This is a genomic window from Desulfotomaculum sp., from assembly GCF_982386235.1.
In genome coordinates, this window is the sequence record NZ_CEVWQM010000026.1 from 1 (window position 1) to 57,671 (window position 57,671).

At 47.2% G+C, this 57,671-nt stretch carries 46 protein-coding genes and 1 riboswitch; of the genes, 42 read left to right on the plus strand and 4 right to left on the minus strand.

Annotated elements, in window-relative coordinates; all coding sequences use genetic code 11:
* The 12 genes from AC1U9Z_RS14200 to AC1U9Z_RS14255 all read left to right on the plus strand — a co-directional run.
* A partial coding sequence (locus AC1U9Z_RS14200) for a transposase (RefSeq protein WP_479958059.1) occupies positions 1–537 on the plus strand: 537 nt, incomplete at its 5' end.
* A 151-nt stretch (positions 538–688) separates the two neighbouring features.
* The gene (locus AC1U9Z_RS14205) at positions 689–1,063 is read left to right on the plus strand and encodes a hypothetical protein (RefSeq protein ID WP_479958060.1); all 375 of its coding nucleotides are present in this window, start codon (positions 689–691) and stop codon (positions 1,061–1,063) included.
* Complete coding sequence (locus AC1U9Z_RS14210) at positions 1,024–1,740, plus strand: copper amine oxidase N-terminal domain-containing protein (protein ID WP_479958062.1); 717 nt, start codon at positions 1,024–1,026, stop codon at positions 1,738–1,740. Before AC1U9Z_RS14205 ends, AC1U9Z_RS14210 begins: the two co-directional genes overlap by 40 nt.
* 46 nt (positions 1,741–1,786) lie before the next feature.
* Positions 1,787–2,518: a WecB/TagA/CpsF family glycosyltransferase gene (locus tag AC1U9Z_RS14215; RefSeq protein WP_479958064.1), complete on the plus strand. Its 732-nt coding sequence runs from the start codon at positions 1,787–1,789 to the stop codon at positions 2,516–2,518.
* A 298-nt stretch (positions 2,519–2,816) separates the two neighbouring features.
* Entirely contained in the window at positions 2,817–4,091 is a 1,275-nt protein-coding gene (locus AC1U9Z_RS14220) for an LCP family protein (protein ID WP_479958066.1), read from the plus strand.
* A 136-nt stretch (positions 4,092–4,227) separates the two neighbouring features.
* Positions 4,228–5,298 (plus strand): acyltransferase, encoded by a 1,071-nt coding sequence (locus AC1U9Z_RS14225; protein WP_479958068.1) that lies wholly within the window; start codon positions 4,228–4,230, stop codon positions 5,296–5,298.
* Between the two features lie 92 nt (positions 5,299–5,390).
* Positions 5,391–7,400: an FAD-dependent oxidoreductase gene (locus AC1U9Z_RS14230; RefSeq protein ID WP_479958070.1), complete on the plus strand. Its 2,010-nt coding sequence runs from the start codon at positions 5,391–5,393 to the stop codon at positions 7,398–7,400.
* Positions 7,401–7,505: 105 nt separating this feature from the next.
* Positions 7,506–9,452, plus strand: coding sequence for a DUF5693 family protein (locus tag AC1U9Z_RS14235; RefSeq protein WP_479958072.1), 1,947 nt, complete (start codon positions 7,506–7,508; stop codon positions 9,450–9,452).
* The gene (gene csaB / locus AC1U9Z_RS14240) at positions 9,445–10,581 is read left to right on the plus strand and encodes a polysaccharide pyruvyl transferase CsaB (RefSeq protein ID WP_479958074.1); all 1,137 of its coding nucleotides are present in this window, start codon (positions 9,445–9,447) and stop codon (positions 10,579–10,581) included. Before AC1U9Z_RS14235 ends, csaB begins: the two co-directional genes overlap by 8 nt.
* A 22-nt stretch (positions 10,582–10,603) precedes the next feature.
* Positions 10,604–12,040, plus strand: a complete 1,437-nt coding sequence (locus AC1U9Z_RS14245) for a phosphodiester glycosidase family protein (protein ID WP_479958076.1) — start codon at positions 10,604–10,606, stop codon at positions 12,038–12,040.
* Positions 12,033–13,085 (plus strand): hypothetical protein, encoded by a 1,053-nt coding sequence (locus tag AC1U9Z_RS14250; protein ID WP_479958078.1) that lies wholly within the window; start codon positions 12,033–12,035, stop codon positions 13,083–13,085. The genes AC1U9Z_RS14245 and AC1U9Z_RS14250 overlap by 8 nt, the downstream gene beginning before the upstream one ends.
* Before the next feature lie 147 nt (positions 13,086–13,232).
* The gene (locus AC1U9Z_RS14255) at positions 13,233–13,784 is read left to right on the plus strand and encodes a hypothetical protein (protein ID WP_479958080.1); all 552 of its coding nucleotides are present in this window, start codon (positions 13,233–13,235) and stop codon (positions 13,782–13,784) included.
* A 154-nt stretch (positions 13,785–13,938) separates the two neighbouring features.
* On the opposite strand, the gene AC1U9Z_RS14260 is transcribed toward AC1U9Z_RS14255, so the two are convergent.
* Positions 13,939–15,615: an FAD-dependent oxidoreductase gene (locus AC1U9Z_RS14260; protein ID WP_479958082.1), complete on the minus strand. Its 1,677-nt coding sequence runs from the start codon at positions 15,613–15,615 to the stop codon at positions 13,939–13,941.
* Positions 15,616–15,832: 217 nt separating this feature from the next.
* On the opposite strand from AC1U9Z_RS14260, the gene fabZ reads away from it, so the two are divergent.
* The 7 genes from fabZ to metK all read left to right on the plus strand — a co-directional run bounded on the left by fabZ (position 15,833) and on the right by metK (position 26,286).
* Positions 15,833–16,261, plus strand: coding sequence for a 3-hydroxyacyl-ACP dehydratase FabZ (gene fabZ, locus AC1U9Z_RS14265; RefSeq protein WP_479958084.1), 429 nt, complete (start codon positions 15,833–15,835; stop codon positions 16,259–16,261).
* 203 nt (positions 16,262–16,464) lie between these two features.
* Positions 16,465–17,535, plus strand: coding sequence for an MraY family glycosyltransferase (locus tag AC1U9Z_RS14270; RefSeq protein WP_479958118.1), 1,071 nt, complete (start codon positions 16,465–16,467; stop codon positions 17,533–17,535).
* A 438-nt stretch (positions 17,536–17,973) separates the two neighbouring features.
* Entirely contained in the window at positions 17,974–19,437 is a 1,464-nt protein-coding gene (locus AC1U9Z_RS14275) for a phosphoglucomutase/phosphomannomutase family protein (RefSeq protein ID WP_479958086.1), read from the plus strand.
* A 131-nt stretch (positions 19,438–19,568) separates the two neighbouring features.
* Positions 19,569–22,613, plus strand: a complete 3,045-nt coding sequence (locus AC1U9Z_RS14280; RefSeq protein ID WP_479958087.1) for a S8 family serine peptidase — start codon at positions 19,569–19,571, stop codon at positions 22,611–22,613.
* Positions 22,614–22,867: 254 nt separating this feature from the next.
* Complete coding sequence (gene murJ, locus AC1U9Z_RS14285; protein ID WP_479958089.1) at positions 22,868–24,439, plus strand: murein biosynthesis integral membrane protein MurJ; 1,572 nt, start codon at positions 22,868–22,870, stop codon at positions 24,437–24,439.
* A 55-nt stretch (positions 24,440–24,494) separates the two neighbouring features.
* The gene (locus AC1U9Z_RS14290) at positions 24,495–24,770 is read left to right on the plus strand and encodes a YlmC/YmxH family sporulation protein (protein WP_479958091.1); all 276 of its coding nucleotides are present in this window, start codon (positions 24,495–24,497) and stop codon (positions 24,768–24,770) included.
* A gap of 123 nt (positions 24,771–24,893) precedes the next feature.
* A riboswitch (SAM riboswitch) is annotated at positions 24,894–24,991 on the plus strand.
* 95 nt (positions 24,992–25,086) lie between these two features.
* Positions 25,087–26,286 (plus strand): methionine adenosyltransferase, encoded by a 1,200-nt coding sequence (metK, locus tag AC1U9Z_RS14295; protein WP_479958093.1) that lies wholly within the window; start codon positions 25,087–25,089, stop codon positions 26,284–26,286.
* A 175-nt stretch (positions 26,287–26,461) separates the two neighbouring features.
* On the opposite strand, the gene AC1U9Z_RS14300 is transcribed toward metK, so the two are convergent.
* Positions 26,462–26,911 carry a helix-turn-helix domain-containing protein gene (locus AC1U9Z_RS14300; protein WP_479958095.1) on the minus strand — a complete coding sequence of 150 codons (450 nt, stop codon included), beginning with the start codon at positions 26,909–26,911 and terminating at the stop codon, positions 26,462–26,464.
* 162 nt (positions 26,912–27,073) lie between these two features.
* On the opposite strand from AC1U9Z_RS14300, the gene AC1U9Z_RS14305 reads away from it, so the two are divergent.
* The 4 genes from AC1U9Z_RS14305 to AC1U9Z_RS14320 all read left to right on the plus strand — a co-directional run bounded on the left by AC1U9Z_RS14305 (position 27,074) and on the right by AC1U9Z_RS14320 (position 35,615).
* Positions 27,074–27,817 carry an ATP-binding protein gene (locus tag AC1U9Z_RS14305; protein WP_479958119.1) on the plus strand — a complete coding sequence of 248 codons (744 nt, stop codon included), beginning with the start codon at positions 27,074–27,076 and terminating at the stop codon, positions 27,815–27,817.
* Between the two features lie 347 nt (positions 27,818–28,164).
* Positions 28,165–30,945 (plus strand): S-layer homology domain-containing protein, encoded by a 2,781-nt coding sequence (locus AC1U9Z_RS14310; protein WP_479958096.1) that lies wholly within the window; start codon positions 28,165–28,167, stop codon positions 30,943–30,945.
* A gap of 88 nt (positions 30,946–31,033) precedes the next feature.
* On the plus strand, positions 31,034–33,709 hold the full coding sequence (locus tag AC1U9Z_RS14315) for a hypothetical protein (RefSeq protein ID WP_479958097.1): 2,676 nt from the start codon (positions 31,034–31,036) through the stop codon (positions 33,707–33,709).
* Between the two features lie 40 nt (positions 33,710–33,749).
* Complete coding sequence (locus AC1U9Z_RS14320) at positions 33,750–35,615, plus strand: S-layer homology domain-containing protein (RefSeq protein WP_479958098.1); 1,866 nt, start codon at positions 33,750–33,752, stop codon at positions 35,613–35,615.
* 216 nt (positions 35,616–35,831) lie between these two features.
* On the opposite strand, the gene AC1U9Z_RS14325 is transcribed toward AC1U9Z_RS14320, so the two are convergent.
* On the minus strand, positions 35,832–37,703 hold the full coding sequence (locus AC1U9Z_RS14325) for a CHASE2 domain-containing protein (protein ID WP_479958099.1): 1,872 nt from the start codon (positions 37,701–37,703) through the stop codon (positions 35,832–35,834).
* A 128-nt stretch (positions 37,704–37,831) separates the two neighbouring features.
* Here AC1U9Z_RS14325 and AC1U9Z_RS14330 point away from each other — a divergent pair, with 128 nt between their 5' ends.
* From AC1U9Z_RS14330 to AC1U9Z_RS14420, 19 genes are all read left to right on the plus strand, one after another.
* A complete protein-coding gene (locus AC1U9Z_RS14330; RefSeq protein ID WP_333531831.1) occupies positions 37,832–38,932 on the plus strand; it encodes an HD domain-containing phosphohydrolase in 1,101 nt (366 codons plus the stop codon).
* Between the two features lie 4 nt (positions 38,933–38,936).
* Complete coding sequence (locus AC1U9Z_RS14335; RefSeq protein ID WP_333531830.1) at positions 38,937–39,272, plus strand: DUF3307 domain-containing protein; 336 nt, start codon at positions 38,937–38,939, stop codon at positions 39,270–39,272.
* Between the two features lie 65 nt (positions 39,273–39,337).
* Positions 39,338–39,793 (plus strand): glycosyltransferase, encoded by a 456-nt coding sequence (locus AC1U9Z_RS14340; protein WP_479958100.1) that lies wholly within the window; start codon positions 39,338–39,340, stop codon positions 39,791–39,793.
* An 11-nt stretch (positions 39,794–39,804) separates the two neighbouring features.
* A complete protein-coding gene (locus AC1U9Z_RS14345) occupies positions 39,805–41,538 on the plus strand; it encodes a sensor domain-containing diguanylate cyclase (protein ID WP_479958101.1) in 1,734 nt (577 codons plus the stop codon).
* Between the two features lie 188 nt (positions 41,539–41,726).
* Positions 41,727–41,951 (plus strand): DUF1659 domain-containing protein, encoded by a 225-nt coding sequence (locus AC1U9Z_RS14350; RefSeq protein ID WP_333531827.1) that lies wholly within the window; start codon positions 41,727–41,729, stop codon positions 41,949–41,951.
* Between the two features lie 13 nt (positions 41,952–41,964).
* Positions 41,965–42,183, plus strand: a complete 219-nt coding sequence (locus AC1U9Z_RS14355; protein WP_479958102.1) for a DUF2922 domain-containing protein — start codon at positions 41,965–41,967, stop codon at positions 42,181–42,183.
* 146 nt (positions 42,184–42,329) lie between these two features.
* Positions 42,330–43,034, plus strand: coding sequence for a phosphoribosyltransferase family protein (locus tag AC1U9Z_RS14360; protein WP_479958103.1), 705 nt, complete (start codon positions 42,330–42,332; stop codon positions 43,032–43,034).
* 407 nt (positions 43,035–43,441) lie between these two features.
* On the plus strand, positions 43,442–43,639 hold the full coding sequence (locus tag AC1U9Z_RS14365) for a cold shock domain-containing protein (protein ID WP_011879371.1): 198 nt from the start codon (positions 43,442–43,444) through the stop codon (positions 43,637–43,639).
* 267 nt (positions 43,640–43,906) lie between these two features.
* Positions 43,907–44,440, plus strand: a complete 534-nt coding sequence (hpf, locus tag AC1U9Z_RS14370) for a ribosome hibernation-promoting factor, HPF/YfiA family (RefSeq protein WP_479958104.1) — start codon at positions 43,907–43,909, stop codon at positions 44,438–44,440.
* A gap of 252 nt (positions 44,441–44,692) precedes the next feature.
* Positions 44,693–47,314: a preprotein translocase subunit SecA gene (gene secA, locus AC1U9Z_RS14375; protein WP_479958105.1), complete on the plus strand. Its 2,622-nt coding sequence runs from the start codon at positions 44,693–44,695 to the stop codon at positions 47,312–47,314.
* A 35-nt stretch (positions 47,315–47,349) separates the two neighbouring features.
* A protein-coding gene (gene prfB / locus AC1U9Z_RS14380) for a peptide chain release factor 2 (protein ID WP_479958106.1) occupies positions 47,350–48,454 on the plus strand; the annotation gives its coding sequence in 2 pieces (ribosomal slippage) (positions 47,350–47,421 and positions 47,423–48,454; 1,104 coding nt in all).
* A 378-nt stretch (positions 48,455–48,832) separates the two neighbouring features.
* Positions 48,833–49,684, plus strand: a complete 852-nt coding sequence (locus AC1U9Z_RS14385) for a YitT family protein (protein WP_479958107.1) — start codon at positions 48,833–48,835, stop codon at positions 49,682–49,684.
* An 83-nt stretch (positions 49,685–49,767) separates the two neighbouring features.
* Positions 49,768–50,583: a transketolase gene (locus AC1U9Z_RS14390; protein WP_479958108.1), complete on the plus strand. Its 816-nt coding sequence runs from the start codon at positions 49,768–49,770 to the stop codon at positions 50,581–50,583.
* A 101-nt stretch (positions 50,584–50,684) separates the two neighbouring features.
* Positions 50,685–51,629 carry a transketolase family protein gene (locus tag AC1U9Z_RS14395; protein WP_479958109.1) on the plus strand — a complete coding sequence of 315 codons (945 nt, stop codon included), beginning with the start codon at positions 50,685–50,687 and terminating at the stop codon, positions 51,627–51,629.
* A gap of 160 nt (positions 51,630–51,789) precedes the next feature.
* Complete coding sequence (ftsE, locus tag AC1U9Z_RS14400) at positions 51,790–52,476, plus strand: cell division ATP-binding protein FtsE (protein WP_479958110.1); 687 nt, start codon at positions 51,790–51,792, stop codon at positions 52,474–52,476.
* Positions 52,466–53,353, plus strand: a complete 888-nt coding sequence (gene ftsX, locus AC1U9Z_RS14405; protein WP_479958111.1) for a permease-like cell division protein FtsX — start codon at positions 52,466–52,468, stop codon at positions 53,351–53,353. Before ftsE ends, ftsX begins: the two co-directional genes overlap by 11 nt.
* Before the next feature lie 16 nt (positions 53,354–53,369).
* Complete coding sequence (locus AC1U9Z_RS14410) at positions 53,370–54,497, plus strand: murein hydrolase activator EnvC family protein (RefSeq protein WP_333531815.1); 1,128 nt, start codon at positions 53,370–53,372, stop codon at positions 54,495–54,497.
* Positions 54,498–54,700: 203 nt separating this feature from the next.
* The gene (locus AC1U9Z_RS14415) at positions 54,701–55,852 is read left to right on the plus strand and encodes a S41 family peptidase (RefSeq protein WP_479958112.1); all 1,152 of its coding nucleotides are present in this window, start codon (positions 54,701–54,703) and stop codon (positions 55,850–55,852) included.
* Between the two features lie 95 nt (positions 55,853–55,947).
* Positions 55,948–57,195, plus strand: a complete 1,248-nt coding sequence (locus AC1U9Z_RS14420) for a PDZ domain-containing protein (protein WP_479958113.1) — start codon at positions 55,948–55,950, stop codon at positions 57,193–57,195.
* Positions 57,196–57,345: 150 nt separating this feature from the next.
* Here the strand turns inward: AC1U9Z_RS14420 and AC1U9Z_RS14425 are convergent, their stop codons facing one another.
* Positions 57,346–57,609, minus strand: a complete 264-nt coding sequence (locus tag AC1U9Z_RS14425; protein ID WP_333531812.1) for a DUF3243 domain-containing protein — start codon at positions 57,607–57,609, stop codon at positions 57,346–57,348.
* Positions 57,610–57,671: the final 62 nt, after the last annotated feature.

Sequence of the window (57,671 nt, forward strand, 5' to 3'; positions counted from 1 at the left end):
AAGATCAAGGCCTCTAACAACAAAAAGATGAATTTCAGCCGGAAGAAACTGACCGAGCGGCTAACCCGTCTGGATGAGAAAATAGCGGAATACATGACAGAGGCAGAGGCGGCAGATCATTTGGAAGAACCAAACTCCGGATCAGCTCCGGCAGGTCTTGCCGAACTTCTCTCCCGAAAAGAACGCTATGAGGGATATTTAGCTCAAATGGACGAAACTTGCTGCAACGAGGTCTCTGCTGTGGATCCGGACGCACGACTCATGGGGAATAACCGTGGCGGCGTGGATATGGCGTACAATATCCAAAGCGCAGTAGACGGCAAACATGACCTTATTTTGGACTACCACGTCTCCCAAAGCCCCGCAGACCAAAACCAACTGGGTTATATGGTAAAGCGAGTCAAGAAACTGGGTTACAAGCGTTTCACCGTAGTAGCAGATAAAGGATATTACAATGGCCGAGATTTAACAAAAGTAAAGCGTTATAAGATTAAAGCTGTCGTCTCCCGTCAGAAGATACGAGATCGGGTTCAATAATTATAAATATTAAAATTGCTATTAAATTAGGACTAGGCCTAGAGCCACGGGACTTGATATTGATGGAATTCTGGGGCTTACAACAGGACTTACTGGCCGCCATGGCCATATTAGCTGAGAGGAGGAATCTTTTTGAAAAGAATAACCTTGGGTGTTTTTTCTTTTTATAGTATCCTTACTTTCCGCAACATCCGCCTTGGCCTACTCTCATAACAGCATATCACGCATAGTTAATGTCCAAAACAATGGCCAATATTTTTCCATTGGGGAGATCAGGTTTAGTAAGGATAGTCAGTTTGACAATCATTTCCAAAACGGTGACCTATTTACCATAGCCCTGCCGTCTGGCATCTCCTGGAACCCGGAAAGTATAGTAGATGTTGCCTATGCAGATATAAGATTGGTTTCAGACAGAGTGTTAGAGGTGACCATGAAGAATTGTGAGGATGAGGTTACGGATTCCATTATACTAAAGGGACTGCAAAGGTGGAAAGTAACTTTACAGGCGATATCAAGCTGGAAATAGACGGCAGGGATTCCGCAATCACCAGCTCAAAAAGTATTTCTGAGGAAGCATCTCCCACCAAGAAATATTACAACGAGATTGTAACAGTTTTAAAAGTTCGGGATGACTTCTCGACCTTAATTGGCAGGGAAAATGGGGAACAGTATATTGTTGAAACGGAAGTTCCCCTGGGACTTTGGGCATTACAAAGGAAGCAAGTGATTGTTCTGTCCCCCAGCTCATTCTTTGCGGGGCCAGGGGCCTATCTACAGGTGCCCAGTGGAAATCAAAGTCTTATAATTGATGTCATTCAATTAAATAGTAAAGCAACAAATACTGGGTATACTAATTCTGGTAAAATCAATATCTTCATTAACGGCGAGGAAGTCTCCTTTGATACTCAGCCAATCATTGATGCCGGTATAACACTAGTTCCCCTAAGAGGTATCATGGAAAAGCTGGGGGCAGAGGGAACCTACCACGGTGCATCAGAAACCATCATGGCAACCAAGGGTACGCAGGAGATTTCCCTTAAAATTGGTGATCTACAGGCTAAAGTTAACGATAAAATAGTAAATCTTCAATTACCTGCTCAGGTGGTGAACAAACGCACCTTGGTCCCTTTAAGATTTATTTCTGAATCCTTGGGGGCGGCGGTGGATTATAATAAGCAAGAAGGTTTTATTTCTATTTATTAACGGGGGTAATCTCGGTGCATGGGGAACGGATATCAGGAGGCGAAAAATGCGCATAAAGTTACTGGGGGCACCCGTGGATGCATTAAATATGAAGGAAACCGTAAATCAAATAGAAGGGTTTCTGCAAGGGGGTGGTAAATCCCACTTCATTATTACCCTCAACCCGGAATATCTCTATCGGGCCCAGTTTAATGAAGAGTTAATGAAATTAGTGCACGAGGCTGATTTAGTAACACCAGATGGTACCGGGATTGTCTGGGCGGCTAAACAGGCCGGTACGCCTGTACCGGAACGGGTAACGGGCATAGATTTAATGTTGAATCTGATACCAAAGGCAGCCAAGGAAGGCTGGCGGGTCTTTTTACTGGGAGCCGCTCCGGGTGTGGCTGAGGAAGCAGCTGCAACCTTAAAAAAACAGTATCCCTCGCTAATCATAGCAGGCGCCCACGACGGTTATTTTAAACCCCAGGAGGAGGATAGCGTAGTTAGGGAGATTGCCGCAGCCAAACCCCAGTTGCTTTTTGTGGCCTTGGGTATGCCTAGGCAGGAACAGTGGATTCATAAATATAAAAATAAGATGGGGGTTCCCGTAGTCATGGGTGTTGGCGGTAGTTTTGATGTCATTGCCGGCAGGGTGGAACGTGTAGCACCCTGGTTACAGAGGATGAATCTGGAATGGCTGGGGCGGTTAATGAAGGAGCCCCAACGTTGGCGGCGGCAGCTTGTTTTGCCCAAGTTTGCCTGGTTGGTAATAATGAAATATAAGTTAAAAATATAACACCTTTTGTAAAATGGGTGTTATATTTTTAGTTTTATAACGTCTTAAATAATATGGAGATGTTTTTTGCCTTCAGTCTTGGCCATCGTCTTTGAGATTGAGCCGATGGCTGAGGTGTCTGGTACCGTCGAATGCCGCAAAAAGCGTCGAAGTATTTCCTGGTTTTAGGCTAAATTGTCTGGATTTGGCATTGAATGATTATGGTGAAGAATGGTACAATACTTCTGTGTGCCAGTTAGTAAATAAGCCTTGTACTTATGCTTTCGGATACTAAGAAAGAAGAGAAGGTGGCTAATGAATGGAACGTAGAAGAAAAAGAAAGTTAAGGGTTATTCCCTTGATCATTTTTTGTACCTTTTTTGCTCTGGTGGTAGGTACCGGTTATGTACTGGCGAACCAATTCCTTTTCAGTGGGGCAGGTCCGTCTTTATCAGCACTAACCCTAAGTGAAACAGAGGATGAGGATGTTTTAAAGAATCGTATGAATTTCCTGCTTTTGGGCGTCGATGCCCGGGAGGGGGAAACCAATACCCGAACAGACAGCTTAATTCTGGTCAGTGTAGATAAAGATAAAAACCGCATAGCCATGATTTCTCTGCCCAGGGATACCCGTGTAAAAATTCCTGGTCATGGTCATGATAAGATTAACGCAGCCAATGTATTCGGTGGTCCGGAACTGGTTATGGAAACTGTTTCAAACCTAACCGGAGTGAAGATTGATCACTACCTAACCACCAATGTTCGGGGCTTTCGTGATATTGTAGATGCCCTGGGTGGAGTTACCATTGATGTAGAAAAACGGATGTATCATTACGATCCCTATGACGAACCGGACTTGCAAAAGATCGATTTGCAGCCAGGCCTGCAGGAACTGAATGGGGATAAAGCACTGCAGTATGTGCGCTTTCGCAGTGATGCCCTGGGGGATGTCAGCCGGACAGAGCGTCAGCAAAAATTTTTAAAAGCCCTAGCCCAGGAAATGATGCAGGCCTCTACCATTACAAAACTGCCTAAGCTTGTTCCTACCATTAATAAGTATCTTGATACGAACCTGGGCATTGCCCAAATGGTGACCCTGGCCAAGGCAGCTAAAAATCTGAGTAGTGTCGAAATTGTTACCCAGACCATGCCTGGTAAGTTCCTGGATATGAATGGTGTTAGCTATTGGAGTGTCGATCCTAAGCAAGCCAAAATGGTTGCCGAATCACTCATTCAGGAAGGTAAACCCTATGATGTGGTGCTAGGCGAGGAGACCGTTAATACGCAAATGAATACACAAAATATTGCCAAGGAAGAACCAAAACCCAAGACCAAGGCAAATGAATCGGTAAATCCTATTTTACCTACCAATGATGCTCAGGATTCTAGTAAAAAGGACAAAGAAACCCCTGTGACGGATACAGCCAATCAAGAAAAAGCAGGTAAACCAACGAATCCTGAGAAAAAGGATAATAATGTTGAGATCATTGTGGATGATGGCAAAGGGTCTGGGGTGGCACAGCAAAATAACCCATCTACCGGGGATAATACCAATGACGAAGCCAGCAGCTGGCTTCCCTCCACAGAAATGTAACTTTCCGGATAAGCAGAACCAGGGAAAAATCCCTGGTTCTCTGATTATCCGGATGGTTCCCATGCCACTCAGCCTGACATAGCAGACGACCTAATGCCTAAAATGGCTATTATTATTTTATAATTAGTGAGGCGAAATGAATAATAACAAGGGAAAGCTAAAGGAAATTCAAAGCACTCGGGGTATCGCCATTTTGGCGGTGGTGCTCATACATATCACAAGTATACCACTGGAGGTATTGCCAGCGGGCATCCCCAGCCATACTGTTTATACGAGTATTAACCGAGCCTTACAGTTTGCGGTACCTTTATTTTTAATGGTCAGTGCCCTCGTCTTAGCCTATGGAATAGGAACCGACGGGGCTATAAAATGGCGGGACTTTTACCGCAAACGCGGGATCAGGGTTGTTGTTCCCTTTGTGGTCTGGACAACACTCTACCTTAGCTTACTTTTTATTACCAGCCATGTCGGCAAGGTACCCACGTTAAAGGAACTGCTTCTGTGGTATGGCTTTGGTAAAGGTTTCTATCATCTATACTTCCTGTCGGTGGTTATTCAATTTTATCTGGTATTTCCTTTTTTGCATGTTTTTTGGCACCGGCATCGACCCAGCTTGGTGAATACAATCATAATCCTTGCTACCCTGCAAGTAGCCTTTTATTGGATTAACAGAATGTACCTTTACCCCCATTTCCCTTATACAGCTTCCTTGCTCCCCAGTTATATCTTTCCCATTGGTGTTGGGCTATGGCTAGGTTATAACGTTTCCGCCTGGAATCATCTTTGGACAAGGTATCGGGTGCTCATTGGAACTTTTGCTATTCTTTCGGGAAGTTTTTATGTGCAGCAATATCTGGCTGTATTGGCGGGCCAAAGGATCAATACCTTTTACTTTCAAATGGTTTGGCTGTTATATGCAACAACCATCGGCATATGTATTGTTTTTCTTTCCAGGCTATTGCAGCAGGGTGCCTGGGGCAAATCAGCGATAATCGGAAAAATTGGTGAATTGTCCTTTGGGATTTATTTGGTACACCCATTTTTTCTGATGCTTTGGCAACGTGTGTTTTCCCCAGTTACAGCCAATGAAGTGCATTTGTTTACTTGCCTAGGCTTGGTAATCATTCTTACCCTGTCGGGCCTGGTAACCTATGGATTGGAAAGAACCATACTAGCAAAACCTCTTTATGGCATAATAAGAAGATAATTCTTGTCCAGCCCTCGCTTTGGGAGACTGAGGAAGGGTCGCGGCTGTATAAATGATTAAATAATTAAATGTATCGAAGAAAGGGTTTTTGCATGAAACGATTTAAAAAATGGCACGCGGGGTCCTTTGTGGCCGTGCTTATACTAATCGTAGTATTCGGCTTGTTAACACTTAGCGGGAATAGGACACCAACAGAGGTTCCTCCCCTAAAATCCAGTACCATCAAAGGCTCCTATGATGTGGTGGTGGTTGGTGGGGACCCAGAAGGGGTTGCTGCGGCGATTGCTGCCGCTCGCAGCGGTAAACAAACGCTGCTGGTTGATACGCGGCCAGAACTGGGAGGCCTCATGACCCGGGGTTGGTTAAACAGCTTAGACATGAATTACGGCCCGGGCAAAGTGATTCTGAACAAAGGAATATTTCAAGAGTTTTTCAATCAAATCGAAGGGGATTCCTTTGATATAGCCACTGCCGCCGCTGTGTTTCATCAAATGGTAAACCGGGAAAAAAACCTGGAGGTGTTAACTGAGGCCACTGCGGTGCTGCCCATTGTGGGGGGACAGGTCATGCCCCTAATAGCACCTGGCCAATCCGTTTTAAATGATCAAGCATACTCACAAAGTGACGGACTGATTCAGGTAGAGTTTGCAGATGAAAAGGCTAGCCAAAATGCCATTGAAGGCATTCAAGTGATGCTACAAGGTAAAAAGCAAAATATCACTGCCGGCCGGGTTATCGATGCCACCCAGGATGCAGATATAGCAGCCTCAGTGGGTGTGCCCTTTACCTATGGCCAAGAGGATTATGGCAGCGGGCAGCAGATTATGGCTGTTACACTGGTTTTTAAATTGGAGGGTATCAGCCAATGGGATTGGTATCGGATGATGCTGAATCTCAACTTCCAGCGTTTGGTGGCCACTGTTACAGGCAATACGGTGGAACACTATACCGGGGCGAACTTTCAGAGTGCCTGGGGCTTTGATGGCATTATGAAGGGCTATCAATCAAATATTCCGGAAGTGGCTATGCGGGGCCTGAATGTAGGCAGGCAGAGAGATAACTCTATCCTTATCAATGCACTGCAGGTTTTTGGTATTAACGGCCTAAACCTAGAGGACCGGCAAAGGGCCAGGAAGTTGGCAGAGCAGGAACTGCCCCATATCGTACAGTACATGAAGAAACACATACCTGGCTTCGACGACATCGTGCTGGCGGAAACCGCACCGGAGTTGTATATTAGGGAAACCCGGCATATTCAGGGTCTCTACCGATTAACCGTAGAAGATGTATTGGAGAACAGAAGTTTTCCAGATCGCATTGCCTATGGGTCTTACCCCATTGACATTCAAGCCACAGACCCTCATTTCAAAGGGACGGTCATAGGTACATCTGCCGGTTATGCCATTCCCTTTAGCTGCCTGGTGCCTCAGGGGACAGAAAATTTACTGGTGGTAGGCCGAGCAGCCAGCTTTGATTCCCTGGCCCACGGTAGTGCCAGGGTGATTCCTGTTGGCATGGCCACTGGTCAGGCAGCCGGGGTTGCCGCAGCCCTTAGCTTGGATGAAGATATGTCCTTTAAGAAGCTGGCAGCAGATCAGCACCAGATTAAAAGGTTACAACAGCAGCTTGAGGAACAGGGTGTCGATTTAAAGGAATTAAACATTGCACCATCGCCGGAAACCCAGCACTGGGCCTATGAAGCTCTGAAATTTATGCGCCATTACGGAATGGCTGCCGGAGGCTATAATAATAACTACCGCCTGGATGAAGAAATGTCCGAGGCACACTTTATAAATGGCCTAAACGTGCTGCAGCGGGCAGGCGTCAAAATTGAGAAAAAACCGAGACTTTCTACCGAGGGCAATGCCCTGACCCTAGAAGATGTGGCCTATTATTTTTCACAATATCAAGGGCTGCAAATGAATAAAAAACAAGCCTATGCCCACTACACGCAGCAAAATTTCTGGAACCCGCTCATTCTAGAAAAGGTACAGCAAAATGAAGGGGTTGTGACAGTGGGTGTCGGTTATACGTTAATAAAGGATTTTACAGGGTGGTTTAAGGAAGAGGCTGGGAGAGATTCGGGGCCCTTTACGATGTAGTTCCCCGCCGCCAGCGGCCCAGCAGAAGAGGGTAAAGAATTTGCTGCATTAGCCTCACAGGGTTATAATAAATGGGGAATTTTGTCATGGAAGGGAGATCATACTTTGGCTAAATGGTTTAAATATAGCCTATGGGCAGTGCTGGTGGTGGCTGTCTTGGCGGCGGCCCACGTAGCCTTCTGGCAGAGATATATAGTGGAAAAGGATTTTGACCAGGTTGAACTAGCAGTAAACTATGAGGAAATCAATAGTATTGCCAGCTACAGAGGGCTTAGTCCTGTGGAGGGGCTTAAGGAATTTAAAAAGCATGGTGTCACGGCAGTGGTTTTACGTGAAAATGTTTTGGTTGATTTAGAGTCCAGCGGTTTGGTCGAGATCTACTCTGGTCAGGCCTTGCTAACCAGACCCCAAACGGAAACACCGCCTTGGTTAAAGGAACTGACCCAATCCACCACAATTAGAAGGGATTATACCTATCTTCTGGTCTTTAATCCGCAGACCTTTAATCAAATATTTCCTCAGATGAAGGCAAAGCTTGGGAATGTAAACTCCTATCATATCGAAGCAGGTACCTACATTATTGAAACCTCCTTACCGTATATACAAATGAAGGGTACTTTGTCTGACCTTGGTTTGGGTTTTACCGATACCTCCCTACAGGATGTATGTCAAGCGGGACTGAGACCCATTTTGCAAATCCGCACTTGGCAGGGGGTAACCCAACGAAGTATTCAGGAAGCATTTGCGCTTTACCGTGACATTTCTGGTACTTCAGCCGTCATGTTTAATGATGATACGTTACCGGCCTACCCGGATAAAGTCTTAATGGGTGTTTTGGCAGAAGAGATTAGAAATATGAATGCCCCCCTGGTAAAAGTGGAGTTCTTCTCCCAAAGGGGTCTCGATCAGCTGGGTATGCTGCTGGACAAGCAGGTTGTTCGACTCCATACCGTATCGCCGGAAGAAATAAAGAAATCCTCTCCGGGGGAAGCGGTGGACCGTTTTGGTTTAGCGGCAGCGGAGAGAAATCACCGCATTCTATATGTTCGCCCCTACTTTACCTCCGGGGATGTTTTCCAGAAGAACTTGGATTATGTTGATGGCATTACCAAACGATTGGATAAGGAAGGACTTACCGTAGGCCCCATGTCTATATTGCCATCTATTCCGGTAAATCAAAGTCTCATAATATTGATTGGTTTTGGTGTTATTGCTGGGGGACTACTGCTTTTAGCTAGCTTTAAGTCAGGCAAGTGGATACCCTGGATAGGCCTATTGGCTGTGCTTTTCTGGGTTACCCTTACTTATCTTGATTCGGGTATGGCTAGAAAACTAATGGCCCTGGCAGCGGTGATCGTTTTCCCAACCCTGTCACTGATTAAGAATGTTCGCCCCGAGGGGCATACCCCTGCGGCTGCAGTAGCTGCTTTTCTGCGTATTTCCTTGTTCTCTTTATTGGGGGCCCTGTTTATGGTGGGACTGTTGGCTGGGGCTGGATTTATGCTGAAACTGGATCAGTTTATCGGAGTCAAGCTGGCCCATGTGGTACCGCTGCTGATGGTGCTGCTGTTTTTCTCCCTGTCAGTTACCCAGGGCAGGGGTTTGCCCGAGAAGATCAAAAACATGCTCAATCATCCCCTCCAATTAGGGATTGCCTTGGCCGCGGGGGTTATGGCAGTTGCTGTGATCATCTATGTGGCTAGGACGGGCAACGAGGGTATGGCGGTCAGTGGTTTGGAATTAAAATTCCGCAGTCTCTTGGATTATCTTTTGGGAGTACGCCCCAGAACGAAAGAATTTTTACTGGGGCACCCAGCTCTGCTGCTGGTTTTATTGTTTGGCTACCGTAATAATTGGTTTCTGCCCCTGCTGTTACTGGGTACCATCGGGCAGGCATCTTTGGTCAATACCTTTGCCCATATTCACACGCCTCTTATGGTATCCCTGCTGCGGGCCTTCCATGGTATCTGGCTGGGAATTATCCTTGGGCTGGTGGTGTTCCTTTTGATGAAACGGATAGTTCGCTATGGGAGAGGGTATTGGCATGGCTAAAGTTGTGATCTCCGGTTACTACGGCTTTGACAACCTGGGGGATGAGGCAGTGCTTTTCAGCATCCTAAAAACCCTGCGGGAGCTGCGCCTGGGCTTAAGAATTGAGGTATTGTCCAATAAACCGGGTCAAACCGAAGACATTTACAAGGTTTCTGCCAGCGATCGCTGGCAGCTTCGGGAGGTTTATGGTGCCCTTAAGGATGCCGATATGCTAATCAGCGGCGGGGGTAGCCTTTTACAAGACGTGACAGGCTTGAAAAGCCTAATCTATTACCTGGGAGTGATCTGGCTGGCCCAGCGCATGGGAAAACCCGTTTTCTTTTACGCTCAGGGCATTGGCCCGGTCAATACACCCTTTGGCAGGTTTCTTATGCGCTTCGTTGTTAATAGCGTCAATTTCATTACGGTGCGGGATGAATCCTCTCGAGAGGATCTGGCAGGCATGAAAATTAACCGCCCCCGGATCGAAGTCACCGCAGACCCGGTTCTTGGTTTAGAGGAAAAGTATGTAGACAAAAAAATTGGTCAGGAAATCTTGGGGCAAACTGGCCTTGATTTATCCATTGAAAAAAGAATGGTGGGTATTTCGGTTCGGCAATGGCAGGAATTGGTGGACTATAAAAAAGTGGTGGCAGAGCTGGGTGATAAGCTCTCTCGGCTGGGTTACCAGGTGGTTTTTTTACCCATGCATTACCCGGATGATTTGAAAACCTCCCAGGAAACTGCGGCTTTGATGGAACAACCGGCAGTTGTTTTGGAAGGTCATTATTCTGTGGTAGAAATGGCTAGTCTAATTGCCAATATGGATTTATTGGTTGGCATGAGATTGCATGCCTTGATTCTAGCTGCTGTGATGCATGTGCCGCCGGTGGCCATTTCCTATGACCCTAAAATTGATCGGTTTATGGGCCTGCTGGGCAGAACCGCTGCCACACCCGTGGATAAACCAGAATTTGCAGATCTTTGGGCTGCTGTGGACGAAGTTATCTCGGAACCCTGGTTGGTGCGGGAAGAACTGATCCAGGAGATAGAACCACTGCGTCAAAGGGCCCAGGCCAGTGCTTCGCTGGCGATCCAGGTTTTAGAAAAATCCTTAAAGAAAGATGAACTGGCAGCAAAATATCTCTAGGTTTTACAACGGAGGTTTATTGATGAATAGAAAACTTATTTTCATGGTACTGTGCCTGGGGATCCTCTGGGCCATGCCAGCCTGGGCCGCGGATAAGTTGGCTCCAGGCGTAAAATACTGGACTTTTGAAAAGACCAATTGGGAGGGCCAGCCCATTCAAGGCTATGTCCTGGAAGTGGATCCCGGTGTTAAGAATACGGAAATTCGTCCTGTCATGGGCAACGAAATCATTGGTCAAAAGGAAGTTCTCAGCAAAATGGCCCAGCGCACCGGAGCCATTGCGGCGGTGAACGGCGGTTTTTTTGATGTGGCCACTGGGGTGCCCACGGGGAATCTATTTATTGACGGCAAGCCAGAGTACATATCGGATATTTTACGGGCCTCCTTTGGCCTTAACCGTGGTGGTGCTGTTAAGATAGGTTATCTTAATCCTAAAATGCAGGTGGAGCTAGCAGGTCTTGGTCAGTTGGATGTAAAGGGGATCAATGTGCCTGCTGTTAGCGACGGTCTGGTTTTATATAGCAGCAGCTGGGGCAAGGAAATCTATGCAGCAGGGACAGCACTGGTATTGGAACCTGTCCAGGGTGGCTTGAAGGCCTACCCAGCAGCAGGTAGTGTGAAGGCTCCCCCTGGGGGCTATGTGTTGGCTGGTTGGGGAAATTTGGGCAGTCAATTGGCCAATGTCTCTGATGGGGCAAAGGCGAAGGTTATTACAGAAATGCCTGTGGACTGGAAAAGCTTAACCCATGTCCTGTCAGCCGGCCCGCTGCTGGTGGAAGGGGGCTTGCCCGTGGAGCAGGCGGTCAATGAAGGTTTATGGGGCAGTCTGCTTAAACCTGCACCGAGGACTGCCTTTGGTGTTAACGCCCAGGGTAAATTTTTACTGGTTATTGTTGACGGCAGGCAGGAAACCAGTGCCGGGGTGACCTTGGAAGAATTAGCCTATCTGATGGTGGATTTAGGGGCTGTACAGGCCGTCGGTCTTGATGGCGGTGGCTCCAGTGAAATGTGGGTGCAGGGAAAGATTGTCAACAACCCCTCGGAAAAGCTGGAACGTCCCTTGGCCAATGGCCTCATGATCATACAACAGATGCCAGTTTATGTTGATTACCAGCGTCTATATTTGGATGTGGCACCGGCCCTGGAAAATGGCAGAACCCTGGTGCCCATGCGTAAGATCTTTGAACGGCTGGGAGCGGCTGTTGATTGGCATGCTGAGACAAAAACAGTTACAGCCACGAAGGGAGACGTAAAATTAGAGCTGACCCTTGGCAAAACAAATGCTGTGGTCAACGGTGAAACCCTTCAATTAGATGTACCGGCCAAGGCTATCGACGGCAGGACCATGGTACCCATGCGTTTTGTGGCAGAGACCCTAGGTGCGAAGGTAGATTATGTGACCAATGATGGACCGGCAGTGCATATTTACAGCCAGGCGGGAGGGATAGCCCATGAATAAAGGAACAGGCTTGATAATAGGGTTGTTTTGTCTTCTATTGAGTACCGCTCCTGCCTTTGCTAATACAGAGACCCCACCGGAAATGCAGCAATTAATAAATCAGCAGGCAGAGCAAACCCTGGCGGAGCAACCACCCAGCTTGGCTTTGGACCATATAGCTGACATTACCTACAATCTAGCCAGGGATGTGCATAAACTAGCCAACGGTAATTTACTAATCTGCCGGGTAGGTGCCTGGATGCCCGGCATTATGGAAGTGGATCAGCAGGGTAAAGTGGTTTGGTCCTACTACGGCATCCAAGCCAACAGTGCCAGGGGCCTAGCCAACGGCAACATTCTTGTGGCAGACTCCGGTGCCCCAGGGGCACCCTATGTTCCGCGAGTTGTGGAATTGACCCGTGATGGCAAGGCGGTTTGGGAATATACCTTATCTTCCCTGGCCCAAGCACCCCGTTATGCCGAAAGATTAAGCAACGGGAACACACTGCTGGTGCTTCCCTTTGAAATTCGGGAAGTGACATCCCAGAAGAAGATTGTTTGGCAGTACGGTTTGGGTAAGCCAGCCAAACCAGACCAAGCCGGGGCCTTGCTAAGACCCGTGCGGGCTCACCGCTTAGGGAACGGCAACACCTTGATCGCGGACCGGGGAACCCACAAGAACGGCAAGGTTCTTGAAGTTACCCCTGACAAAAAGATAGTCTGGCAGCTGCGGGCTGAGGCAAAACCCACTGCCAATGCCGGGGAACAAAAGCTGCCTGTCCTAGTGGAACCCCTGGATGCATTGCGCCTGGCCGATGGTTCCACCCTGGTGACAGACAAGAAGCAGGACCTACTCTTCACAGTGGATGCCCAGGGCCAAATCCAGCAGGCCAAATCCTGGGCCGGTCTCTACAAAACTGCCCCAGTAACGGACCTATGGTCCGCCGAGCCCCTGGTAGAGGGCAATGTGGCCATTGCTGCCACCATGACCAGCGGCAGGAGCAGAACGGCAGAGATTATAGGGGAAACGATGAAGGTTGTGTGGCAGAACGGGCAAGAAAAATAGTTTATCAAGAACGGTTCTGGCAAATGGGCCAGAACCGTTTCCGTTGTTTAAAATACAAATGGTTCCAGAGCTGAAAGTATCTGCTTAAAGGATAATGATCAAGGTTGTTGAAACTGTAATTGTACAACATAAGGAGGGATTTTGGTTTTGAAAAAGAAAGTACTGTTGTTGCTGAGTTTGTTAATGGTAGTAAGTTTAGTTTTCAGCGGCTGTGGCGAATCCAAGGTTAAGGTGGAAGTTAAAACAGCGGAAGAAGCAGCCAAGATGGAAGGCGATCCAGTGCAGAACCTAACCATCAAGGAAAAGGAATGGTTGTCCCGCTTGGATGCTGTACGTGAGGAGATCAGCAAGTCCTACACCGGCTGGGAGCAAGGTACAGTTACCAAGGAAGAATTCATGGAACAATTAAACAAGAGCATGGGTGACGTTAAGAAATTAAGGAAAGATTATGATTTACATACGGAAGTTAATGCCATGCCCAATGAAAATGAAGAGATTTATAATGACAGCTTAGCCTATGGCAAAAAACTCCGGACCAATGTAAATAATTTTATATTCTTAGCCACAGAGGGTATTCTGGATGTAGAAACCAACAAACTCAAGCCACTTAATGACGAACAAATCAAGGATGTCTATAAGAAGCACATGATCGAAGAATATGATGAATATAAAGCAAAACTTCAACCAGCCCTAAAGTAGTAATGTTTTAAAATATACCAGCCCTAGACATAAAGTAACAATCCCCTGACAGCCTAAGCGAGTGAAGGATATCAGGGGATTGTTCTTTATGTCCCAGGGGGCACCATTAGCAGATGATATAGATAGCGGTCTAAGCCCAAGGCTCATGGCCCATTTATTTATCTAGCCTTGCCCCAAACTGGGTTAACTTTTTTTGCATCCATGCAATATCCTCTGGGCTAAATTCCCTAGGGTATTTCTTCGCTGAGAGAGACCGAACAGCAGCAACCCCGGCTGCATCCCCCAGTACAGCTAAATTTGGCAATACCCTTAGCTCCGCCCAGGCAAAGGAAGAGATACTGGAGGCATAGCCGGGAATCAATAGGTTATTTGTTTTTTCCGGCAATAAAGCCTCAAAGGGCAGATACACAGGATTTACCGGTTCGCCGCCGGATGCCTGCCAATCTGGCCGGAGGTGTTTGGTTACCGGCCAGTCGTAAACACCTGAGGCCTTAAGATCCTCTGCCACAAAGGCATTAATGTCCATCATGTAATATCCTAGGCCAACCCGATGCTGATAATTGTCTTGATCCAGGCCGTTACCATAAGTCCCAGCCCCTTGGGCCTCCTTGGTGCTTATAGCAAAGTTAGTATTTTCAGTACCCAGGTTGGGTTTATTCGATATGGGGCTATGCACAGATTCACGGATATACATTACCTGACCAACTACTGGCTGATGGTCTTTATCCAGCACGATCTCAGCGTCACCAAAGCCGTACCACTGCCCAGTGGCAGGATCTTGCACTTTAAACTGACGCAGGACTTGTATAAAATCTGCTTCCTTTAAGAATCCCCGGGCCTTTGACCAGGCTTGGTCTGTGTTAAGGTGTCTAACCGGAGTATCCTTGGGGTAATTTTCTGTTTCCCTATCCCTGGCCTGGGCTTGGGCTTCTACATCGAATACCAGCAGGCAGTTAACCCACCAAACCTCACTGTCTTTGCCGTTCATTGCTGCATTAATGGGTTTAATGGCAAAACCCTGGGAACCATACTTTTCATTAAAGGAGATCACATCTGGGTTATTGCTAAAGGCCTGTTTACCTCCCGCCAACCCCCAACTGCCCTGCTTATCACGTACAAATTCCCAATCCTGTATTCTTGTTGGTTTTGCAGGGGGCTTAACGCCCTTTACTTGAAACATTAAAGTGGCAGCCTGCTGCCGCGTGGCAGTTCCCCTTTCGTCCAGGGGCAGATATTCTTCCGGCCAATCACCTCTACCCACACTTAGCTGATTATCAGAGAGCCTGGTTAATCGCCCATCCACCGAAGCATCGATAAACACTTGGCCGGCAATTTTTTTCTCTTGGTCACCCCAGTCCACTACACCCTGATCATTTCTGGAAATAGGCTTGAGAGTAATTTCCCTTATCTCATCGCCTTTTAATTTTAAATCAAACAGATCATAACCATAGAGTGTCGTTATATTGGGAAATTGACTTAGGTCTTCCTGAATAATTTGAGCCATGCGCTGGTTGTTGTAGAACTGCCCAGCTTTACTATACCACCTGCCAAAGGAGCCCTGAGTGACCAACTGACCCTTCCACAACCGAATATCCGTAAAATTTTGCCCCCCCACGGTACCAATACTCCCTAACTCCTGCACAGGTTCACTTACCACCAGCAAAATTTTCCTATCCGGTGCCGCCGCCGCAGCACTCCGGGCCGCCGCACACCCATCAAATCCACCCCCTAAAATAACAATATCCTGCCGCTGAGGCTGACCATAGCTAAAGAAACCATAGCCCAAAACACCCAACAAAATAATTAATAATCCTACAATACCCTTTCTCACCCAATAACCCCCTGTTTAGTCGTTAGTTATTAGCTATGACTCGAGGGGACGGTTCTCTTGAGTCATTCGTCCGCTATGCCCTTAGACAAAGACTCAAAAGAACCGTCCCCTTGAGTCCGTCCCTCCCAAACGTAAGCGAAAAACTTGCACGTTATGGCAGGAACCACTATAATAATGCCGAAACACTACGTATATACATAAAAATTGGAGGTTTACCATGCTTGATATAAATGCTATCCAACAAATTCTACCACATCGTTACCCATTCCTGTTAGTAGATCGCATTTTGGAAATGGAGGAAGGTAAAAGAATTGTCGGCATTAAGAATGTTACTGCCAACGAAAGTTTTTTCCAAGGCCATTTTCCTGGTTACCCAGTCATGCCTGGGGTACTGATTATTGAGGCCATGGCCCAGGTGGGTGCCGTAGCCATTCTTAGTATGCCTACCTATGCCGGACGGATTGCTTTGTTTGCTGGGATTGACAAGGCCCGTTTCCGCCGTCAGGTGGTTCCTGGAGATACACTAAAAATAGAAGTGGAAGTATTAAAGCTGCGGGGTACCATTGGCAAAAGCATGGCCCGAGCCTATGTTGGTGAAGAACGGGTAGTTGAAGCGGAGCTTATGTTTGCTATTAATCAGAAATAAAAAGAATAACCTAGAAATCCGCATCTATATTCAGATTTATGACCCTGATGCTCGAACTTAAAGGTTTCCTGTAATTATTTAGAAAAGAAAGTTAAATTTGTTCCTGTACAGCTTGTACCGTCTGGGTTAGAATTATAAGGATTTATATAAAATGTTTCATGCAGGTTAACTTGGAGGGATAAACGTTGTTAAATTCATTACCCATGGCTTTTCTGCTTGCCCTGGGGATTGCTTTATTGATTACTCCAGGGGTTCGAAAAGCTGCTTTTAAAATTGGTGCCATTGATAAGCCCGATCCTCGGAAGGTACACGCCAAGATTATGCCCCGTATGGGTGGCTTGGCTGTGTTCATTGCCTTTGCCTTAACCGTGTTGTTAACGCAACAGTTAAATGATCGTTTGATTGGTTTGCTAGTTGGCGGGTTTTTAATTGTTCTGCTAGGTATTTTAGATGATACCAGGGGATTACCGGCCAAGGTTAAATTGCTTGGACAAATTGCCGCCGCCGCCGCTGTGATTCCCTTTGGCATACAGGTGGAGTTTATCACCAACCCACTTAACGGTCAAATGATTCATTTGGGGCTATGGGGTATACCAGTAACCATCTTTTGGATTATCTCAGTCACCAATGCCGTTAATTTAATTGATGGCCTAGATGGCTTAGCCGGAGGCACCTCTTTTATCGCTGCCCTGACACTGGCCGCTGTAACCGCTGTAACCTGGCAACAAGCCAATCTCTCGGGCGGCATAGGGATGCAAGTGGTGGCCTTGGCATTAATTCTGGCAGCCTCCATTCTAGGCTTTTTGCGGTATAATTTCTATCCGGCCAAAATCTTTTTGGGCGATACCGGATCCATGTTTCTTGGGTATGCCCTAAGTACCCTGGCTGTGATGGGTGTGGCCAAAGCTGCCACCGCTATCTCTGTCATTGTACCCATGGTCATTATGGGTCTTCCCCTGCTGGATGTACTGTTTGCCATACTGCGCCGCTATAAAAGTCACCGACCGATTTTTGAACCGGATAAGGAACACCTGCACCACCGCATGATGGCCCTGGGATTGTCTCATAAACAAACTGTTTTAGCCATCTATGCCGTTAACTTACTGTTGGGTATTAGTGCCTTTTTACTGACAGTTATAACCACCAGTCAGGCAGTACTGCTGCTTCTTATCTTGACCGTAGTCATTATAGTTGCAGCCAACAAAATAGGTGTAATCGGCAAAACACCCGTTACCGTATCCCAAAATTTACAACAGCGGTCCTCTAAAATGTAGGGCCGCTGTTTTATTTTAGTTGTTAGCCAGTAGCTTATGGGTAGCAGCAGTAGCAGCTTACCTGAAAAGGACCATGGGCTTTGGGAAGGGTTTACTCTCATGCAAAAAACAAAAACAGAGGGCCGATCAGCCAGCCCTCCGTTTTACTTCCCCTTAGACGCTTTTTTATTCTTACATTCACTTAAATAACGCTCCAACGCCTTTTTCCTGGCATCCAATGCTTTTATATCAACAGCTTTTGCCATACTTATCAATCCCCTTAAAATATTCCTAGCTGGGGCTAATAGCTAACGACTAACAGCCATTTTCCCTAACTAATGATAGTATCTCCCAAAATGTGACATTATAAACCTTGCCTAATCTGGTATAATATGCATAATCGAGTTGGAAGAAACATAAAATAAAATCTGTGTGAATTTGTTATCGGGAGGGGATACCATGAGTCACAAAATTTCCTTTGGGACAGACGGTTGGCGGGGTATTATTGCCAAGGACTTTACCTTTGATAACGTCAAGTTGGTGGCCCGGGCTGTGGCTGCTTATATAAATGAAGAGGGTATTGGGAAAAGAGGCATCGTCATTGGGCGGGATAATCGATTCCTGGCCGAGGAATTTGCCGAAACAGTGGCCCAGGAGTTTAATCAGCAGGGCATTCCTGTGTATATGTGCTGTGGGGCTACCCCCACGCCGGTGACCGCCTATGCGGTAAAGCTTCACCAGGCTGCAGGGGCTGTCATGCTGACAGCCAGTCACAACCCGCCACCTTACAATGGGTTTAAATTTATTCCAGAAACTGCCGGCCCTGCCCTGCCCCAGATAACTAAAAAAATTGAGGAAAACATAGCCAAGCTGCAGGCCGGGGAGCCCTGTGATATCTACGGTTTAATTCCGCCAGAGGGACGCTATGGCAACTTGGTGGGGGAAGAAATATATGCCGCTTGCAGTTGCACCATGGAAAAGCCCTTTGATCAATATGTAGAACATATTGCCAAAATCATTGACCTTGAGACCATTGGCAAAGCGGGTTTAAAGATAATAATTGACCCGATGTACGGGGCTGGCATTGGGTATTTGGAACATATTTTAGGCAATGCCGGTGCCGAGGTAGAGGTATTCCACAACCAACGGGATCCCCTCTTTGGCGGCACCTTACCAGAACCTACGGGTAAATCCCTGGAGGAATTAAAACAGCGGGTGATCACTGGCAAAGCCAACCTGGGCTTGGCACTGGATGGGGATGCGGACCGTTTTGGCATCATTGATGCCAACGGGGAATATATTACCCCCAACCAATTCCTGCCTCTGCTCTATTATCATCTGCTCGCCGTTAAGGGGTGGCGTGGACCAGTGGCCAGAACCGTTGCCACGACCCATTTGTTGGATCGCATAGCCAACAAGTATAGCCAACAGGTTCATGAATCTCCGGTGGGCTTTAAGTACATTGGGCAAAACCTTTTAGAGAAGGAATGCATCCTTGGCGGAGAGGAAAGCGGCGGATTGTCCATCAAGGGTCATATACCAGAGAAGGACGGCATCTTGGCAGGTCTATTGGCCGCAGAGATGGTGGCCCACCATGGCAAGGGTCTAACAGAACTGTTGTCACAAATTTACGAAGAATTCGGCAGGCTTTATAGTGAGCGGCTGGATATTCATACCACACCGGAACTCAAGGAAACCATCTTAGAACAATTAAAGGAATTTTGCCCCACCGAACTGGATGGGCAAAAAATTGTCGCTAAAATAGCATTGGACGGGGTAAAGTTGGTGCTCGCCGATGGTGCCTGGGTCCTAATCCGTCCCTCTGGCACAGAACCACTATTTCGGATTTATACAGAGGCAAATAGCCTGGAACAGAAGGAAAAGCTGCAACAAGAGGTTAAATCTTTGTTAAAATTGAGTTAGTCTTATTTGGCTAAATGAAAAAACCTAACAAAGCGGCTTTAAGTATAGAAAAAAATAAAGGAATTTGTTAGGGTGCTGTCGAAAATCTTTCGATGGTACCTTTTTTTGTGCTTTTTTGGTGAGGTGATAAATTGTATTTCATTCTAAACCAGGGCAAACACCGGACTTTGATTCGTTTTATTATTTTCTTAATCATACTCCTAATGCTGCCCTGGCCAGTCTGGGCCGAGGCAGCGGGCACCTATCACCTGGAAAACAACCTGGCCGCGGGTGTTATGGGAGTGCCAGCTCTCTGGGCACTGCAGGGTAGGAATAGCACGGGACTTACGGGCAAAGGACAGGTAGTTGCCGTGGCAGATTCCGGGTTGGATGCGGGAAAACAGGAAACCCTGCACCAGGATATCAAAGAGCGTTTGGTGGGGGTCAAGGATTTCAGTGGTGATGGCTGGCGGGACCCCAACGGGCATGGCACCCATGTTGCTGGCAGTATTGTAGGTTCCGGGGCTAAATCCCAGGGCGCCATCAAGGGTATTGCCCCAGAAGCAGGCTTATATTTTCAAGCCACCTACAATGAAAAGGATAAAACCTTGCGCATTCCGTCGGTTTATGAACTTCTATTAGATGCCTATAAGGCACCGGGACAACCAAGGATTCATGTCAATAGCTGGGGGGCTAGCTTCAGCGACGGTGTTTATGATTGGGATACCTACAGTCTAGATAAATTTGTTTGGGAGCATCCAGACATGGTGGTTCTCAAATCTGCAGGAAATGGCAATAACACTAGTAAACCCTATGTGAGTTCTCCGGGGGCGGCTAAAAATGCGATCACGGTGGGATCCACCGAAGGAATCCGCAATGTGGATACCACGTCGGACAACCCGGACCAAGTAGCAGGCTTTAGCAGTCGGGGCACCCTGGATGGGCGTATTAAACCGGAGGTTTTGGCACCGGGAACCTGGATCTTATCCACCAGGAAAAGCCAATCCGGACCGGAGGACAACTACATCGGTATTTACAACCAAAACTATAGTTATATGAGCGGCACCAGCATGTCCACTGCCCTGACCGCTGGTTCTTTAGCCCTGCTGCGGCAATACCTCGTACAGCAGGGGCAAGCTCCCAGTGCCGCCAGGATCAAGGCACTGCTGATCTTCGGTACGCGTTGGCTGCAGGGAGTAGCGGCAAATGATCAAGGTTTTGGCAGGGTGAATATCGAGCGGACGTTGATTGCCCTGGAAAAGGCTGATCTTAAAAATCTGGAGGGACAAGGTCTAAGTACCGGCGAAAAAGCAACCCATACCTTTACCGGCAATGGTAAACCAATGAAAGCAGTATTAGTCTATACCGATTACCCCAAAACCCCAGGGTTAGGTAAGGATCTAGTCAATGACCTAGACTTAAAGATTACTGGACCGGACGGCAAGGAAATATACTGGGGCAACGGCTATATCAATGGTGATCGATTAAATAATACCGAAGAGGTTATTATTGACCAAACCCAAAAGGGTGCGATCTATACACTGGAAGTCACAGCACAAGATGTTTCTAAAGGTCCACAACCCTTTGCCTTGGTATACGGCACCTTGCCCTCCCAGGGCACCTTAAAAGAAGTTAAAGACAAGCAGTTAAGCTTTACCGATGGCGAAAGCATAACCGTAAGTTCCCAAACCAGTATAAGATTGGTGAGCAGTGATGAACAAAAAAATGTCAAACCCGAGGAAATCCCACCGGGGGCGGAATGCTACTTAACCTATAATGGAGAAGGTCAGGTTAGCCATATCGATGCGGTCTATGCCACTCTGACCAGTAAAGTTCAGTCCAAAGAAGGAAATAATCAACTGGTTATCCTTGACGGTACCCGTTGGAATCTCTACGACGAAGCTAAAATCTATGTGGGGGAACATGAAATTCAATGGGCAGAACTACCCCTGGAGGCCGAGGTCCAGCTGACCATCAATCCAATCAATGGTAAAATATGGCGGATTGACATAAAGGAATTGCCCAAGGATTCACCTTATTTGGCAGCACCTCTTTCGGATCAAGAAGTCAAAACTGCCATACTGATATCCAAAAATACCGGCAAGGTGACCCTAACGGCACCTATTGGTGATGGTGTCAAGGACAAGCCACTGATTCTGGCCTTTGGAGCTGGGCTGGCCGCAGACCTTGTTGAAAATGGCCGACCGGTGGAAATGAAATTTCCTGGTCTGACGGTGGAAATACCCTTTACAGAATTTAAAAGGTTGATCAATGATCAAAGAGGAGCCCAATTGCAGATCAAAGTATCCTTGTGGTCTGTGGGAGAACAGTCCCTGCCTGCCCAGGATGCCCATATGTATTTAAGGGCGGTGGGGAAACTAGTGGATATTCGTACAACCATTGTGTGGCCCGATGGTAACCAACTAACCATCAGTAATTCCATAAACCCGATTAAGATAACCATTACGTCACCCATTGGCTCCACCGCTGGTCTGGATATCAACAAGCTGGGATCGTACCGATTTAATGAAATGCTGCGTTATTGGGAATTTATCAGTACCGACTACAATCCGGATACAGGACAGGCAGTTTTTAGTACCAACCGCTTAGGGTCCTTTGCCATCCTAGAAGCCAGCCGAGTTTTTAACGACATAGCGAAGCATTGGGCCAGAAACGATATCGAAATTATGGCCGCCCGCCATGTGGTACGGGGTTTAACCCCCGACACCTTTGGACCCAATGAAACTGTGACCAGAGGTCAATTTACCGTCATGTTGGTGCGGGCCTTAGGTTTGACGGAAAGTGCCGGGGGAGTTAAGTTTAAAGACATTCCACTTAACTACTGGTGTGCCGATGCAGTGGGGGCCGCTGTGCAGATGGGCCTCGTGGCAGGCTACAGTACTGAGCGATTCGGTCCCAACGACCCCATCACCAGAGAGCAAATGGCGGCCATGCTGGTAAGGGCCATGCGTTTTAACAACAATAAGCCCTTACCCAGCGGAGATACTTTTTTAGCACAGTTTACAGATGTCACCTCCGTCTCCCCCTGGGCTAAAAATTCTGTCTCCATCATTGTTCAAGAGGGCCTTATGCGGGGACAGGATGGCAGTAAATTCGCCCCCAAAGCCCTTACTACCAGAGCCGAAGCCGCCACGGTTATGGTGCGGTTGATCAATTATAAAGCAAATAATAAATAGCCATCAGCCATCGGCCGTCAGCTTTTTTGGCTTAGGGTATCCCTGGGGGGCGGTCAGGGGCCATGGCACCACAAACAATGTTTCATCCTGAGTGATAGCGAAGGATCTTGAACAGGGGAGTGTCGCAATACTACTTTTCGGTAGCGAGCGACACCTCTTTTTTATTCCCCTGTTTGTCGAAGACTGCAGGATATGGGGAGGGGAAGTAGAATATACTACTCTTGTTGTATTTATGACGCGGGAGGTTTTGTATTTTGTCCACTGGAAAGATGATTGCCCGGGCCACCCTGGTGGTGGCGGTCATAAACCTACTCTCACGGATTTTAGGATTTGTGCGGGAGCAGGTCATAGCTTATATGTTTGGTGCCACCAATGTTACCGATGCCTACGTGGTGGCTTACAATATTCCCAATGCGGTTTTCGCCATTGTCATTGGAGCATTGGCCACCGTTGTGGTACCGGTATTTAGCGAATATGTTGCCAAAGGTCAAAGGGAAGAGGCTTGGCGACTCTTTAACACAGTAATTACCATGGTCATAATTATCTTCACCATCGTTACCGTTGGCGGCATCTTTGCGGCCCCCCTATTGGTTAAATTGACCGCCCCTGGCCTAAGCGCAGAAACCGCCAGTTTAGCCAGCCGCCTAACGGTAATTATGTTGCCGATTCTGGTATTTTATGGCCTATCCACCGTCTTCCAAGGGCTGCTCAATGCCAATCAGGTTTTTGGCATCCCTGCCCTTAGTGTTAGCGTGACCAACTTGACCATTATCATTTCTGCCCTGACCCTGGGTGGTATTTATGGTATTGATGGCTTGGCCGCCGGAACGGTCTTGGGTTTTGTGCTGGCGGCATTGATGCAGGTGCCCAAGCTGAAAAAAGTTGGTTTTACGTTCCGCTTTACCTTGGATCGTCATCATCCCGGCGTCAAGAAGGTTCTCTATCTGGTTATGCCGGTGGCCATCGGAACCTCACTCAATCAGATTTACCTGATCATTGACCGGGTCTTGGCCTCAGGCCTGGCAGAAGGCAGTATTTCAGCCTTAAACTACGCCAACCGCATTATTCTAATGCCCATTACCTTTTTTGTCCTGGCCATTGGTACCGCCTTTTATCCAACCATTACCACCTTGGCAGCCCAGGGTAAACAGCAGGAACTGGCGGAAACCGTGCTGCGGGCCATTCGCATGGTAATCCTCTTTGCCTTACCTGCCGGTGTGGGCCTGATGGTACTGGCCACCCCGGTAATTAAACTGCTCTTTGAACACGGTCAATTTGGCCCCAGGGCCACCGAAATGACAGCCATGGCCCTGTTTTTCTATGGCATCGGGCTGGTTGGACAGGCAGCCAACATTATCTTAACCAGGGCCTTTTACGCCCAGCAGGATACAAGAACACCGGTTAAATTAATGGCTGTCACCGTGGCAATAAACCTGGCCTTTAGTCTCTTGCTGATTGGTCCCTTGAAGCACGGCGGTTTGGCCCTGGCCAATTCCATTGCTTCCCTAATTAACACCGTGATGTTGACTTGGTTTCTTAATAAAAGGATTCCCGGCCTGTGGAATGCCAGTGCCCTAACTTTTCTCTGGCAAACTGCCTTAGCCACCACGGCCATGGCGGCTGTGGCTTGGGGTGTAAATGCCACCGGGGCTGGTGTCTTTGCTGCCTATGGCACATTGGGTTTGGCGGTTCAAGTGGGAGCCAGCATTGCGGCGGCCCTACTGGTCTTTGTATTGGCGGTTTTCCTATTGCGTATGGATGAGGCCAAGATGATCACCCGCTATGCGGGAAAATTTCTTAGCAAATTACGCACCTCCCGGGATTAAGTTGACGCACCAATGCATCTGTTAGCGCATAGCATAGGGCTAGGAGGTGCTAGCTATGATTAAAGCAACCCAGCTATCTGCTAAAGATATTGTTAACTTAAACGATGGAGCTAAACTGGGTCCGGTGAAGGACCTGCATATAGACCCGGAAACAGGCAGTGTAGTGGCCATTGTGCTGGAGGCTCCCCGACGCTATTTTGGTCTGGTAAGGTCTGGGCGGGATATGGTAATTCCCTGGAACCAAGTTAAAAAATTTGGTGTTGACACGGTGCTGGTGGAGTTACAGCCCATGGATAGTTCTCATACCGAAAATGGCGGCAATGGGCTTTAGGTTTTAAACCATCACCTATGTCATTTTGCGTTATCTCTTAGGATAACACTAAGTTTAATAGATTTTATTTGACACAATGTGTCTGCTTTGCTAAAATTAATCTGGCAATTTTGCTAATGTTCGTGCTCATCAAGAGAGGTGGAGGGACTGGCCCGATGAAACCCGGCAACCTCACGTAAGGTGCCAAGTCCTGCGGGAAGTTTATTCCTGACAGATGAGGTGATTGAGGAAGGCTGGGAAAATATAACCTCTCCGTTCCGGAGGGGTTTGTTTATTTTTGATGGGAGCGGGAAAAGTTATAGAGGGAGGTATTCCATTGAGCAGAAAACTTTTTACTTCTGAATCCGTAACTGAAGGCCATCCAGATAAAGTGGCCGACCAAATTTCGGATGCTATCTTAGACTCTATTCTGGCCAGAGATCCGCTGGCCCGGGTAGCCTGTGAAACCTTTGTCACTACCGGACTCGTACTGGTGGGAGGAGAAATATCCTGCCAGTGCTATGTAGATATCCCCAAAGTTGTGCGGGAGACGGTCTTAGAAATTGGCTATACCCGTGCTAAATACGGTTTTGATGGGGACACCTGTGCAGTGCTAACGGCTATCGATGAACAATCCCCGGATATTGCCATGGGTGTAGACAAGGCCCTGGAAGCTAAAACAGGTGAAATAAGCGAGGCAGAAATTGAGGCCATTGGTGCCGGTGACCAAGGCATGATGTTTGGTTATGCCACCGATGAAACACCAGAATTAATGCCCCTGCCCATCTCCCTGGCCCATACCATAGCCCGTCGTTTGGCAGAGGTTCGTAAGTCTGGTCTGCTGGACTATTTACGTCCCGATGGTAAAACCCAGGTTACAGTGGAATACGAAGACGACAAACCTGCCCGGATTGACACAATAGTCATTTCCACCCAACACCATCCAGAAGTTAAACTGGAAACCATTCGGCAGGATATGATAGAAAAAGTAGCCCTACCTGTACTGCCGGCCGAATTAGTTGATGAGAAAACTCGTTTCTTGATCAACCCCACCGGCCGCTTCGTCATCGGCGGACCCCACGGCGACGCCGGTCTCACCGGGCGTAAAATTATTGTGGATACCTACGGCGGCCGGGCCCGTCACGGCGGCGGCGCCTTCTCCGGCAAAGATCCCACCAAGGTGGACCGCTCCGCAGCCTATGCTGCCCGTTACGTGGCCAAAAACGTAGTGGCCGCTGGTCTTGCTAAGAGATGCGAAGTACAACTGGCCTACGCCATCGGCGTAGCCCGCCCAGTTTCCGTGAGGGTGCAAACCTTTGGTACCGGTGCAGTCAGCGACGAGGTTATTAGCGACCTAATCAACAAAAACTTCGACCTGCGTCCCGCTGGCATCATCAAGTCCCTGGACCTGCGTCGCCCCATTTACAAACAAACCGCCGCCTACGGCCACTTCGGCCGTCCGGATCTCGACCTCCCCTGGGAGCGGACCGATAAGGCTGAGATTTTACGGGCAGAAGCAGGGGTCAAACCCCAGTAAGACCCCGGTAAAAAATGTCGAAAAAGCACTTCATCTCTTTGGATGAGGTGCTTTTCTTTTTTTGAGGGGGTCAGACCCCCAGACCACCTCAAAGATCGAATCCCCACAAAGCACGTCAAAAAAGCACTTCCCACAGGATGAAGTGCTTTTTTGATTAATAGGCCAGTCTTCGTAATTATTTCTTGTATTTTTCTTTCATTTCTTGCACCAACAACTTATCGTCAGTCGCTGGAACTTTATCAAGTTGATAGGAACTCTTGATTAAATTAAGAGTGTTGCTCAAAGAGAGTAGCCATTCTTCAATGACCTCGTTAGAATAACCTTCGGCTTTAATGGTTTGGATTAACTTAATCAGTTTATGATTATTCCTGTCTGACACAAAGGACTGCATGTCCTCTGGTAAGGTGGGGAAAGTTGAACTAACGGAAATATCGCTTCTGTAGTCATTGCTAAGCCCCAGCAAATAATCAATACTGCAACCAAAAAATTGAGCTAGTTTTTTTAAAGTATCCGGGTCAGGCTGACGCTTTTCTGTCTCATATAGAGCAATGGCAGACTTGCCAACATTTAAGGCTTCGGCCAAGGCCTGCTGGGTAAGATTTTGACTTTCTCTTAATTGCCTCATTCTTTTTCTGAAAATCCCCACACAATACACCTCGAATAAATTATAATCGGGGGTTTTTCTAATTCAATCTGTTGTTTCATAATGAAATCAAAATACTTGACAATGTTTCACATTGAAAATATGATTAGGTATTATTTACAATATTTGGAGGGAACTTTGAGTATGATTATGAATGGTAATGTTAAATTTAACTTAACGAGAATCATGGAAGATAAGATGCAGTATAAAGACTTAATAAAGCATAACAAAAATTTAGAAAGAATAAAGTTAACAGGGGAGCTAACGGCGGGAATTGCCCATGAAATTCGCAATCCGATGACTACCGTTCGGGGGCTGCTGCAATTGCTTATGAAAAAAAAGGAACATTCCAATTTAGAGAGGGATTTTGACATAATGATTAAAGAACTGGATAGAGTAAATTTTATTATTACTGAAGCACTTTTATTGGACCCAACAATTGTAGGGGATTTGAGATTGCATAACTTAAATGTTATCCTACAAGACTTATCGCCGCAAATTATAGCTAAAGCCCGTAGTTTTAACATAAATGTGATCTTTGAATTGGACGTTATTCCAAACCTGGTTTTAAATAAGCAAGAAATTACTAAGCTGATTATGAATCTATCCCAAAATGGTTTGGAAGCTATGCCAACTGGTGGAGTGTTAACTATAAAAACATTTAAGCAGAATGCAGAAATTATTTTAGCCATACAAGATCAGGGGGAGTTCATTAAGCCGGAGGTACTTGAAAAGATGGGAACACCCTTCTTTAGTACCAAAGATCAGGGCACCGGATTGGGTTTGGCTGTCTGCTACAGTATTGCTGACAGACATAATGCCTATATTCAAGTAGAAACTGGCCCCGCAGGAACCAACGTCCTTATCCATTTTCCCATAAGGGGCTAACTAGGTAAGGAATGCCAAAAAACACTCTTGCTATAGAACGAGAGTGTTTTTTGGCATTTTTTGACAAATAGTTTTATTTTTGGCCATAGCATTAATTTGATTTTGTGCCGTATGTCGTAATTATGGAGGATAATGTCGAAAAACAAATATTACAAAAAGCAGGAATAAAAACAAAAGTGTTAGAATATTTCCTCACTTTATTTGTTTTAAGACCTTTGTCATAGGCCATAGAATAAAGGTTACGTTGGGAGGTGTTATATGCCTAGAATTAATAAGGTTCTGCAGATATATAGACGACCTAAAAAACTGAATAGAAGCAGTGAGTAACCGTGAGCGAGGGAGAAATTGTGAAAAATATTACGAGGATGTCGATTTTAAGCGGATTATTGGTTTCTTTGATCTTCATTGGTAGTTTAACAGCTTTCGCAAGTACTTCGGGGAATAACTCTCTATTTTCAGATGTAAGCCCTGACTATAATAACACATTGTATATCAACTACCTAGCCAACCAGGGATTAATCAAAGGTTTTCCCGATGGAACCTTTCGGCCCAATGCTGGTTTAACCCGTGCGGAAGCTGCCGCATTAATGGTGCGGTCTGTTAAAGTTAATGCCGTGGCCGCGGCACCGCAGTTTGTGGATGTAAACGCCAATCACTGGGCAGCGGCCAGTATTGAAGCTGCAGCAGCAGCAGGTCTAATTAGCGGTTATCCGGATAATACCTTTCGCCCCAATGCATTTCTTACCAGGGCCGAAGGTGTAACCCTGTTTTTACGGCTATCAAAACAGCCAGATCCCCAGGTAGCACTACCTGTCCTGGAAGATCTGGGGCCTAATCACTGGGCAGCCCGTCCCGTAGCCGTAGGATTAGCGGCTGGCATGGTAGGACTGTCTGCGGACAAAAAACAGTTTCTGCCTGATGCACCGCTCACCCGAGGTGATTTGGCTCGGGTACTGGGAGTTTTATTGACCCAGGACCCAAACCTGTATCGTACAGATTTGAAAGGTAAGTTAACGGTGCTGAAGGGAACTGTTACGGTAATTAATGGCAGTGGCAAAGCAACTGAGATAACAGGCTCAACCTCCATAGGATCAGGAGAAATGGTTAAAATTCCAGCGGGCAGTGATGCAGAAATCACATTTCCTGATGGCACCGGCTTACGTCTGATGGAAAATAGTGAGTTAGATTTAAAAGAAGCCAGGGGGCGTGTCTACGTTACACGCACTGGTACCCAGGGTGTTGCCGTAGATTGGTTGGCTTTGGATCTTAAACAGGGAAATATCTTTGGGGCCCTAGCCACCCGGGAGGATACCCAGATAGAGCAAAGCAACCAAGTCATTACCACTGGTTTAGCCAATTACCCAAGGGTAGCCAGTGCAAATGAAGAGGATTTAAAGAAAAGACTAGCCAGTTTAGTAGCAAAGGCCCAAGAAAGTGCCGTGTCCGGGACAGAAACAAACAACCAAAATTTACCCTGGTACCAGCAGGCCCAGGCCAAAAAGGTCCGTGTTCAGGTGGACATGCCCTGGTCAGTATGCGCCATTCGGGGTACCTTCTGGGAGAACTTGGTGTCTAGGGATGGACGTTCTAGGACTAATCTGTTAGAAGGGGAAGGGCAAGTAACAGCAGCCGGTCAAACCGTAAACCTGTTCCCAGGCCAAAGCACCGAAGTAGCTAACGCTGCACAACCGCCTGCTCCACCGGCACCTATGACCCAAGCAGAAACCAGACAATGGGTTAACCTAGCTCAGTGGGTTGTGGAAAGGGCCAAGGCAATTGATGCCAACAGAGAACAGAATGCCCCACCTCCACCACCAGCTACTCCAACACTACAGCCGGCACAACCACCAGTGCAGCCTCAACAACCTGTTCCGTCACCAACTCAGCCACAAAGTACCCTAAACAAAGTGGTGGAAGCACTAACGAAGGCGAACCAGGGGAAAGTACCAGACAGTATTAAGGATACTGTTACACCCACCAAGCCTAGCCAGCCAACACCTCCTAGTACAGGCGGCGGGGGAGGAATCACCACATATTCAATCACTGGCATCAAAACACCTGACGACAAAGTTGTGGCCTATGGTACTCCTATTGCCAATATTGGACTACCCACCCAGGTGGAAGCTAGTTTAAGTAACAGCACTACACGTAGCCTGGGTGTAACCTGGAATCAGGGTGCTTATAAAAGTGATGTTAGTGGAACTTATGTTTTTGAAGGAATGTTAAGCTTACCAACAGGAGTTACCAACCCCAATGGACTTAAGGCCAGTATAAAAGTTATTGTTCTGGAACCAGAAACTATACTCCTTCAGCAAATAAGTTCTATAAGTGATATATCCGTACCACACGGCACATCACTTGCCCATGTGAGTTTGCCAAATCAAGTACGAGTGACCCTAAGTAATGGTTTAACCCAAAGCTTAACTGTAAATTGGAACCAAGGGAATCCTTCCTATGATGGAACGAAAACAGGAACCTATTTATTTACAGGAACCTTAGTCTTACCCAACGGAGTTGTTAACACGAACAATCTTAAGGCAGAGGTCAAGGTAATCGTTTCTGGGAAACAGGCCAGCATTATTTCTATAACACCAACCTCTGGCAAAGCCAATACGCTGGTAACCATTGAGGGCAGCAACTTTGGCATTGAAAAAGGCAAGGTAGTTATTGCCGGAACTAGTGTGGAGGATGGAAATGTAAAAACCTGGGCCGATAATGAGATAACTTTCTACATGCCGGATGTAAAACAGAGTGCAGGACTTGATGTCTGGATTAAACCAGTAGTCAATTTGATCAGTAACAAAACCACCTTCAATTTCCGAGGTTCGGTCCCTGCGCTGCCTTCAGTATATTACGGAACTATCAATGTTATTGGTGTTTCCGGTGTCGCAGGACCGGGAACAGTGGTTGAAGCTAGAGTTGGTGGACAAGCTATGTCCAGTGTCATAACAGATACGGATAACCTTTATGGCAACACAGCCAAACTTGATGTACAGGGTGTTGCTGAGGGAACAATGATTGAGTTCTGGGTTAGGTTACCAAATTATAGTTTTGTGCAAGCGGTAGAAACATGTAACTTTACCAGTGGAGCTGAAAGAGAGATCAATCTAACGATCAATCTTTCATAAAGAGTCGGTATCCGTATTGGGGGTGGGATGTCAATTGGTTAACTGCTTAAATAATTAAGGATATGTCTAATTGTAAGGAGGAAGAGAGATGAGCGGGTTACTCAAACGAGGTGGCAAACCAGCCCTCTGGCTGGTTTTGACACTGTTGTTAATACTGGCATTGGCAATGCCGGCCCAGGCTGATCAGCCTAATATTACCGGTGCCGGAGTGGAAGCAGAAAACCCCACTGTTTGTGTCCAGTCTGACTATATTTTGGAAATTGGCATACGTAACGGTCTTAGTACTGGTGACAGCTTTTATTTAGAAATCAATGACAATCTTTTTGATATAAATGCGATAGACCTAGATTCGCTGGAAATGACTGTGAATGAACAGGTGTATTCCATTGAAGGGTCTATTGAAAACAATACACTGATACTTCCAATTAATCAGGATGTTGATCCTGGTGCCGTAATCTTTATTATAAAGGGATGTACAAACCCTGAATACGCGGGGAGTCAACAGTTTGCAAATAGTATTAGTATTAATCGCGTGGATGGTAGCATAGACTCATACTTTGGACCAGTAGATGTATATATTAATGCACCAGAGTTAATTATTACCCCTTTGCCAAATGAAATTGAATATAACCTTCGCACTAAGCTAACGGTTACACTTACAGACAGTAAAGGGAACCCTTTTGTAACGCCCCGTGACATAGAAATAGATGTGACCACGGATAAACAAGGAGAGTTTTTTGAACGTGCTGTAGATGGCAATGGGGTTGGTTATTGGGATATGTCCAGTATGATCCCCCAGGGTAAATCAAGTATAGAATTATTTTACAAGCCCACAAAAATAGCAACACATAAAATTAATGCAGGATTTTCAGATGATGAAGAGCCCTATAACTGGGGATACGGCAATGCTGAGACAACAATAACAGCCCTGGCGGCAGATGCAGTAAATGTGTTGCTTTCAGACAGCGAAGGTTATCTAAGACAAAGTCTTTTTACAACAGCAGGTAAGGCGGAGAGAATAACTTTAACAGCCTTTGATCAAAATAATAACCCGGTTAAACAGCAAACTGATTTGGTTGTTAAACTGAGGGCGTTTAATAACACTGGTAATTTCTATGAGGTTATTGATAATGCTAAGGGAGAAGATCCCGTTGAAGAAGTGGTAATAAAGGCAGGTAGTGATTCGGTAGATCTGTACTATTGTGATACTCGTAAAACATACGCTCCTAATGACAATGATTGGTACTCTACTACCATTAGCACAGAAATCTCTCCAAACTATTATATTCCTATCTATGTATATGTTGCTCCTGCCGTGGCACAGTCTCTGGATCTCAAGGTCTTTGATCACCAATCTTATACCACCTATAATTGGGATGGGGATAATCCCCGCCTAGACATTGCGAATGGCACGGAACACTGGCGGATTGATTCACTGGGAAATGTTCAGCACAATTTACTTTCAGGAATGATTTTCCCTGTGGAAATTACAGTATTTGATGAGTACGGCAACCAGAAAGAACTTGATTCTTCCTTAACTTTGGATTTAAAGGCAGAAGCTGTCTCAGGGTCAGTTTATGGTAACTTCTATAGTAATAAATACTATAATGACGATGTTGACCCTATCACACAGGTTACAATTGATGAAAACACCAGTATAGTTTCACTCTACTTTGTTGCCAGCGGCAATGGTTCAGCTAAAATTAAGGCTATAGCTCCTAACTTTGGTGAGGCTACCTTTGATATTAATGTGCTAGTTCCCGAAAAGTTACAGATAATATTCCCCTATAAAGAAAACTATATTGAACGCGAAGAACGCAAGCCAATTATAGTGGTGCTTACCGATGCCGAAGGGCACCCAGCCATGGTTGACCATGACATTAATGTCAACCTATCAGGTGGTAAATTCTATGAATGGAAAGAAGATGCCAGTTTTATAGATAGTATTACCATCCCTGCATGGAACCATGGTGTTCAAGTATACCTAGAGGGTCCTGAGGATGACGGGAATTTCACTATCAGTGCAGCAGATGCTGATGGGCAATATGATGCAACCGGCGATGTGACTGTTGAAGTAGCGGATTTTGCATATTTCTCTACGGAACTAGAGCGTGGCTGGAATACCCTTTCCACACCCATTGCCTTGGAAAGTGGTCGCAACACCATGGATCAGGTAGTTGAAGATATCTCCTATATCAGTAGTGCCTTTAAATACAATGAAGTCCAAGCTAGGTGGCAACAAATTTATCGAGACGGTAATGTTTGGCGTGTCAAGCAGGGAACAGAAGCAACTGCAACAGATCCCGAGTTTCTCTTTGAACCCCAGGAGGCCATCTTTATTAAGATGAAGGGTTGGTCGGCTGCTCATTTCTACGCTTCTAAAGCGATTAATCCGCCACCAACTCGTCAGCTAATCACCGGCTGGAACTTAGTTAGTCCGGCTATACCTGCGCACGAAGACTACTATGAATCGGCTTTAAATATGCATTACGGTAAAGGGATAATGCCAACCTATAAGGTCTTGATCAATATCAAGGATAAGTATAGTCAGGTGGTAAGTCCCTCATTAGCCAGTCAATATGCCTGGAACTATGTTCCGCCTAACTCAGGTTTAGCAGGCGACCTAGAGCTCCTTTTAACTGGTCTAATTGGTTCAGATGTAAAGTGCATGGAGGCTGGTCGGGGCTACTGGGTTTACATGAAAGAACCAGGTGAGTTACCAGGATTTAGTTCTACACCGGTTTATAACAACAATAACTATTAGTTAAAGTAAAAACAACTTGTTTTGACAGGAGGAATAATAAATGAAGCATGTGCAAAGGGCAATGTGTCTGATCGCTTTGGTAGCCATGCTTCTCCAGTGCGGGGTACCGGCCCTTGGGGCCAGTTCCCCGCCTCCGTTACCTGCGACTTACTGGGGAAGTATTAAAACCAGCGGAGGGAGTGCAGTTCAGTCCGGTACGGTGGAAGCCTATATTGATGGAGTATTCTGTAGTTCGATTGAAATCACAAATGGCATGTATGGTTCCGACTCAGGAATAAAGTTAGATGTCCCGGGAACTACAAGTAGTAAGGTTGTAAGTTTTAAGGTCAATGGTAAATATGCAGACCAAACAATTAACTGGAAAAGCGGCGATGACAAAAGGGTGGACTTAACAGTAGACTTATCGGATGAAAAACCGCCAGTTGATCCGCCTGCTTTAGCTTTGGAGAATGCCGGCCCACCTGCGGGCAAGATAGGACAGTCTTACAATTATAAATTTAATGCTACTGGTGGGATAAGTCCTTATCGTTTCAATTTAAAGGCAGGTCAATTACCAACAGGATTAACTTTATTTGCGGAGGGTAACCTGAGTGGTATCCCTACCAATGTAGGAACATATACCTTTACCATTGCAGTATCTGACAAGAATAATAAGCAGGCCAACCAAAGTTTTTCCATAACCATTAACGAAACCTCTACCACACCACCAGCCGGTGGTGGAGGCGGCGGTGGGGCATCGCCTAAGAATGAGCCTGCATCGCCAATCAGTGACAATACAATAAAGGATGCCATAAGCCGTGCTGCCCAAACGGGAAAAGTAACGGTTCAGGCTCCTGCCGGAGAAAGTAGTATAGTCTTATCCGCTAGTCAATTTAAAGACATCCAGGCCACCGGGAAACCACTGGAAACAAAGGTCAACAATATAACCATGACCATTGGCCCCAGTGTATTACAGGTTCCAGAACTGCGATCGGAGAATATTACACAGGTGCAGTTGTCAGCAAATGCCGTGGCTGCCAGAGACGCCCAGGAAGCGATTAACCAGGCTAACCGTGGTGGATTATTCCGTATTGCCGGTGAAGTCTTTGAGTTGTCTGCCAGTGCTGTTCTTGAAGATGGCAGTTCAAAGAATATTAAACAATTGAATGGTAAAGTCCAGGTAACCTTGCCTGTGCCGCAAAACGCCAGGAGCTTAGCGGTGGATGGTCGGTTAGCTGTCGGTTACTATAACGAACAGACAAAAACCTGGCAGGATATGGGCGGCAAGTATGATCCAGTTAACGGCACCATTACCTTTGAAACGGACCATTTCAGCAAATATGCTGTGATGGAAGTGAATAAGGTTAAGGCACTAGTTAACACCTCGGCCTTTCGTGATATTGCCAATCACTGGGCCAACGAGAACATTACATTTATGGCAGAAAAGGGTTTTGCCGGTGGGGTAGGCGATGGTAGATTTGCCCCCGAAGCCAACATTACCAGGGCTCAATTTGCTGCCTTTCTGGTCCGCATTCTAGCTATGCCAGAGTTCGATGCAGCTCTGAATTTCACGGATGTCAAGGCCGGGGATTGGTACTATGCACCGCTGGCCACGGCTTATCAGGCAGGTTTGATTAAAGGCTTAACGTCTGATAAAATTGCCCCTAACGAAAATATCACACGGGAACAAATGGCTGTGATGCTTGTGCGGGCTATGGAGTATAAAGGAAAAACTTTCCCAGTAGCAAAGGAATTAACCTTTAGCGATAAAGATACAGTATCCCCTTGGGCGGTGGCAGGAATTTCTCAATCAGCCCAATTAAACCTCATCGGGGGGTTCCCAAATGGTACCTTTATGCCCCAGGCCAATGCCACCAGAGCCCAGGCCATTGTGATGCTTCACAGATTATATAACCAAATGCAATAACCAAAAGAAGGTTTCCGGCCAAGCTGGAAACCTTCTTTTGCACTAAGGGTGACAAGGGGATGGGGTTATTGACACCTTTTGCTTTAAACAGATTACCCCTATAGAGGCTGAACCCTGCGTGGCAACTCCCCCCGTCAGCTTCGCCGCCACCCCCTCGGAGAGGGAGCTTTATAAAATCCCCCAGGGGAGTTGGGCCTGCTTGATGACACGAAGCTTTCATTCTCTGCCAGTGCCGCTTGCGGCATGGGGAACTACCGTGTAAACACCAATGGGAAGCGTGAACCCCTTCACTTCCGCCTGACCCAGGAACTCCAACGACGATCTAAGCTCACAGCTATCGGGCAGTTTTTGCACTGACCTCTCACTAATCACAATCAAAGTAGCAAAATTCTTCGTCAAGCCCTCCACCCGAGAGGCCAGGTTGACATCTTCGCCGATCACCGTATAATCCATGCGCTCGGGACTGCCGACATTGCCCACCAGCACACTGCCGGAGTTAATACCTACCCCCACATTTAATGCAGGGGCGCCCTGGGCAGTCCACTTTTGATTGAGGTTGCCAATGGCTTCTTGAATTTCCACTGAGGCCCGGATGGCTCGCTCAATATGATCCTCATAAAAGACCGGCGCGCCAAAAATCGCCATCAAACCGTCACCCAGGTATTTATCCAGCATACCCCCATGGCGAAAAATAACATGGGTGATGGCTGTGAGGTATTCATTTAAGCGGCTTACCACCTCTTCCGGGGCCTTTCCTTCGCTATAGGCAGTAAAGCCCCGGATGTCACAAAACATAATGGTAAGCTCCTGCCGTTTCCCCCCGAGGGATACTTGATCGGGGCTTTGCATTAACTCATTGACCACATCCGGGGACAGGTAGCGGCTAAACATAGCCTTGGTTTTGCGGCGGGCCATTTCAGCCTGCATAAAGTCTGTGGCGGTGGTTGCGGCGTAGGTTAAAAATATCAAAACAATGGGAGCGGCTAAATTAACCCACCAATGGGCCTGCCATGACAGAAATACAACGGCCACCGCAATAGCCACTAAAAATAATGTACCCAATAGACCCTTCCAGGGTCCGCGGCCGGCCACTAGGAAAGAGGTGGCGAAACCAGCGAGGGCAAGAAAAATAATATTAATAAAGGGTGAAGTTTGCCGGAACCAACTGTTTGTCATAAAACTATTTACAGTGGAAGCATGGATCTCCACTCCCGGTGTTGGCAGGGAACCACTTAACACCATGTTGGTGGTGGTAAAAGGTGTAGGCCATTCATCATGACCCATTGCTGTGGTATCACCGATCAAGACGATTTTATCCTTGAAAAAGGATGCGGCAACTTTCCCCTCCAATACATCCGCGTAGCTAATGGTGGTGAAGGCCCCACGAGGACCCCAGAAATTTACTAGGGCCCGGTTGGCGTTATCAATGGGTATGGTGTTTTTGCCAACCATAAGCTGATTGTTGGCAAGTTTGACATCCTGGGGGTCAATGTCCTGGGCCACCAGGGCCACGGCCATGCCAAAGGACGGAAAGGGTATATCAAAGGTATTGACATCTACCAGGGTTGCCCTGCGGATCACTTGATCTGGGTCAGTGGGTGTATTAGCAAACCCGAGTCCAGCTAATCCGGCAGACATAAAATATGGATGTGGTGTCAAAAGTCTTTGCTCCAGATGACCAAGATCATCCTTGGCATAGGTAAATGAACCGGCCAAAACCACCTTGCCATGACGGGTAATTGACTCTGCAAAGGCCTGGTCTTCGGCAGCCGAACTGGGTGAGTCAAAGACCATATCAAAGCCAACCACCTTGGCCTCCTTTATCTTATCCAGAAGCTTGGCGTGTACCGATCGAGGCCAGGCCAGGGGACCTATTTTATTAATTGAAGCCTCATCAACGGCCACAACAACAACCTGCTCCCCCGGCTGTTGCTGACCCTTTAGCCGAAACCAGGCATCATAAATATTCATTTCCAGTCGACCCATAAAACCCATGGTGACGACAAGTTCAACTAAAATAAATAAGAATAACGGGATGAACAGTTTACGATTAAGATTTTTATAACTGACCTTTTTATCCAAGTCCAAGTTAAACATCCTTTCCAGCCTAAATATATAAAAATTAACAAAATATTCTAGTTCATTGGTTCATTTTCCTTGCTATTTCAGTTAAAATATTAACAATTCTGAAAGTGTATGGGAATGAGGAATAGAAAATGAGTGATCACTCGCTTAAGACGAGACAACAACATTTAGAAGCCCTCTGGGAAATTGCCAAATCACTGCAGGCTTCTTTAAATCTCGAAGAGGTACTGGATCAAGCCCTAACCCAGGCTATGCAGGTAACGAATGCAGAGGCAGGGACCCTATGGCTAAATGATAATCATACCAATGAATACATCGAACCAGTATTAGCTAAGGGACCCAGGGCAGATGGCCTCAAGGGACTCAAATTAAAAATCGGTGAGGGGATGGCTGGTTGGGTAACCGCCCAGGGGAAATCACAAATGATTGCCGATGTCCTTAACGACCCACGCTGGGCCGAGCGTTTTGACCAGTCCACAGGTTTTGTGACCCGTTCCTTGCTTTGTGTACCGCTGCTGACCCAAACATCCAGCATTGGCTGTCTGCAACTGGTCAATAAGCTTGATGGCAAGTTGTTCAACGAAGATGATCTAAGTTTATGCGAAGCCCTAGCCGGGGTTATTGGCATTGCCATTGAAAACAGTCGCCTTTATACAGACCTAAAGACCATGTTTAAAAGTTTCTTGGCAACCCTGGCCTCAGCCATTGATGCCAGAGACCCCTATACCAGGGGCCATTCGGAAAGGGTTAGCCAATACAGCCTGAAGATTGCCAGGGCCATAGGGTTGTCGCCAAAGGAACTGGATACCTTGGAAAGGGCGGCATTTCTGCACGATATCGGCAAAATAGGCATCCGGGATAATATCCTGCTTAAAGAGGCCCCACTGGATAACGAAGAATTTGTGACCATGAAGAAACATACGGATATTGGTCAGGAAATCCTGCAAAGTATTGAGCCAGCCCATCTAGTGAAGGAAATAGCCTTAGGAGCAGCCTGCCACCACGAAAGGTATGATGGAAAGGGCTATCCCCGGGGCATCCGTGGAGAAGACATTCCCCTGTCGGCTAGGATTATGGCCATTGCTGACACCTTTGATGCCATGACCACCGATAGACCCTACCGTAAGGGATTATCCAAAGAAGCGGCATTGCAAGAAATAATCCGTTGTACCGGGAGTCAGTTCGACCCGGTTTTGGCGGCAGTCTTTTTAAGTGAAATGAAGAAGGGATAACGATATGAACCTATTCGAGTGGTTGCTGATCGGTCACCTGGTGGGGGACTATTTATTACAGACCCGGTGGATGGCGGAAAATAAGGCAACAAAAATTTTTCCATTAACCATCCATAGCCTGGTTTATACCGGGGCAGTCTTTGCCTGCTCCCTTCCTGTCGGAGGGATAAAGCCAATCGAAGTGGCCCTGATATTTTTCTCTCACCTGATTTTAGACCAAAGGACTTTCTCTAATTGGTGGATTACAAAAATCAACAAATCGCCAGATATCCTTTGGTTAAAAATAATGAATGATCAAATATTTCACTTGCTGGTGTTGGTTATTATTGCCGGGGTATAACTCCATTAAAAAATGCACCCCCTTAGCTGGTCCAGACATACTCTAGGGACACAGGGGGTGTTTTTATGTGGACAGTTATTGGGTCCATGATTATTTTAGTGCTGGCTTGTTATGGGGTCTATTACCTGGTGCAGGATCTGCTGCGCTTTTTCCGTGCAGAGCCAGGGCCGCCGGTGAGTATGTTGGTGGTTATTCGTGACCGGGCCCAGGATCTGGAGTATCTGATCCGTAGAATGAATAACTGGCGCAAAAAACAGTGGGTGGAATTAGAGCTGGTGGTGGTGGACGATGGTTCCACCGATGATACAAACAAAATATTAAGCAATCTACAGAAAAAATACTCCTATCGCCTGGTATCCCTGCCCCAGGGCCCAAGGGGGGATAAGCCGGATGAGGCCTTGCAAACCGGTCTGCTGCACTGCCATAATGCCCTGGTTTGGTTGGTGGATATGAGGATGCTTCCCCAGGGTTTGCTGGCAGAGAAGGTTTTTCGTGTATTTTTCTGCCAGGGATGGAGGTAAATTACCATTTCTTGTCGAATAAATGCAACAGAAACAAGGTGGTGATGACTATCTCCAGGCAAGGAGTTTTTAGTTTATTATATACATGGACAATCATTTTACTAAGTGCTGTTTGGCTGTGGAAGACCTTTCCACAGCTTAACTTTGACCATATTGGGACACTGGCTGCCCTCATTGTACTGGGAATTTTGGCTGAATGGTTGGCAGTACCCTTTTCCCAAGGCTATCTTTCGGGTACCTATGTCATTGTGTTGGCCACCCAGCTTATTGGCGGCGGTGTTGCTGCGGCTTGGGTTATCGGCCTTATTTTAGTTATCGGGTTGGGCATTGCCAATCGGGGCAATCCCCTGCGCACCACATTATTTAATGCAGCCCAGCATGTTTTGGCAGTGGCTGCCGCCAACCTTGCTATTCAGTTAATGAGCGGAGATTTATTGGCCATTGTACTCTTCACATTGGTATATTTCGGCATAAATCACCTCCTGATTTATCTTTACCTGCTGCCCGGACGTAGGGATCACCCTGGCCTTTTCGGCTGGGATGCCCTGCGCTGGGATAGCTATACCTACGTTCTTACGGTACCCTACGGTGCCTTACTGGCCAAGCTTTATGAAACCTCCGGTATTCTTTGGGCAGTGCTTTTTTTCCTGCCGGCAGTAGCCTTTCAAATCATTCTAAAAAAATATGTTCAGCTGGAATTATCAAACCGTGACCTAACAGCACTTTTCCAGGTGGCTAAAAGGCTGCGGGACAGTAATCACCCGGCGAACTTCTTTGACGAGCTTTTGCAGGAATGTCGATGCGTTGTGGGTTTTAACGCGGCCATCATCCTAGTTTGGTCCCAGGAACGTCAGTTGTTTTTACCCGGGGCGGCCCAGGGGGACCAGCGGGAAGAACTGTGCAACCTTGTTTTTACCCCCTCGGAGGGGTTAATAGGGCAGGTCATGCAAAGTAAAGAGCCCCTTGTGATTGATGAGATCGAGAAAATGAGCAACCCCGAAGAGACCGGCCCATTTCGCTGCTATCGTTCGGTACTGGTAATTCCCCTGTTGGCCCAGGGAGAGGTAACTGGGGTACTGGTGTTGGGGTCGTCACAACCCTATGCTTACGAAGAAAATCATGTACAGTTGCTTAGTATAATAGGCGGGCAGGCCGCAATGGTATTAAAAAGTGATATGTTGGCGGACCATATCCAGCACCTGCTGGCCACCGATCGTCTGACCAACTTCCTGAGTCACCGACAGTTTTATAAGCTGGTGGTGAAGGAGATGGTAAAGGCTGCAGAAGAGGAGGCCGGGGCATCCTTGCTGTTGGTGGATATCGATAATCTGCGTAGTATAAATGCCCGTTATGGTCATGCCGCGGGGGACGGAGTTATTCAGTTGGTGGCCTCTGTGCTGCGGGATGTCACCGGCCCTGCCAATATCCTTGGCCGCTATGGGGGCGGCGAATTAGTGGTTTTGGCACCGGGGCTGGATACACCGGCTGCCCTAAAATTGGCGGAAAAAATTCGGGTAGAGGTGAGGGATGGTCGGTTAGAGCCAGGGGAAGCTAAAGCCCAACTTCCTGTGCGGGTATCCATCGGGGTGGCTACCTTTCCCCAGGATACCAACGACCCGGATCAGCTTTTTCAAGGGGCCGAAAAGGCTGTGGCCCGTGCGAAGGAATTGGGCCGGGACCGCTCCATTGCCTACCGTCAGACTTTAAGAACTAAAATCAAGGCAGATATAACTACGGTAGTATGACGAGGTGGAACACCGACTGGCTAAAAGTCGGTGTTTTTTATTCTTTATATAATCAAAGGTACCCGATTTAATGATCCATTCAATGCCAACTTCTGTCAATTGAATCTTTTTCTTTTTAGCCCAAAGCCAGTAGAATATCGGCAAGCGCTAAAACAAATGGGGCCGGCCCTAAAAAAGGAGAAAAGATTATGCCTGTTCTGAAAGAGCCCTTTGGTTGCAGTATGAAGATGCGTTACCAGCAAGGAGTAAACCACAATGGTGATCCTGTTTTTGTCAATCGGAGCTACTCGAAAATTAAGGTAACTGCTACCGATCAGGATATTTACGATGTGGCGGCAGTTCTCAACAGTCTCCAGAATAGTCCCCTGTTGGCTGTATATCGACAGGACGATTCTGAACTCATCAACCAATAAGGGGGAATAAACCATGAGTAGAACATTGGAACTAATTTTTGTCAGTGCTATCGGTGGTAAAGTAACCCTAAGGGTTGCTGATCCCAAAGATGACTTAACCGAGGCGGAGGTCAAAACCGCCATGGAACAAATCGTGGCCAAAGACATTTTCAGCAGCCCAGGCGGCAGCCTAGTCGGTGTGGCCGGTGCCAGAATTGTTAGTCGCGATGTTAGTGAGATGGATTTAGTCTAACCGAGGTGGGAGGGGCGGTTTACCGCTCCTCCGCTTTTTGCCGTTAGCTTTTTAGCCATCAGCCGGCCAAAACATAAAAACGAAAGAAGCAGGATAACGCTTCGCTAATAACGAAACATTTCAAAAATTACCTAGAGGTGATGGCCATGGTTTCCTTTTGGGAGGCTTTGTTAAATCTAATCTTTCCCGAGCCACCGGGCTGCAAGCTTTGTGGTGCAGCCGGGAGGAAGCCGCTTTGCTCGGCCTGTGAAAGATGGTTAGCCAGTTGGGCCGGCACACCAAAATGCAGTATTTGCGGCAGACCCAGCCCATGGCCCCAAACCACTTGTGTCTCATGTCAACAAAACAGACCACCCTTTGTGCTGGCCAGGGCAGTGGGACCCTACGAGGGCAATTTTAGGGAAGCCATTCACCAATTAAAATATAAAGGCAGAAAAAACCTAACGCCACTGTTAGGGAAGTTCCTATTGACCTTAATCATGAAGGAGCCGGAACTAAAAAAGGTCGATGGGGTATTACCCGTACCACTGTCACCGAAGAGAATGAGGCAGCGGGGCTTTAATCAAGCAGAACTGTTGGCCATAGAAGTGGCCAGAGACTTACAAAAACCCTTATTAAAGAATGCCCTCATAAAACCAGTAGAAACAGTGCCACAAACGGGACTCAACAAACTCCAACGCCAAGAAAACCTGCAAGGTGCCTTTCGAGTCCAAGATCCCTCCCAAATAAAAGGCCAAAACATCCTGCTGGTAGACGATGTCTTCACCACCGGTTCCACCGTATCAGCCGTAGCCGAAACCCTCCAAAGCCAAGGAGCCGGGAAGATCTACGTGGTCACCCTGGCTAATTGACGCATGGGGACGGTTCTTCCAAAACATTTTCCTTACCTAAACTTACAATAATTTTCATACACCACCATATGCGACAGATTACCAAAAATAACCCTACGTCAAATAGTTATGGGAAATATTGTAAACAAAGAAACTTCTACAAATATCATGCCAACAATTTTCAGTGTTTGACAAAAAACAACACCCCTGTTAATCGATTTCCACAGAAAAACCTCTGAAATGATGGGTTATTAACAGGCTTATCCACATTATCCACAGGAAAACAGTTACCAACAGGAAACTTTTCGACATTGTTACAGAATATGGAAAATGCGGCATGGGTTGACAGTCAATTTTCAAAGTAGTATTATATTTGTACGTGAGTCTGTTTTTGGCTCCTGAAAGTATTTTGAAAGCGAGGAATGTAAATGCTCGGCAAAGTAAAATGGTTCAATGCGGAAAAAGGTTATGGCTTCATTGAAAGAGAAGAAGGTGGCGACGTATTCGTTCACTTTTCCGCAATCCAAGAAGAAGGTTTCAAAAGCTTAGCTGAAGGTCAAGAGGTTGAATTCGACATCGTTGAAGGTGCCCGTGGTCCCCAGGCTGCTAACGTTACCAAACGTTAACATAGGATTGAAACTTCTACCCCCGGTATATAGATATCGGGGGTTTTCTAATTTAGAAAATGAATTTTACCCTCCGATGTCAGCATAAGATAGCCTTGGGAAAGGCTATGGCCTATGGCCGGATGGATCATTTTCAGCCGTGGTTTGTGACCGTGGGTCATGGAGGGTTCGTGTAAAAAAATGTTTTAAATCTGCAGGATTTTAAGTGATTTTCGGGAATACTATTAGCAAGGTAGATACTTCCAAACTGCGAAAGGAGTGGTGCTTGTGAAAGTGCAAGTTCGCGGTAAGAACATTCAAGTTACCCCCGCCCTGAGGGAATATGTGGAAAAACGTCTTGGTAAATTGGATCGCTTTTTAGAAAATATGGGGGAAGCCATAGCAACACTGGTGGTGGAAGGGGATTCCCATAAAATTGAGGTTACCATACCAGTAAACGGCATGCTTTTAAGAGGCGAAGAATCAACCGAAGAAATGTATTCCTCCGTGGATTTAGTGGTAGAAAAAATGGAGCGTCAGATTGAACGCTACAAGGGCAAAATCAACCGCCGAAGTGGTCGAAATATGGCCGATGTGGGTGGTCGGGCACCTGTTGTAGAAGAACATTTTGAAGATGAAACACCTGCGATCATCAAAACAAAGCGTTTTGCCATTAAACCCATGGCTCTGGATGAAGCCATCATGCAGATGAACCTGCTGGGTCATGACTTTTTTGTCTTCTCCAATGCTGAGACTGATCAAACCAACGTCATTTATAAAAGAAAAGATGGCAAGTACGGCCTAATCGAGCCGGAATTCTAAGCACACAGTGGCACACCAAGGGGTGTGCCTTCTGTATTTTTAGGGAAAAAGACCTAACATTACCAAGGCCAATTGTTGACAAAGCAGCAGGAAAATCAAGAGATAGAACGAATTTTGGTACTATACTATTGGTTTCTTGCTTTGACCTAATTTGAATGGTAGAATAAATTTGCTATATTTCTCTGCTTACTAGGGAACCTTAGGGTTCCTTTCCTTTAGTAAATAAGGTACAACCTGAAAGGTGGGCAACTGTTGTTAAACTTTATAAAAAATTTGTTCGACGATAACGCCAGAGAGGTAAAAAAACTTCAACGTGTGGTTGATGAGATTAATGGTTTAGAAGAACAAATAGCCAAACTGACTGACGAAGAATTGCGTGGCAAAACGACTGAATTTAAAGATTTACTGGAAAAAGGTAAGACCCTAGATGATATTTTACCCCAAGCCTTTGCGGTATGCCGCGAAGCATCCAAACGGGTGCTGGGCATGAGGCACTATGATGTTCAGCTAATCGGTGGTATGGTCTTGCACCAAGGCCGTATCGCGGAAATGAGAACAGGTGAAGGTAAAACCTTAGTGGCCACTTTGCCAGTTTATCTTAATTCCTTGACAGGTAAAGGTGTTCATGTCATCACCGTTAACGATTACTTGGCCTCCCGTGACAGTGAGTGGATGGGCAAACTGTATCGCTTCCTAGGTTTATCCACAGGCCTGATTGTCCATGGCCTAGACCAGGAACAGCGCCGCCAGGCCTATGGCTCCGATATTACCTACGGCACCAACAACGAATTTGGTTTTGATTATCTGAGAGACAACATGTCCCTGCACCCAGAGCAGTTGGTACAGAGGGAACTGAACTTCTCCATTGTGGACGAAGTGGACAGTATCTTAATCGACGAAGCCCGGACACCCCTGATCATTTCCGGGGTAGCCGACAAACCAACCCAGCTTTACTACACCATGGCTAAAGTGGTGCCCAAGTTGATCAAGGATACCGACTATACCGTAGACGAAAAGGCCCACAATGTGCTGCTGACCGAAGATGGGGTTAACAAGGTAGAAAAGCTGTTGGGTCTGGAAAACCTATACGACGAAGCCAACATGGAAATCAACCACCACCTGAATCAGTCCCTTAAGGCCCATGGCTTAATGCATCGGGATCGGGACTACGTGGTCAGAGATGGCGAAGTGGTCATTGTTGATGAATTTACCGGCCGCCTTATGTTTGGCCGCCGTTACAGCGATGGTTTACATCAGGCCATTGAAGCCAAGGAAGGGGTTAAGATCGAGAAAGAGTCCCAGACCCTGGCCACCATCACCTTCCAGAACTATTTCCGTATGTATAAAAAGCTGGCCGGCATGACCGGTACCGCTTTGACTGAGGAAGAAGAATTCCGTAAAATTTACGGTTTAGATGTGGTGGTTATCCCCACCAACAAACCCACCATTCGTAAGGATCTGGCAGATTTAGTTTATAAAACCGAGACAGCTAAATTCAAGGCTGTGGTGGAGGATGTAGTAAACCGCCATGCCACTGGGCAACCTGTATTGGTGGGAACCATCTCCATTGCCAAGTCCGAGCTGTTAAGCAGCTTGCTAAAAAGAAGAGGTGTACCACACCAGGTATTAAACGCCAAAGTCCACGACAAAGAGGCAGAAATCATTGCCCAGGCAGGACGGTTTAAGGCAGTAACCATTGCCACCAACATGGCCGGCCGTGGTACAGATATTTTGTTGGGTGGCAACCCAGAGATATTTGCCCGTAATGAATGGCGCAAAAAAGAGGGTGTTGGGGATGAAACTGCCCCAGAGTATCAACAGTTACTGGATAAATTCAGAGTCCAGTGTGAAGGCGAGCGGACCAAAGTAGTTGAATCCGGGGGTCTACACATTATTGGTACCGAGCGGCATGAAAGTCGTCGTATCGATAACCAGCTGAGGGGTCGTGCAGGGCGTCAGGGTGATCCCGGTTCCAGCCAGTTTTACATTGCCTTGGAAGATGACCTCATGCGTCTCTTTGGTTCCGACAATATCTCTGGTTTAATGGATCGTTTGGGCATGGAAGAAGATGTACCCATTGAAAATGGCCTTATCACCAAGTCCATTGAAACTGCCCAAAAGCGGGTGGAAAACCGCAACTTTAGCATTCGGAAGCACGTATTGGATTATGATGATGTAATGAACCAGCAGCGGGAAGTTATTTATGCCCAAAGACGCAAGGTGCTGGTCGGTGAAAATTTAGCCGAAAATATTCGCGAGACCATTGCTGCCGTAGTGGGACGCTCCATTGATATTTACTGTCCCGAAGGTGTGCATCAGGAAGAATGGGATCTGGCAGGTCTCTTTGAGTATGCCGAGAACCTCTATCTGCCCAATCATGAGCTTGATCCTGCCGATTATGAAGAAACAGGCCGCCAGGGTCTTAAAGAAGAGTTACTGGAAAAAACCATGGCGTACTATCAAAAGAGAGAAGAGGAACTGGGCAGCGAAACCCTTCGGGAAATTGAGCGTATTATACTCCTGCGTTTAGTAGATGAAAAGTGGATGGACCACCTGGACGCGATGGACCAACTGCGGGAAGGTATTGGCCTGAGGGCTTACGGTAACAAAAACCCTGTCATTGAATATAAATTTGAAGCCTTTGACATGTTCAATAACATGATCGCCACCATTCAGGACGATGTGGTTCGCTATGTCTTCCGGGTAAATGTGGCAACTCCTCAGGAAAGAAGCCAGCGGCAGGTGGTAGAAAACCGTTACGCCGAAGAGGGGGGCAGCCAACCTTTCCGCAAAGAAGCACAGGTTGGTCGAAATGATGATTGCCCCTGTGGCAGTGGTAAGAAGTATAAGAAATGCTGCGGTAAGAATGCTTAGGCAGTAATGCCAAACCCAAGAAAGGGTGGATACCAATGTTAGATTCAGAAGTAAGGCGCAGCCTGGAACAATTGGGCCAGCGTATCGAAGATTTGAGGGTTTCCCTTTGACATTGGCAGCCAGCAAGGGGAAATAAACAAGCTAGAAAATGAAATGCTGCAGCAAGGCTTTTGGGATAATTTAGAATACAGCCAGAAGGTCAGTCAGAAGCTGGCTTCCCTAAAGGATCGAGTCGGGGCCTTTAAGACCCTGGAGGGCTCCTTACAGGACTTAGAAGTGATGCTGGAACTTTGCCAGGAGGAACAGGACCTGCTGTTGGAGGAGGAATTTAGCACCGAGCTAAATTCCCTCTCCCAGCACCTGGAGGAAATGGAACTGGAAGTTATGCTATCCGGCCCCTATGACCGGGGAGATGCTATCTTAGCCCTGCACCCTGGTGCCGGCGGTACCGAATCTCAGGATTGGGCCCAGATGCTTCTGCGTATGTATACCCGTTATTGTGAAAACCACAACTTCAAGGTGGAAATATTAGACCTGCTTCCCGGCGACGAAGCGGGAATAAAAAGTGCTACCATTCAAGTTTCCGGTCCCAATGCATACGGTTACCTGCGCTGTGAAAAGGGTGTTCACCGTCTGGTCAGAATTTCCCCCTTTGATACGGCGGGACGCCGCCACACCTCCTTTGCCTCGGTGGATGTACTGCCGGTGGTGGATGACGAGGTGGAAGTCAACATTAAGCCGGAGGATTTAAGGATCGATACCTATCGTTCCGGCGGGGCCGGCGGCCAGCACGTCAACAAAACTGACTCGGCTGTGCGCATTACCCACCTGCCCACCGGTATTGTGGTGGCCTGCCAGAACGAACGCTCCCAGACCACCAACCGCCAGGCCGCCATGAAACTTTTAAAGGCCAAGCTGATTGACCTGGAGCTGCAGAAAAAGGAAGAGGAAATGCTGGCCCTCCGAGGCGAACACAAAGAAATTGCCTGGGGCAGCCAAATTCGCTCCTACGTCTTCCATCCCTACAGCCTAGCCAAGGACCACCGTACCGGAGTAGAAACCGGCAACGTCCAAGCCGTAATGGATGGCAACATAGAGTCCTTTATAACGGGATACCTTAAGAGTAAGGTTGAAACATAGGTGAATCTTAGAAACGGTTCCTTTGGCAGGGGTTTTGCTGCTAAAGGAACTTTTTTTGCCCTTAGCCCTTAGCCTTTTAGCTTAGGGGTATTACTTATGGAGTGACCATGAGCCGTGTGTTTAGGCGTTTTTATTGCGACGATGTAGATTTCATTGTCATTCTGAATGATAGCGAAGGATATTTTTCAGTGGGAAGTCGGTTTGTTCGACAAAAATTTTATTACATTGGAAGGATTTACTAGGTGGGAGGAGAAAAGTTATACAGTTGCGCTTAACCCAGCCCAAGGCAAAAGCTAACGACGAATACGAAATAGCATAAACAACTTCTGGGTATGATAAATTCTATAAACTAGCAGAATAACCTGAAAGGACCACATGATGATTTTACGTTTCATAAAAGATAACTTGGGTGTTACGGTTGGTGCTATTCTCACAGCCATTGCACTGGATGCCTTTTTAGTACCGGCCAAAATTGCTGCTGGGGGGCTCAGTGGGGTAGCCACCATTCTCTATCACCTATTAAATCTACCAGTTGGTCTAATGATGTTTATTATGAACGTGCCCCTCTTTATTTGGTCCTTTTTTCGACTGGGTTCAAGGTACAGTGTCAATTCCATTTATGGCACCGTTGCTTTATCTGTATTTATTGATTTATTTGCACCCTATATACCTTTATTAACGGAGGATTTACTATTAGCCTGTCTCTATGGCGGGGTATTAATGGGGCTTGGTTTGGGGCTGGTCTTTCGGTTCAATGGAACCACCGGCGGCACCGAATTATTGGCAGCCATTCTGAGGACCTATGTGGGTATCAACATCGGCCAACTTCTTTTCATTATTGATGGCCTGGTGGTAATCTGGGCCGGGTATGTCTTTCGTTCAGCGGAACTGGCCATGTATGCACTCATTGCCATTTTTCTCACAGCTTGGCTCATTGACCTTGTAATCGATGGCTTTAGTTCCGACAAAGCCTTTATCATTATTACCCGTAAAGCGGATGCTATCAGTCAGGCCATCATTAAAGAACTAGACCGCAGTGCCACCGCCTGGAAGGCCCGTGGCATGTACAGCGGTGAGGAACAAGAAGTAATGATATCCGTAGTGGGTCGGGCCGAAGCTACCAGGCTAAAAGAAATTGTCAAAAATGAAGACCCCCGGGCCTTTATTATCCTGGCCAATGTCCATGAAGTGTTGGGAGAGGGGTTTAAGGAGCTAGAGAAGGCAGATTAACGAGACGGCCCTGAGCCGTGGGCCATAAGCCATGAGCGAATGGCATCTATTTTTGTTTTATTATAAAATTTGGAGGTAATCGAATGGAAGAAAAGATTCGGGATTTACAGCAAAGGGCTAAGGCCATGCGCCGCCACATTATAACCATGCTGGGCGAGGCTGGTTCTGGACACCCCGGCGGTTCACTGTCTGCTGCCGACATCGTTAGCGTACTTTACTTTGACACCATGAAGCTAGACCCAGAGAAGCCGGACTGGCCCGAGCGTGATCGGTTTGTACTGTCCAAAGGACATGCCGCACCGGTACTTTATGCCGCACTGGCCGAAAAGGGTTTCTTTCCCAAAGAAGAGCTCATGACACTGCGTAAACTGGGCAGCCGTTTGCAGGGGCACCCAGATATGAAAAAACTTCCCGGCGTAGAAATGTCCACTGGCTCTCTGGGCCAAGGCCTCTCCACTGCCATCGGCATGGCCCTGGGCCTGCGCTTAGGTGGCGGCCAGCAAAGGGTTTATGCCTTATTGGGAGACGGTGAAGTGCAGGAAGGCCAAATTTGGGAAGCAGCCATGGCGGCAAGCCATTTTAAACTGGACAACCTCACTGCCTTTTTAGACTACAACAACCTACAAATTGACGGTCCTGTGGATGTCGTGATGGACGTCGCCCCCCTTAACGACAAATGGCGTTCCTTCGGCTGGCATGTCCTACAAATTGACGGTCACGACATGGCACAAATTCTTCAGGCTTTAAAGGAAGCCCAAGCTACCAAAGGCAAACCCACCATGATTATCGCCAAAACCATCAAAGGCAAAGGCGTATCCTTCATGGAAAACCAAGTAGGCTGGCACGGCAATGCCCCAAAACCGGAGCAGGTGGAGCAGGCGCTGCAAGAACTGGCTTAGACTTTGGGGCAATCCTTATGAGTTGCTATTAGCTAAAGACTAAAAGCTAACAGCTAGACCCCCAAAGTCCTACCCAATAGCACGCAAGGAGGTTACATATTATGACAAAGAAAATCGCCACCCGGGATGCCTACGGGCAGGAACTAGTTCGCCTAGGAGCTGAAAATAAAGATATTGTGGTATTGGATGCAGACCTCTCCAAGTCCACAAAAACGCATGACTTTATGAAAAACTATCCCGATCGTTTCTTTAATATGGGTATTGCCGAGGCGAATATGATGGCCACGGCTGCTGGCTTAGCGGCGGTGGGCAAAATCCCCTTCGCCAGCACCTTTGCGATGTTTGCCACCGGCAGGGCCTTTGAGCAAATCCGCAATAGTATTTGCTATACTAAATTAAACGTAAAAATTGCTGCCACCCATGCAGGTGTTACTGTAGGAGAGGATGGCGGTTCCCACCAATCCATCGAAGATATTGCCATCATGAGGGCAATGCCGGGGATGACCGTGTTTGTGCCGGCCGATGCCGTGGAAACCGCTGCTGCCATCCGGGCCGCTGCGGAAATTAAGGGCCCTGTTTATATTCGCTTGGGCCGCTCCGGAGTACCGGTCATCCATGGCGAAAACTTTAAATTTATCCCAGGAGAGGCAGTTACCCTCAAGGAAGGTACCGACGTAGCTCTTATAGCAACAGGCATTATGGTTCCGGCTGCCTTGGAAGCCGCGCAAAAGCTAGCCGATCAGCACATCAATGCCATGGTGGTGGACATTCACACCATTAAACCGCTGGATATCGTTGCGGTGGTGGAAGCCGCACGCAAATGTGGGGCAGTGGTTACCGCCGAAGAACATTCCATCATTGGCGGCCTGGGCAGTGCCGTAGCCGAAACCCTGGCCGAACACTACCCCGTCCCATTACAAAGAGTAGGTGTCCGCGACACCTTTGGTGAATCAGGCAAACCCGAAGAACTCCTCAGCCACTTCGGCCTAACCGCCGATAATATAGCTGCGGCAGCCCAAAAAGCAATTGCCAGGGTGAAGCGGTAGGACCCCAAAAGAGTGCCCCTAAGCGGCACTCTTTTTCCATTTCTAACAAAAATAATCATTCGTCACGAAAATTTGACGTTTTTTAAAGGAATTTGCTTTTACCCTGTCGAACCCCGTTAGTTGGTACCTACATCTTTTTTCGAATCGAAAGGGTGTCAGAATGATACAGTTTTACAATGTCTCAAAGGTCTATGAAAATGGCGTCAAAGCCATTAGCGATCTAACCTTTCATATAAAAAAAGGCGATTTCGTTTTTTTGGTTGGCCCCAGTGGTGCCGGTAAGTCTACCTTGATTAAGCTCATCTTTCGGGAAGAGCTGCCCAGTCGAGGGCACGTCATGTTTAATGGTAGAAACACCGTCCGCATGAAGGGACGGGATGTTCCTTACATGCGTCGTAAAATAGGCATGGTTTTTCAGGATTTTCGCCTCTTACCTCAAAAAACTGCGGCTGAAAATGTAGCCTTTGCTTTGGAAATTACCGGGACTTCCGGCAAAGAGATCAAGCGAATCGTACCCCAGGTCTTAGAACAAGTGGGGCTAAAGGATAAAGGCAAACTGCTGCCCGGTCAAATGTCCGGTGGAGAACAGCAGCGGGTGGCCATTGCCCGCGCCATTGTCAATGAGCCACTTATGATTATTGCCGATGAACCAACAGGTAACCTGGATCCGGATACCTCCTGGGAAATTATGAAGCTCTTTCAAGATATTAACCGCCGGGGCACCACCATTCTCATGGCCACCCACGATTCAGATATTGTCAATACCATGAAGAAGCGTGTCATTGCCCTAAGCAATGGAAGTATGGTGCGGGATGAAGAGAGCGGGGTGTACCGCTGTGAATCTTAATACCCTAAAGTACTTTTTCAAGGAAACCTATCACGCCTTAACAAGAAACAGTTGGCTCTCCCTATCATCCATTGGCATTGTAACAGTATCCCTCATTATTCTGGGGGCATCGCTGCTGTTGGTGGTAAATGGCGAGAAGCTAACCAGTTCCATGGAAAGCAGCGTGGAAATTACGGCCTTTTTAAATGAAGATGTGGGCAAAGTGGAGCGGGATACCATCGAAGAGAAAATTAAAAAAACCCCCGAGGTGGCATCCGTCGAGTTTATCCCCAAAGAACAGGCTCTACAAGATATGAAAAAGAGCTTTGGCGATCGGGCCGAACTGCTGGAATCCATGGAAGACAGCAACCCCTTGCCCGATGCCTTTCGTGTAAAAACCACGGAAGCAGAGTCTGTGCCGTCTGTGGCCAAAGCCTTGGAAAAAATAGATGGTATCGAACAGGCCCGTTACGGACAAGGCGTGGTGGAAAAGCTCCTCACCATTACCCATTGGGTTCGCCTGGCCAGTGCCGCAACCTTAACACTGTTAACCCTGGCCGCTGGTTTCCTCATTGCCACCACCATCCGTATGTCCGTTTTTGCCCGCCGCCGGGAGATTGGTATCATGAAGATTTTAGGGGCCACCAACTGGTTTGTACGTTTTCCTTTTCTAATGGAAGGAATCATACTGGGTCTAACGGGTGGCTTGCTGGCCGTATTGGTGGTGGATTTGGGATACCTATCTCTAATCAAGAGACTGCAAATATCCATACCTTTTATTCAACTGATGACGGATCAAAATACCCTGTTGACCATCCTTGGTGGTATGATTGGCCTGGGCGTTCTGATTGGTGCCCTGGGCAGTTGGTTTTCACTTAGAAGATTTCTTAAAGTATAGTTTTGGAGGGATTTCGGTGCGATATCGTTGGCCACAAAGAATGATTGCCTTAACCTTGGGTTTGGCACTGCTGGCAGGAACGCCAGTTATGGCCGCCGCAACCTTGGATCAACAGTTAAACCAAGTCAGAAATCAGCTCAATCAAAAGAAAAATCAAGAACAGCAAAGCAAGAAAGAAGTGAAAGATTACTCCCAGCAGCTAGTTTCCATCAATCAGTCGATTGACCAAAAATTTGCTAGGATTAAAGAGTTGGAGTCTACCCTAACCAGTGCCATGAAGACACTGGAAAAAACAAAAAAAGATTTAGCTGAGTCGGAAGAAAGGTTAGAAGATAGCAACCAACAATTAAGAATGCGCGTTAAGGGCATGTACCAAAGCGGCCCAGTCAGCTACTTGGAGGTACTGCTAAACTCAGGTAGTTTTTCGGATTTTACGAACCGACTGGAATTCTTAACCCGCATGGTCGAAAGTGACAAGACCATCGTGGATCGCATCAGTAAAGAAAAGCAGCAGATAGAGGAGTACAAAAATTCCCTCGAGACCAGGGCCCGTCAGATTGCCAGCATGAAAAAAGAGCAGGAACAGGTGATGGCAACTTTAGCCCAGGCTCAAAAGGAAAAGACCGGCCTCCTCAAGGAAGCCCAACAGGATTTACAGAAAACTGCTGCTGAAGTGGATCGCTTAGAGGCCCAAGAAGATGCCATCCTAAGGCAAATTGCCCAGCAAAATGCCCAAAAGGGCGGCAGCTACAGTGGAGGCGTCTTTAGTTGGCCAGTGCCTGGCCATAGCAGCATCTCATCACCCTTTGGCTACCGGATACACCCCATTTTGAAGGAGAAACGCTTCCACGCGGGGATTGATATTCCAGCCCCCACCGGTACCAGTGTCATTGCTCCGGCTGAAGGCACCGTTATTTTCTCCGGGACCATGACCGGTTATGGTAAAGTGGTAATGATTGACCACGGTGGTGAGGTGGTAAGCTTGTACGGTCACCTTTCAGCCCAACTCGTTAGCAATGGCCAGACAATTGCCAAGGGAGCCACCATTGCCCGGGTTGGTAGCACAGGCATGTCCACAGGTCCCCACTTACACTTTGAAGTGCGTAAAAATGGATCGGCAGTGAGCCCACATAACTACCTATAAAAGTAAAAGCCGGGGGACCCCCGGCTTTCTTTGGCACTATCGGAAGGAATAAGATTTTAAGGATTAGTATAAAAAAGCGAAGGCTTACGCCAAGCTTTTCTAACCCTATTAATAAACCAATTACTGGAAAATTCTTTGTAATGAACTGCAAATTATTGTAGTATAATACATGTGTAGAAGAAAAGCGACGGGCGGGTGTTAGAGTGAAGAGAGATTCATTGGCCTTCTGGGGTAAACTCACCATTGTATTGGCTTCTCTGGTATTTGCCATCATGTTATTGGTGGGCGGTACCTTGGCAGCCAATTACAAAGGCTTAGGAAATTTAATCAAAGTGGTAACCCTGGTAAAGAGCCAGTATTTATTTGAGATTGCACCGGAGCAAATTGTCGAGGGGGCCATTAAAGGTGTGGTAGAGTCCTTGGACGACCCCTATTCCACTTACCTGGATAAGAAAACCTTTTCAGCCCTGCAGGAGCAAATACGAGGTTCCTTTGGCGGCATCGGTGTGCTGGTGGGAGTAAAGGGCCACTATTTAACAGTTGTTAAACCCTTTCCCAATACACCGGCGGCCGAAAAGGATATTAGAGCCGGTGACATGATTACCGCCATTGATAACAAACCAGCCAAGGACATGGATACCGAAACCGCGGTCAATCTCATGCGGGGGCCAGTGGGTACCTCCGTGGAGTTAACCATTCTCCGGGAGGGGGTCAAGGATCCTTTTCCGGTACAATTAACCCGGGAAGAAATTAGCGTGCCTACCGTCGAGGGGAAAATGGTTCCCAAGGAAGATCATATGGGCTACATTATGATTAGCCAGTTTACTGAAAATACGGGTGACGAAGTGGTAAAAACCCTAGTGGATCTAAAGGGGCAGGGGATGAAGGGGCTCGTCTTGGATTTACGGGATAATCCGGGCGGCGAACTGAACTCTGCGATCAAGATTGTTGACCAATTCCTAGATGAAGGGCCCATTGTTCATATTGATTTTCGCATCGGCAGGGATCACACTTTTAATGCCGAGCCGGATAAACTAAACATGCCCTTGGTAGTGCTGGTAAACAAAGGCAGTGCCAGTGCCTCCGAGATCCTGGCTGGCGCTATTAAAGACGCCGGAGTAGGCACACTGGTGGGTACCAAAACCTTTGGCAAAGGCATCGTCCAGACCGTATTCCCCCTGGACAGCGGTGCCGGGCTTAAACTAACTACCGCCCGCTACCTCACACCAAAGAAAAACGACATCCATAAAAAGGGCGTCGCCCCGGATGTCGTGATTGACCAAGAAGTGACCGCCCAAGAGGATAAGCAGCTGGATACTGCACTGAGGATATTGAGGGAGAAGATGGCTTCCTAGGCTTAAGGGTATTCCTTGCAGGTCGGCTATTAGCCATTCGCTTTTAAAAGCGAATGGCTAGAAGCGAATGGCTAAACGCTAATCGAGGTGTCTCCATGTTCCCTATTTTTGATATAACGCCAATACTATTCCAAACCTTAGCGATGGTTTTTTTAGAACCACAGATTTTGCAGTTGTTTCTAGTGGTGTTGGCCATCGTGGCCCTGCAGTATTACCGCATGGGTAAGGCGAAGGAAAGGATGTTTGGGCTAAAACCCCGCAGCCCCTGGCGGGATGTGTTGATTGCCACAGGCTTTGGGCTGGTGGGTGGTATTATGGCCAGCTACATTATGGTCTTTGTGGGACTAACGCTGTCCGGTTCAGGCTTAATCTACCTTTGGCCCCTGGCCATTTTGTTGATGTTAATAGATGCCCGATTTTTATGCTTTGCCTATGCCGGCGGCATATTGGCCCTCAGTTCCCTCATCTTTGGTTGGCCCAAGATAAGTGTACCGCAAATTCTCGGTCTGGTAGCTATTTTGCATTTTATAGAGGCCTTTTTAATCTGGGTCAGCGGTCACTTGGGTGCCATGCCTGTTTTTATTAAAAACGCCCAGGGTAAAGTGGTGGGAGGCTTTGCCCTGCAAAAATTTTGGCCCATTCCCCTGACTGTCATGGTCGTCATCGGGCAGACCAGCATCCCCGCCGGAGGCATCAGTATGCCAGATTGGTGGCCCTTAATCAAAGGTGATCTGGGGAGCAATGTGGATAACATGATCTATTCCCTCATGCCAGTGGTGGCCGGGTTAGGCTATGGTGACCTTGCCGCAGCCCGCAGCCCCAAACAAAAGGGGAAGATCTCGGCAGTCTTACTGGCTTTATACAGTGTAATTTTATTGCTACTGGCAGTTTTGGCAGATCGTCAGCCCTTCATAGGGATTATCGCAGCACTTTTTTCACCCCTGGGACATGAACTGCTCATCTACCTGGGCAGGCGCATGGAAGCTGGCAAGTCCATTTATAGCACCACCGGCGAGGGGGTAAAAATACTGGACGTGGTGCCTGGCTACCCAGCCTGGCAGGCAGGAATCCGCTCCGGTGACGTCATCTTAGAGGTCAACGGCATGGCTGTAGGCAGCCGTCAAGGCCTGGAATTTGCCCTGGGTGTTTATAACAAGGTACAAATTACCTACTACTCCCAGGCAGCAAAACAGGTCTACCGTGAAGGCATCGACTACGGGGCAAAGGAAATGTTAGGTCTCCTCCCAGTTCCCGAAGGAAATGAAGAGGTGTTCATGGAACTCTCCACCAACGGACCCCTACGCAGGTGGTTGAACAACCGCTTTACGAGGGACAGGAAGTGAAGGCAATGAGCCAGAGGGCCGTCATACCAGCCAATTGCTAACGGCTAAAAGCTAAAGGTCCATGGCCAATACAAAAAGGGAGTGTCGTCGCTACAAAAAGTAGCAGCAACACTCCCTTGATCGTTTACCGAATATAACTACCTTATATAATTACCTTGAACGGCTGGCCAATTTAGTCATCAGCCGAGCCAGCACGGCTTGTTCATCCTTGTCAGCCACATCCCACAGTTCCTTAACAGCCCTTTGCTCAGGATTAGCCGGTTGAACATTTTCAGCTAAAATGGTACCGGCGGTCATGGCATATTGTTGTACCTTATCCCGGGAAAGCCCCAATTCCTCCGCAAACTCCATGGCCTGACCAAGATACTTTTTCCAATTATCCCAACTGGTATTAGCCTTTGATAAATCCAGCATATGCATCCTCCTCATTTCCTCTTTACCTATAGTTTGGCGGAGGACCAATAAAATATGCATGA

Excerpts from the sequence above, each read along its gene's own strand:
- AC1U9Z_RS14425 (WP_333531812.1), bottom strand. The coding sequence starts at position 57,609 with ATGCTGGATTTATCAAAGGCTAATACCAGTTGGGATAATTGGAAAAAG.
- AC1U9Z_RS14365 (WP_011879371.1), top strand. The coding sequence starts at position 43,442 with ATGCTCGGCAAAGTAAAATGGTTCAATGCGGAAAAAGGTTATGGCTTC.
- AC1U9Z_RS14390 (WP_479958108.1), top strand. The coding sequence starts at position 49,768 with ATGGAAGAAAAGATTCGGGATTTACAGCAAAGGGCTAAGGCCATGCGC.
- AC1U9Z_RS14225 (WP_479958068.1), top strand. The coding sequence starts at position 4,228 with ATGAATAATAACAAGGGAAAGCTAAAGGAAATTCAAAGCACTCGGGGT.
- AC1U9Z_RS14300 (WP_479958095.1), bottom strand. The coding sequence starts at position 26,911 with ATGAGGCAATTAAGAGAAAGTCAAAATCTTACCCAGCAGGCCTTGGCC.
- AC1U9Z_RS14305 (WP_479958119.1), top strand. The coding sequence starts at position 27,074 with ATGATTATGAATGGTAATGTTAAATTTAACTTAACGAGAATCATGGAA.
- AC1U9Z_RS14340 (WP_479958100.1), top strand. The coding sequence starts at position 39,338 with ATGTGGACAGTTATTGGGTCCATGATTATTTTAGTGCTGGCTTGTTAT.
- AC1U9Z_RS14220 (WP_479958066.1), top strand. The coding sequence starts at position 2,817 with ATGGAACGTAGAAGAAAAAGAAAGTTAAGGGTTATTCCCTTGATCATT.
- ftsE (WP_479958110.1), top strand. The coding sequence starts at position 51,790 with ATGATACAGTTTTACAATGTCTCAAAGGTCTATGAAAATGGCGTCAAA.
- AC1U9Z_RS14275 (WP_479958086.1), top strand. The coding sequence starts at position 17,974 with ATGAGTCACAAAATTTCCTTTGGGACAGACGGTTGGCGGGGTATTATT.
- AC1U9Z_RS14395 (WP_479958109.1), top strand. The coding sequence starts at position 50,685 with ATGACAAAGAAAATCGCCACCCGGGATGCCTACGGGCAGGAACTAGTT.
- AC1U9Z_RS14360 (WP_479958103.1), top strand. The coding sequence starts at position 42,330 with ATGGTTTCCTTTTGGGAGGCTTTGTTAAATCTAATCTTTCCCGAGCCA.
- AC1U9Z_RS14335 (WP_333531830.1), top strand. The coding sequence starts at position 38,937 with ATGAACCTATTCGAGTGGTTGCTGATCGGTCACCTGGTGGGGGACTAT.
- AC1U9Z_RS14230 (WP_479958070.1), top strand. The coding sequence starts at position 5,391 with ATGAAACGATTTAAAAAATGGCACGCGGGGTCCTTTGTGGCCGTGCTT.
- AC1U9Z_RS14250 (WP_479958078.1), top strand. The coding sequence starts at position 12,033 with ATGAATAAAGGAACAGGCTTGATAATAGGGTTGTTTTGTCTTCTATTG.
- AC1U9Z_RS14350 (WP_333531827.1), top strand. The coding sequence starts at position 41,727 with ATGCCTGTTCTGAAAGAGCCCTTTGGTTGCAGTATGAAGATGCGTTAC.
- AC1U9Z_RS14245 (WP_479958076.1), top strand. The coding sequence starts at position 10,604 with ATGAATAGAAAACTTATTTTCATGGTACTGTGCCTGGGGATCCTCTGG.
- AC1U9Z_RS14355 (WP_479958102.1), top strand. The coding sequence starts at position 41,965 with ATGAGTAGAACATTGGAACTAATTTTTGTCAGTGCTATCGGTGGTAAA.
- AC1U9Z_RS14215 (WP_479958064.1), top strand. The coding sequence starts at position 1,787 with ATGCGCATAAAGTTACTGGGGGCACCCGTGGATGCATTAAATATGAAG.
- AC1U9Z_RS14290 (WP_479958091.1), top strand. The coding sequence starts at position 24,495 with ATGATTAAAGCAACCCAGCTATCTGCTAAAGATATTGTTAACTTAAAC.
- AC1U9Z_RS14320 (WP_479958098.1), top strand. The coding sequence starts at position 33,750 with ATGAAGCATGTGCAAAGGGCAATGTGTCTGATCGCTTTGGTAGCCATG.
- AC1U9Z_RS14420 (WP_479958113.1), top strand. The coding sequence starts at position 55,948 with ATGTTCCCTATTTTTGATATAACGCCAATACTATTCCAAACCTTAGCG.
- csaB (WP_479958074.1), top strand. The coding sequence starts at position 9,445 with ATGGCTAAAGTTGTGATCTCCGGTTACTACGGCTTTGACAACCTGGGG.
- AC1U9Z_RS14330 (WP_333531831.1), top strand. The coding sequence starts at position 37,832 with ATGAGTGATCACTCGCTTAAGACGAGACAACAACATTTAGAAGCCCTC.
- AC1U9Z_RS14385 (WP_479958107.1), top strand. The coding sequence starts at position 48,833 with ATGATTTTACGTTTCATAAAAGATAACTTGGGTGTTACGGTTGGTGCT.
- fabZ (WP_479958084.1), top strand. The coding sequence starts at position 15,833 with ATGCTTGATATAAATGCTATCCAACAAATTCTACCACATCGTTACCCA.
- AC1U9Z_RS14270 (WP_479958118.1), top strand. The coding sequence starts at position 16,465 with ATGGCTTTTCTGCTTGCCCTGGGGATTGCTTTATTGATTACTCCAGGG.
- AC1U9Z_RS14315 (WP_479958097.1), top strand. The coding sequence starts at position 31,034 with ATGAGCGGGTTACTCAAACGAGGTGGCAAACCAGCCCTCTGGCTGGTT.